Source organism: Chromohalobacter sp. HP20-39 (assembly GCF_033052815.1).
GTDB lineage: Bacteria > Pseudomonadota > Gammaproteobacteria > Pseudomonadales > Halomonadaceae > Chromohalobacter.
On the sequence record NZ_JAWHTP010000010.1, the window covers coordinates 57,400 to 103,835 of the forward strand.

The 46,436-nt window shown below is 61.6% G+C and carries 38 protein-coding genes and 4 tRNA genes (1 of these 42 running past the window's edge); 29 read left to right on the plus strand and 13 right to left on the minus strand.

Annotation, left to right across the window (positions count from 1 at the left end):
- The 7 genes from RVY79_RS15310 to RVY79_RS15340 all read left to right on the plus strand — a co-directional run.
- Nucleotides 1–942, plus strand: the 3' portion of a protein-coding gene (locus RVY79_RS15310; protein ID WP_317465281.1) for a metallophosphoesterase. 66 nt of this gene lie to the left of the window's left edge; the window shows 942 of its 1,008 coding nt (coding positions 67–1,008); its start codon lies beyond the left edge, outside the window; the stop codon is at nt 940–942.
- Nucleotides 943–1,106: 164 nt separating this feature from the next.
- Nucleotides 1,107–1,964 (plus strand): rhomboid family intramembrane serine protease, encoded by an 858-nt coding sequence (locus tag RVY79_RS15315; RefSeq protein WP_317465283.1) that lies wholly within the window; start codon nt 1,107–1,109, stop codon nt 1,962–1,964.
- Nucleotides 1,964–2,227 carry a YeaC family protein gene (locus RVY79_RS15320; RefSeq protein ID WP_317465285.1) on the plus strand — a complete coding sequence of 88 codons (264 nt, stop codon included), beginning with the start codon at nt 1,964–1,966 and terminating at the stop codon, nt 2,225–2,227. The genes RVY79_RS15315 and RVY79_RS15320 overlap by 1 nt, the downstream gene beginning before the upstream one ends.
- Complete coding sequence (locus RVY79_RS15325) at nt 2,227–3,087, plus strand: DUF2797 domain-containing protein (RefSeq protein WP_317465287.1); 861 nt, start codon at nt 2,227–2,229, stop codon at nt 3,085–3,087. The genes RVY79_RS15320 and RVY79_RS15325 overlap by 1 nt, the downstream gene beginning before the upstream one ends.
- A 90-nt stretch (nt 3,088–3,177) precedes the next feature.
- A complete protein-coding gene (locus RVY79_RS15330) occupies nt 3,178–3,861 on the plus strand; it encodes a type 1 glutamine amidotransferase domain-containing protein (RefSeq protein ID WP_317465288.1) in 684 nt (227 codons plus the stop codon).
- 151 nt (nt 3,862–4,012) lie between these two features.
- Nucleotides 4,013–4,567, plus strand: a complete 555-nt coding sequence (locus tag RVY79_RS15335) for a cytochrome b (protein WP_317465290.1) — start codon at nt 4,013–4,015, stop codon at nt 4,565–4,567.
- A gap of 64 nt (nt 4,568–4,631) precedes the next feature.
- A complete protein-coding gene (locus RVY79_RS15340; RefSeq protein WP_317465292.1) occupies nt 4,632–5,228 on the plus strand; it encodes a YceI family protein in 597 nt (198 codons plus the stop codon).
- Between the two features lie 59 nt (nt 5,229–5,287).
- On the opposite strand, the gene RVY79_RS15345 is transcribed toward RVY79_RS15340, so the two are convergent.
- Nucleotides 5,288–7,105: a diguanylate cyclase gene (locus RVY79_RS15345; RefSeq protein ID WP_317465294.1), complete on the minus strand. Its 1,818-nt coding sequence runs from the start codon at nt 7,103–7,105 to the stop codon at nt 5,288–5,290.
- A gap of 217 nt (nt 7,106–7,322) precedes the next feature.
- Between RVY79_RS15345 and dkgB the strand changes: the two genes are divergently transcribed.
- The 4 genes from dkgB (at nt 7,323) to RVY79_RS15365 (ending at nt 11,519) form a co-directional block, all read left to right on the plus strand.
- Nucleotides 7,323–8,138: a 2,5-didehydrogluconate reductase DkgB gene (gene dkgB, locus RVY79_RS15350; RefSeq protein WP_317465296.1), complete on the plus strand. Its 816-nt coding sequence runs from the start codon at nt 7,323–7,325 to the stop codon at nt 8,136–8,138.
- A gap of 123 nt (nt 8,139–8,261) precedes the next feature.
- Nucleotides 8,262–9,587 (plus strand): MATE family efflux transporter, encoded by a 1,326-nt coding sequence (locus RVY79_RS15355; protein WP_317465335.1) that lies wholly within the window; start codon nt 8,262–8,264, stop codon nt 9,585–9,587.
- Between the two features lie 153 nt (nt 9,588–9,740).
- The gene (locus RVY79_RS15360) at nt 9,741–11,000 is read left to right on the plus strand and encodes a D-amino acid dehydrogenase (RefSeq protein WP_317465297.1); all 1,260 of its coding nucleotides are present in this window, start codon (nt 9,741–9,743) and stop codon (nt 10,998–11,000) included.
- 117 nt (nt 11,001–11,117) lie between these two features.
- Complete coding sequence (locus RVY79_RS15365; RefSeq protein WP_317465298.1) at nt 11,118–11,519, plus strand: hypothetical protein; 402 nt, start codon at nt 11,118–11,120, stop codon at nt 11,517–11,519.
- A gap of 72 nt (nt 11,520–11,591) precedes the next feature.
- Here RVY79_RS15365 and RVY79_RS15370 read toward each other — a convergent pair whose 3' ends face one another.
- The 3 genes from RVY79_RS15370 to RVY79_RS15380 all read right to left on the minus strand — a co-directional run bounded on the left by RVY79_RS15370 (nt 11,592) and on the right by RVY79_RS15380 (nt 15,175).
- Nucleotides 11,592–12,782 carry an amino acid aminotransferase gene (locus RVY79_RS15370; RefSeq protein WP_317465299.1) on the minus strand — a complete coding sequence of 397 codons (1,191 nt, stop codon included), beginning with the start codon at nt 12,780–12,782 and terminating at the stop codon, nt 11,592–11,594.
- Nucleotides 12,766–13,122, minus strand: a complete 357-nt coding sequence (locus RVY79_RS15375; RefSeq protein WP_317465300.1) for a 4a-hydroxytetrahydrobiopterin dehydratase — start codon at nt 13,120–13,122, stop codon at nt 12,766–12,768. The genes RVY79_RS15370 and RVY79_RS15375 overlap by 17 nt, the downstream gene beginning before the upstream one ends.
- Before the next feature lie 79 nt (nt 13,123–13,201).
- Nucleotides 13,202–15,175, minus strand: a complete 1,974-nt coding sequence (locus RVY79_RS15380; RefSeq protein WP_317465302.1) for a RecQ family ATP-dependent DNA helicase — start codon at nt 15,173–15,175, stop codon at nt 13,202–13,204.
- A 228-nt stretch (nt 15,176–15,403) separates the two neighbouring features.
- Between RVY79_RS15380 and RVY79_RS15385 the strand changes: the two genes are divergently transcribed.
- The 5 genes from RVY79_RS15385 (at nt 15,404) to RVY79_RS15405 (ending at nt 23,174) form a co-directional block, all read left to right on the plus strand.
- The gene (locus tag RVY79_RS15385) at nt 15,404–17,014 is read left to right on the plus strand and encodes a BCCT family transporter (RefSeq protein ID WP_317465303.1); all 1,611 of its coding nucleotides are present in this window, start codon (nt 15,404–15,406) and stop codon (nt 17,012–17,014) included.
- A 151-nt stretch (nt 17,015–17,165) separates the two neighbouring features.
- On the plus strand, nt 17,166–20,876 hold the full coding sequence (locus RVY79_RS15390; protein WP_317465304.1) for an ATP-binding protein: 3,711 nt from the start codon (nt 17,166–17,168) through the stop codon (nt 20,874–20,876).
- Nucleotides 20,873–21,499 (plus strand): condensin complex protein MksE, encoded by a 627-nt coding sequence (locus RVY79_RS15395; RefSeq protein ID WP_317465305.1) that lies wholly within the window; start codon nt 20,873–20,875, stop codon nt 21,497–21,499. The genes RVY79_RS15390 and RVY79_RS15395 overlap by 4 nt, the downstream gene beginning before the upstream one ends.
- The gene (locus tag RVY79_RS15400) at nt 21,496–22,755 is read left to right on the plus strand and encodes a hypothetical protein (RefSeq protein ID WP_317465306.1); all 1,260 of its coding nucleotides are present in this window, start codon (nt 21,496–21,498) and stop codon (nt 22,753–22,755) included. Before RVY79_RS15395 ends, RVY79_RS15400 begins: the two co-directional genes overlap by 4 nt.
- Nucleotides 22,752–23,174 (plus strand): group II truncated hemoglobin, encoded by a 423-nt coding sequence (locus tag RVY79_RS15405; protein ID WP_317465307.1) that lies wholly within the window; start codon nt 22,752–22,754, stop codon nt 23,172–23,174. The genes RVY79_RS15400 and RVY79_RS15405 overlap by 4 nt, the downstream gene beginning before the upstream one ends.
- A 21-nt stretch (nt 23,175–23,195) precedes the next feature.
- Here RVY79_RS15405 and RVY79_RS15410 read toward each other — a convergent pair whose 3' ends face one another.
- The gene (locus RVY79_RS15410) at nt 23,196–24,530 is read right to left on the minus strand and encodes a replication-associated recombination protein A (protein WP_317465308.1); all 1,335 of its coding nucleotides are present in this window, start codon (nt 24,528–24,530) and stop codon (nt 23,196–23,198) included.
- A gap of 227 nt (nt 24,531–24,757) precedes the next feature.
- Here RVY79_RS15410 and RVY79_RS15415 point away from each other — a divergent pair, with 227 nt between their 5' ends.
- Nucleotides 24,758–25,303, plus strand: coding sequence for a hemerythrin domain-containing protein (locus tag RVY79_RS15415; RefSeq protein ID WP_317465336.1), 546 nt, complete (start codon nt 24,758–24,760; stop codon nt 25,301–25,303).
- A gap of 29 nt (nt 25,304–25,332) precedes the next feature.
- On the opposite strand, the gene RVY79_RS15420 is transcribed toward RVY79_RS15415, so the two are convergent.
- Both RVY79_RS15420 and RVY79_RS15425 read right to left on the minus strand, forming a co-directional pair.
- Nucleotides 25,333–26,592: a Y-family DNA polymerase gene (locus tag RVY79_RS15420; protein WP_317465309.1), complete on the minus strand. Its 1,260-nt coding sequence runs from the start codon at nt 26,590–26,592 to the stop codon at nt 25,333–25,335.
- Nucleotides 26,580–27,044, minus strand: a complete 465-nt coding sequence (locus tag RVY79_RS15425) for a LexA family protein (protein ID WP_317465310.1) — start codon at nt 27,042–27,044, stop codon at nt 26,580–26,582. The genes RVY79_RS15420 and RVY79_RS15425 overlap by 13 nt, the downstream gene beginning before the upstream one ends.
- 129 nt (nt 27,045–27,173) lie before the next feature.
- Between RVY79_RS15425 and RVY79_RS15430 the strand changes: the two genes are divergently transcribed.
- The 6 genes from RVY79_RS15430 (at nt 27,174) to RVY79_RS15455 (ending at nt 37,390) form a co-directional block, all read left to right on the plus strand.
- Entirely contained in the window at nt 27,174–28,067 is an 894-nt protein-coding gene (locus RVY79_RS15430) for a LysR family transcriptional regulator (RefSeq protein WP_317465311.1), read from the plus strand.
- Nucleotides 28,064–28,864, plus strand: a complete 801-nt coding sequence (gene murI / locus RVY79_RS15435) for a glutamate racemase (protein WP_317465312.1) — start codon at nt 28,064–28,066, stop codon at nt 28,862–28,864. Before RVY79_RS15430 ends, murI begins: the two co-directional genes overlap by 4 nt.
- Before the next feature lie 58 nt (nt 28,865–28,922).
- Entirely contained in the window at nt 28,923–30,044 is a 1,122-nt protein-coding gene (trmA, locus tag RVY79_RS15440; protein ID WP_317465314.1) for a tRNA (uridine(54)-C5)-methyltransferase TrmA, read from the plus strand.
- A 174-nt stretch (nt 30,045–30,218) separates the two neighbouring features.
- Nucleotides 30,219–35,057 carry an NAD-glutamate dehydrogenase gene (locus tag RVY79_RS15445; RefSeq protein WP_317465316.1) on the plus strand — a complete coding sequence of 1,613 codons (4,839 nt, stop codon included), beginning with the start codon at nt 30,219–30,221 and terminating at the stop codon, nt 35,055–35,057.
- 143 nt (nt 35,058–35,200) lie between these two features.
- Nucleotides 35,201–36,241 (plus strand): hypothetical protein, encoded by a 1,041-nt coding sequence (locus RVY79_RS15450; protein WP_317465318.1) that lies wholly within the window; start codon nt 35,201–35,203, stop codon nt 36,239–36,241.
- A gap of 144 nt (nt 36,242–36,385) precedes the next feature.
- A complete protein-coding gene (locus tag RVY79_RS15455; RefSeq protein WP_317465320.1) occupies nt 36,386–37,390 on the plus strand; it encodes a quinone-dependent dihydroorotate dehydrogenase in 1,005 nt (334 codons plus the stop codon).
- 109 nt (nt 37,391–37,499) lie between these two features.
- Here RVY79_RS15455 and rmf read toward each other — a convergent pair whose 3' ends face one another.
- Nucleotides 37,500–37,706 (minus strand): ribosome modulation factor, encoded by a 207-nt coding sequence (gene rmf / locus RVY79_RS15460; RefSeq protein ID WP_040243900.1) that lies wholly within the window; start codon nt 37,704–37,706, stop codon nt 37,500–37,502.
- A 239-nt stretch (nt 37,707–37,945) separates the two neighbouring features.
- On the opposite strand from rmf, the gene rlmKL reads away from it, so the two are divergent.
- A complete protein-coding gene (gene rlmKL, locus RVY79_RS15465) occupies nt 37,946–40,156 on the plus strand; it encodes a bifunctional 23S rRNA (guanine(2069)-N(7))-methyltransferase RlmK/23S rRNA (guanine(2445)-N(2))-methyltransferase RlmL (RefSeq protein ID WP_317465325.1) in 2,211 nt (736 codons plus the stop codon).
- A 31-nt stretch (nt 40,157–40,187) separates the two neighbouring features.
- Here the strand turns inward: rlmKL and RVY79_RS15470 are convergent, their stop codons facing one another.
- Nucleotides 40,188–40,472: a hypothetical protein gene (locus RVY79_RS15470; protein ID WP_317465326.1), complete on the minus strand. Its 285-nt coding sequence runs from the start codon at nt 40,470–40,472 to the stop codon at nt 40,188–40,190.
- Between the two features lie 193 nt (nt 40,473–40,665).
- Between RVY79_RS15470 and pdxB the strand changes: the two genes are divergently transcribed.
- The gene (gene pdxB, locus RVY79_RS15475) at nt 40,666–41,817 is read left to right on the plus strand and encodes a 4-phosphoerythronate dehydrogenase PdxB (protein WP_317465327.1); all 1,152 of its coding nucleotides are present in this window, start codon (nt 40,666–40,668) and stop codon (nt 41,815–41,817) included.
- A 124-nt stretch (nt 41,818–41,941) separates the two neighbouring features.
- Here the strand turns inward: pdxB and htpX are convergent, their stop codons facing one another.
- From htpX to msrB, 4 genes are all read right to left on the minus strand, one after another.
- Nucleotides 41,942–42,844 (minus strand): protease HtpX, encoded by a 903-nt coding sequence (gene htpX / locus RVY79_RS15480; protein ID WP_317465328.1) that lies wholly within the window; start codon nt 42,842–42,844, stop codon nt 41,942–41,944.
- 159 nt (nt 42,845–43,003) lie between these two features.
- Nucleotides 43,004–44,236, minus strand: coding sequence for a pyridoxal phosphate-dependent aminotransferase (locus RVY79_RS15485; protein WP_317465329.1), 1,233 nt, complete (start codon nt 44,234–44,236; stop codon nt 43,004–43,006).
- Nucleotides 44,237–44,397: 161 nt separating this feature from the next.
- Nucleotides 44,398–45,354 carry a ribosome biogenesis GTPase YlqF gene (ylqF, locus tag RVY79_RS15490; RefSeq protein ID WP_317465331.1) on the minus strand — a complete coding sequence of 319 codons (957 nt, stop codon included), beginning with the start codon at nt 45,352–45,354 and terminating at the stop codon, nt 44,398–44,400.
- Between the two features lie 109 nt (nt 45,355–45,463).
- A complete protein-coding gene (gene msrB / locus RVY79_RS15495) occupies nt 45,464–45,865 on the minus strand; it encodes a peptide-methionine (R)-S-oxide reductase MsrB (protein WP_317465332.1) in 402 nt (133 codons plus the stop codon).
- 201 nt (nt 45,866–46,066) lie between these two features.
- On the opposite strand from msrB, the gene RVY79_RS15500 reads away from it, so the two are divergent.
- The 4 genes from RVY79_RS15500 (at nt 46,067) to RVY79_RS15515 (ending at nt 46,436) form a co-directional block, all read left to right on the plus strand.
- Nucleotides 46,067–46,142, plus strand: a tRNA-Glu gene (locus RVY79_RS15500).
- Between the two features lie 23 nt (nt 46,143–46,165).
- A tRNA-Gly gene (locus tag RVY79_RS15505) sits at nt 46,166–46,240 on the plus strand.
- Nucleotides 46,241–46,246: 6 nt separating this feature from the next.
- Nucleotides 46,247–46,322: transfer RNA gene (locus tag RVY79_RS15510), tRNA-Glu, on the plus strand.
- Nucleotides 46,323–46,361: 39 nt separating this feature from the next.
- A tRNA-Gly gene (locus tag RVY79_RS15515) sits at nt 46,362–46,436 on the plus strand.

Genomic DNA, 46,436 nt, shown 5'->3' on the forward strand with positions numbered 1-46,436 from the left:
TCACTGGCGGCATTGCTGGAAAAGCTCGGGTATTGCTATCGGGAGGGGGCGTACCGTCATCCGCGTCGTCGAGTGATCTTTCTGGGCGATTTGATCGATCGCGGCCCGCGCATTCGGCTGGCGCTGAATATTGCGCGTGACATGGTCGAGGCGGGCGAGGCGGATATCGTGATGGGTAATCATGAGTACAATGCCCTGGCATATTGTCGCCGGGCGCCGTCGGAATGGTCGGGGGAATGGTTGCGTGAGCATTCGCCACGACACAACCGCATCATCAATGAGACGTTGGCACAGTTTCGTGACCATTCTCAGGAGTGGCAATCCCATCTCGATTGGTTCATGACGATGCCACTGTGTCTTGAACGCGATGGACTGCGGGTCGTGCATGCGTGCTGGGATCGGGATCTCATCGCGGCCTTCCTGGCGCAGTGCCCCGATGGCCGCATGAGCGAAGATTTTTTTTACGATTCGGCATGTCCAGGTACATTTGCCTTTCGTGTCATGGATCGATTGACGCGAGGCCCTTCGCTGCCATTGCCGGCGGGCTTGCGAATCTATTCCGGCGACGGTTTCACGCGTACTACCTTCCGTGCCCATTTCTGGGCACGCGCCCCATTGACCTATGGCGATGTGGTCTTTCAGCCCGATAATCTTCCTGATGATCTAGAAAATCAGCCACTGAGCGCGGAGGAGCGGCAGCGTTTGCCGTATTATGGCCCGCAGGAGCCACCGCTGTTCATTGGTCACTATTGGTGTGAGGGGGTACCGGCGCTGCCGGCACCGAATATTGCCTGTCTCGATTACAGCGCGGTGAAATACGGGCGTCTGGTAGCCTATCGCTGGGAAGGCGAGCGGCATCTGGATGCCAACCGCTTCGTATGGGTCGATGTGTCGCGCGATCAGTCGGCGACGCCGAGGTCCGATGACATCGCGCTGACTTGAGAAGAAATAAAAAATTGAAAAAAATTTCGTCGCGCCGGGAACTCATCGCGGCGGGGCGTCGTCAGAGTAAGTGTTCCCTTGAATGATCCCTTGCTCTTGTCCGGCGGCCCCCTCCGCCGGACTTTTTCTTATGTGCGTTCGTCTGCGTCATTGAAAGGGCCCCCATGTACAGATTGCTGGAACTGCCTCATCAACAGGATATCGTCGCGCTGCGTCGAGCGTTGTGGGCGCATCGTATCGGCCACCAGGTGACCGAAGAGACAGAGACGACCCAAGTGCTGTGGCTGGCCGACCCGCGTCAGCGTGACGAAGCGGCACGCCTGATCGAGCAATGGCATCGTGGCGAGTTATCGGAGCGTCCTGCCACCTCGACTCGACGCCGTTCGTCGGGGGTGATGGGTAGTGCCTTTACCCAGGCGCCGTTGGCGGCTGCCTGCGTGGCACTGTGTGTGGCGATCTTCGCCTTGATGACGCTGTTCGGTGACCGCGTGGTCGCCGCGCTGACCTTCGTGCCCGTCGATGCCGTATCCGGACGCTTGACGGTCGGCACTCTGGGCGATTCTCTGGCCAGCGGTCAGATATGGCGCTTGTTGTCGCCGGCGTTGATGCATTTCGGTTGGATGCACCTGGTCTTCAATATGCTGTGGCTATGGTATTTCGGGCGTCAGGTCGAAGCCTTGCAGGGACCCGCGCGCCTCGCCACGCTCGTCGTCGTGGCGGCGTTCGTCTCTAACTGGGCGCAATATGCCACGGGGACCGTGCTGTTCGGCGGCATGTCCGGGGTCGACTATGCGTTGCTGGGATATGTCTGGCTGATGGCGCGTCGGGCCCCGGGAAGCGGGTTTTTCGTGCCCCAGATGCTGGTGGTGTTCATGCTTGCCTGGATGGTCTTCACCATGACCGACATGGCGGGCTTGTTTGGATTCGGCAATGTCGCCAATGAGGCGCATATGGGTGGTTTGCTGATTGGACTGGCTGCTGGTTGGTGGGCCGGTGGACGTGCCGCGAAAGGAGAACGGTAGTGAGTGATATGACCTTCGACAAGATGGTGGCGCAGATGACACCCACCATGTACGACAGCTTCAAGCAAGCGATCGCGCTGCGTAAATGGCCGGATGGGCAGCGCTTGAGTCAAGAGCAGACGGAGCTGTGTCTCGAGGCGGTGATGAAATACGAAGTCGCCCATGGCGTGCCTGAGAACGAGCGAGTGGGCTATCTCGAACGTGGTGGGTGTGGCCCGACCGATGATGCTGGCGAGTCCGATGCCATCAAGTGGATGAACTGATGAGCGACTTGTTCAGCGTGGCGGATGTTAGCGCCGCGCGTGGGCCCCTGCGCAAGATGGACATAGCGCTCGGCGATGCGGAGATGCCGGCCCAGTACACCCTGCGGGCCGGCGACCAGCGGATTGCACTCAACGCGCATTTGGGGGCGTCGCTGCGACTCGTGCATACCGGGGCCATCCACTGCGTGCATTGCGGTCGCGCGACTCGCAAGAGTTTCGCCCAAGGTTATTGCTATCCGTGTTTCAAGTCGCTTGCCCAGTGCGATACCTGCATCGTCAAGCCGGAAACCTGCCACTATCATGCGGGCACATGCCGCGAACCGGCATGGGGCGAGCAGCATTGTTTCCAGCCACACGTGGTCTATCTGGCCAATTCGTCAGGGCTCAAGGTCGGCATCACGCGTAAGACGCAGTTACCCACGCGCTGGCTCGATCAGGGGGCGATCCAGGCACTGCCGATTCTCGAGGTCGACAATCGCTTGCAGTCGGGGCTGGTCGAAACCTTGTTCAAGCAGGTGGTGGGCGATCGCACCAACTGGCGCGCGATGCTGAAAGGCGATGTGGAGCCGCTGGATTTACTGGCCGAGCGGGATCGGCTCCTGGCGGCGCTCGATCAGGAACTGGCGGCACTCAAGCAACGTGTCGGCGAGCAGGCGATCGGTACGCTGGCGGCGACCCCGGTCGAGCTGCACTATCCCGTTATGGAATTTCCCAGCAAAGTAGTGTCGCATAATTTCGATAAATCTCCCGAGGTCGGTGGACGCTTGTTGGGGCTCAAGGGGCAGTACCTGATCTTCGATACCGGCGTCATCAATCTGCGCAAGTTCGGTGGCTACGAGGTGGAAGTGGCGATCGAGTAGGCCGCTTGGCGCGACGATGCCTTGAAGTCCACTGGGATGTCTCCACCTCAGGGGTATCGACATGAATGTCGCTCACCCCAGGAGATTTGCATGAAGATTCTAATGGTACTGACGTCGCACGATCGCATGGGCGATACCGGCCACGCCACCGGCTTCTGGCTCGAGGAGTTCGTGGCGCCGTACTACGTGTTCAAGGATGCGGGCGCCGAGTTGACCCTGGCTTCGCCTCAAGGTGGGCAGCCGCCCATCGATCCCACCTCTACGCAGCCCGATGCGCTGACTGAGGAAACGCGCCGCTTCGAGGCAGATAGCGAGGCCAAGGCGCAGCTGGCCAATACGCGCAAGCTGGCCGAAGTGCGCGCTGATGACTACGATGCGGTTTTCTACCCCGGTGGCCATGGTCCGCTGTGGGATTTGACGCAAGATCGCCATTCCCAGCAGTTGATCCACGATTTCCTCGTGGCCCACAAACCGGTCGCCGCAGTCTGCCATGCGCCCGCCGTGTTGGTACACGCTCAGGGCGCTGACGGTCAATCTGTGGTCAAGGGCCATCGTGTCACAGGGTTCTCGAACAGCGAGGAAGACGCTGTGGGACTGACCGATGTCGTGCCATTGCTAGTGGAAGATGCTTTGAAGGAAAAGGGTGGCCACTATGAGCGCGCCGACGCGGATTTTGACGCCTTCCAACTGCGCGATGGCCTGTTGATCACCGGTCAGAATCCGGCCTCCAGCGCGCCGACGGCCAAGTTGTTGCTCGATGCGCTGACAGGCTGACTCTGACCCTCGACCCTTACACACCTCTCTTATAATGGCTCGCCTTGGCGAGCCATTATTTCTTTGTGGTTAATGATGCCTTTCCTCGATGCGTCCTGGCGTGACGCGCGATAGCCATTATGCTGAAGGCATGATCGGTGGAGAGACACGCATGTGGCGCAATTCGGTACACGGTTGGGGCTTGCCCAGTATTCTTTTGCATTGGCTGAGTGCCGCGCTGGTCGTGGCACTTTTCGTGCTTGGCTGGTGGATGACCGGCCTTGGCTATTACGACCATTGGTATCAATTGGCGCCGTGGTGGCACAAATCACTGGGCTTGACGCTACTGGGGCTGACGCTGGTGCGTATGGTGTGGCGCTTGATTCAGCCTACGCCCGAGGCACATGGTGTCGCCTGGGAGCGTGTGATGGCGCATGCCGGCCATTGTCTGCTGTACGTCTTGTTGTTGACGGTGATGGTCAGTGGTTACTTGATCTCCACTGCCGAAGGACAAGGCATCAGCGTGTTCGGTGTCTTCGAGTTGCCGGCACTGATCAGCGATTTGCCCAGTCAGGCGACTCTGGCAGGGGAAGTGCACTGGTACGCTGCCTGGGCACTGATAGTGCTCGCCGTGGGGCACACGCTGGCTGCGCTTAAACATCATATTTTCGATCGTCGGGACACCTTGCGCCGCATGTGGTGGCCCGGTGGGCCTCGACGCCAATGAGTTCGATATAGGTGGCGGTGTGCCGCCACGTAAGTACTTCAATCCTTCATCTTAGGAGATGACGATGTTCTCGAAATCGCTACTCAAGACCGTAACCGGTGTCGCCCTCGGCGCGGCCGCACTGCTGCCGATGACCCAGGCCAGCGCCGCCGAGTACAAGATCGACAGCGAAGGTCAGCACGCCTTCATCCAATTCAAGATTAGCCATCTGGGTTATTCTTATGTGCTCGGCACCTTCGAAGACTTTACGGGAACGTTCAGTTACGACCCTGATTCGCCGGAAAACGCCAGCGCCAGTGTCAAAGTCGACGTCAGCAGTCTCGACACGGGGCATGCCGAGCGTGACAAGCACATCTTGAGCGATGACTTTCTCGATGCTTCCCAATATCCTACCGCAACGTTCGAATCGACCGGTTTCGAGTCGACCGGTGAGGGCGAGGGCGAGCTCAAGGGCAAGTTGACCCTGCATGGCACCACGCAGCCAATCACCATCGATGTCGAGCACATCGGCGGGGGCGATGACCCGTGGGGTGGCTATCGTCAAGGCTTCGAAGGTGAAACCACGCTCACGTTGTCCAACTTCGGTATCGATACCAGCAAGTTGGGCCCGACGGCGTCCACCGTTGACATGTACCTCGTGGTGGAAGGCATTCGCCAGTAAACGCCACCTAGCGTTGCGCCTGAATCGCCCCGCCTTGTGCGGGGCGATTCGTTTGGGACTCAGTCGCCGGCGATGGTCAAGCGGTTGCGCCCACTTTGCTTCGCCCCGTAAAGCGCCATGTCGGCGTGATGCAGGAGGGTTTCAGCATACTCGCCGTGCTGGGGATAACAGGCGAGCCCTAAGGAGACGGTAAGATAAATCGGCGTTCCGTCGTCCTTGGCGATATCCAGCGCGGCGACCTGTTGCCGAAGGTGTTCACCGCGTTGTCGTGCGGCGGCCAGGCCCGCGCCGGGCATGATGATCACGAATTCCTCGCCGCCGTAGCGACAAACGATGTCGCCGCGCCGGACGTTGTCGCTCAGGAGATCGGCGACCTCGATCAATGCCTTGTCGCCAAAGGCATGGCCGTGGTCATCGTTGATCGGCTTGAAATGGTCAATATCCAGCATGAGTACCGACAAGGGGCCGGGCTGACGTTCGGCACGTGCCAATTCGCGCGTCAAGGTATCGTCCAGGAAACGCCGGTTGTAGAGACCGGTCAAGGCGTCGCGAATGCTGGCTTCCTCGAGTTGCTCGCGTAGTCGCACATTGTTTAGCGAGAGCGCCATGTCCTCGACCACGCCCTGGGCGAATTCAGCGTGAGGGTCGCCGTTATCAGACGTATCGCAGGTACTGGCGAGGTGAAGGTGGAGCACTCCCACTGACCCCTTCGAGCCTTTCAATGGAAGACAAAGATGGCGCCCGGGGGGAGCGGTGCGCAGGTGTGGGCAAACCTCTGCGTCTTTCGTCACGGGGAGGGTGGTATCGTGTATCTGGTTATCGCGCAGGGCCCGGCATTCGCTTCGGTCAATATCGCTCTGGTCTTTGCCCCATTGGCAAATGCGATGGGGTTCATCGAGGGGGTGTCCCCCCAGGAACCACAAGGTGCCGCCGAGGGTATTGGCAAAGACCGTAGGTAGCTGGCCTTGAAGCGTCGATTGCGCTTCCTGCGTGCTGCGACATGCTTGCAAGGCTTCGACGAGATCATGGCGTGCCCGCATATCGCGGGTTCGGTCACGCACCAGCACATTGACGCGTTCGGCAAGCTCGCGATTGGTGCGTTTTTCGGTGGCGACCAAGGCCTCGAGGCGCGCCGCCATGGCGTTGAAGGCATTCGCCATCCAGGCGAACTCATCGCGTCCCTTGAGTGCCACCCGCTGGCTGAGATCTCCCGCGACCATGCGCTGCGAGCGCTGGATGATTTCTGCCACGGCCTGCCGGGTACGACGAAACAATGGCCACCAGGTCAGCAGAGCGCTCGCCAGCGCCAGCAAGATGCTCCATACCATGATGTACCGCGCACGTTGCGCGGCCTCCTGGCTATCGGCTTGACGTGCATGCAGGGCCGCTTGTGCGGTATCGATGAAAGCCTCCATGACGGCACGGAACTCATCCACCAGGCGTTTGCTGGCTTCATGGCTTGCCCGGGGCAGGGCGGTGTTCTCGTTGCGTGTCACGGTGATGCTGTCGGGGGCGGCGCTTCTTACCCATTGCCGGAAGAGCTGCTTGGCCTGCTCGAGGCGTCGATGCTGTGCCGCGTCGTTGGAGGCCTCGTGCAAGCGTTTCAAGGTGCGCGGAAAGGCGCTCAGAGCGCGTCGATAGGGCACCAGGTAAGTGTCATCCCGGGTCAGGGCGTAACCGCGTTGACCGGTTTCGGCATCCATGAACAGACGCATCAAGTGATTGGCGTCGGCGATCACCTCTAGGGTCTGGGCGACGCTACGTGCAGTGCGCTGCTCGACCTGGGACGCCTGATAGAGGGCGAGGCAGCCGGTCAGCATGATCATGAAGGGCACGATGGCGGCGACTATCATGCGTGCGTAGAGTGAATGAGGCATGAGGCTGAGCTTTCTCGAAAACGTAACTAATGGTTACTTAAGGTTGATCATAAGGAGGTCGCTGGCCAACCTCAATGGTGATCTAGCGGGAGGCGGGTGTTGAAAGTCAATTTAACGGTCCCCAACTCATGTAGGAGCACGACAGATTGCCTGGCGTCATTTTTCATCTTGTAACTAGGTTTTTGTGCTGTCTTTCGCTATCTGACAAGGAGTCACCATGCTTAACCAACGCACGTTGCCTCGCATTGGTCTGGGGACCTTTCGTCTCAAGGATCAAGACGTCATCGACTCAGTCACGTCAGCGCTGTCACTCGGTTACCGGCATATCGATACCGCTCAGTTCTATGACAACGAGCGCGCCGTAGGCGAGGCGCTCGAGCAAAGCGATGTGCCACGCGACGAGATCTTTCTGACTACCAAAGTGTGGTGGGATCAATTGCAGCCGCAGGCATTGCTCGAGAGTCTCGAAGAGAGTTGCCGGAAGCTCGGTGTCGAATACGTCGATCTGGCTCTGGTGCACTGGCCGTCGCCCAACGACGAGGTGCCGATGGCCGATTACATAGGCGCCTTGAATCAAGCGCGCGAGAAGGGCCTTACGCGCGAGATCGGCGTCTCTAACTTCACGGTGGCACAACTCGACCAGGCGCTCTCGGTCCCCGGTGGGGAGCACCTGATCACCAACCAGATCGAAGTGCATCCCTTCCTGGCCAACCGCACCGTGGCCGAGCATTGCCACGACCTGGGCCTGCAAGTCACCGGTTACATGCCGCTGGCGGTAGGTAAGGTGATGGACGAGCCTGTGCTAAAGGAGATTGCCGAGATGCACGATGTGAGTCCGGCGCAGATCGCGTTGGCCTGGGTCGCGGCACGAGACATCGTGGTGATCCCGTCGTCCACGAAGCCTGAGCATCAGAAGTCGAATCTCGAGGCCATGCAAATCACCCTGAGTGCCGAAGAAATAGCGCGTATCGATGCCCTGGATAGCGGCGAACGTATCGCCAATCCGGACTTCGCTCCCGACTGGGATGCCTGAATCGTCATCACTCACGAAGGCGCTTTCTGCTAGTCTTGGCGCCCCCGGTATCGACCGATACCGGGGGCGCCCTGTTTGATACCTTGATCATTGACTCGCAATGAGGTTTCCGTGTCGGAATCCATGTCCTCGCTACGTCGCCAGTTGTGGCAGCAAACTTGGCCCATGGCCATCGGTGTGCTTTCGCTGCTGGGCTTTCAACTCGTCGATAGTGCCTTCATTGCCCGCTTGGGCACCCAGCCGCTCGCGGCACAAACCTTTACCTTCCCGCTGTCGTTTCTGATCATCGGCGTGCAGGTGGGGCTGGGCATCGCCATAGCGGCGCTAATCTCGCGCACCCTGGGCACCGGTGATACGGCGCGAGCAAGGCGCCTGGGTAGTCTCGTGCTGATCGGTGGAAGTGCTTTGATGGCGCTACTGGTGCTGATCATGTGGGCCGCGCAGACGCCGATCTTTACGCTGCTGGGGGCCGATGCTCCCACGCGGGAGCTGATTCGCGGCTACTGGGGCCCGCAGTTGGTGGCCAACTGGTTGGGGGCGGTGCTGTATTTCGGCTATAGCCTGTTTCGGGCACATGGCGATACGCGCTTGCCCGGCAAGCTCATGGTACTGACCAGCCTGATCAATCTGGTCCTCGATCCGTTGTTGATCTTCGGTGTCGGTAACTGGTCGGGCTGGGGGCTGCCTGGCGCGGCCTGGGCGACGGCGATGGCGTTTGCCATCGGTATCTGGTTCCTGGTGGTGCGCCTGCGCGCCCACGACTGGCTGGCGCGTCATGGGCTACGCAATGAAGTGCGTATCTCGGCCGTACCGTTCATGGCGATCGCCGGACCCGCGATGATCAGCCAGTTGATGCCGCCGCTTGCGGCGATGCTGGCGACCTCGGTCGTTGCCAAACTGGGTGAGACTGCCGTCGCGGCCTGGGGTCTGGCAAGCCGTCTGGAAACGCTTTCATTGATGGTGGTGCTGGCACTGACCATGTCTCTGCCGCCCTGGCTGGGACGTTGCTACGGTGCTGGTGATTGGCCACGCATCGACGCCTTGATGAGGCTGGCGGTGCGCACGGCGGTGATCTGGCAACTGGCGCTGGGATGTGTCATGGCACTGGCGGCGCCTTGGATAGCGGTCGCCCTGTCGGGCAATCCGGAAATTCGCGACGAACTCGCGACCTTGATTCGCTGGTTGTTGCCCAGCTACAGCTTGCTGGGCCTATGCATGCTGGTGGTGTCCGCCTCCAATGCGCTGGGCTGGCCGGTACGCGCCATGCTGCTGTCCTTCATGCGCTTGTTCGTGTGTTACTTGCCGTGCCTGGCGGTGGGCGCCTGGCTGTCGGGGATCTTCGGGGTTGCCTGGGGCGCCGCGCTGGGCAACGTGCTGGCAGGCGGTCTCGCCTGGGGTATTTTCCGGCGTTCCCTGACGCAGCGCATGGCGGCCAATGGCAGTACTTGAAAACGCTGTTCTTTAAGTTGTAAAAACCAGATGGTGGATAAGAATCGATTTCATAATCTGGTTGTTGGGTCGATTACCTCATAATTTTCTGACTTCTCCGTCCTATACTGGCGCTTCGCTTAGCATCCAATCAGCGCCAAGCAGGGGAAGGCCATGCACGTACTCATTCTCGGTAGTGGTGTCGTCGGCGTCACCAGCGCTTATTACCTGGCATCTCAGGGGCACGAAGTCACGGTGGTGGACCGCCAGGCCGGGCCTGCCATGGAAACCAGTTACGGCAATGCCGGCCAGGTATCCTTCGGCTTTTCTTCGCCCTGGGCGGCGCCGGGTGTTCCGCGCAAGGCGCTCAAATGGATGTTCCAGGAACATGCGCCACTGAAGATTCAGCCTAAGGCCGATCCCGCCATGGCCCGCTTCATGATGGCGATGTTCAATAATTGCACGCCCGAGCGCTACGCCCTCAACAAGGAGCGCATGGTGCGTGTCGCTGAGTACAGCCGGCAGTGCATCGATATCTTGCGCCGCGACACGGGCATCCGCTACGAGGATCGCCAGCGTGGCCTACTGCAGCTCTTTCGTGACGATTCCCAGGTCGAGGCGGTGGCCAAGGACATGCGCGTATTGAGCGATTGCGGCGTACGTCACCGGCTGCTCGATGCCCAGGAAGTGACCGCCGTGGAACCGGCGCTGGCGCGGGTGCCGGGTAAATTCGTGGGCGGACTGCACTTGCCCGACGATCAGACCGGTGATTGCCACTTGTTCACTCAACGCCTGGCCGATCATTGCCGCGAGCATCTGGGTGTCGAATTCTGCTTCAATGTCGATATCCAGCGCATCGAGCGCCAGGCGGGCCGCGTTGAACGCGTCATGACGTCGGCAGGCGCGATGAGTGCCGATGCGTACGTGGTGTGCCTGGGCAGTTTCTCGCCGCTGCTGATGAAGGATCTCGACATCCGTCTGCCGATCTACCCGGTCAAGGGCTACAGCCTGACGCTGCCAGTAGTCGACGACGGCGGTGCGCCGCAGTCCACGGTGATGGATGAAACCTTCAAGGTAGCCATCTCGCGCTTTGATGACCGGATCCGTGTCGGCGGTACCGCCGAGCTAGCCTCCTATGATTTGAGCCTGTTGGAAAAACGCCGCGCGACCATCAGCATGGTGGTGCGTGATGTCTTTCCGGAAGGCGGCGATATGGCCAAGGCCGACTTCTGGACCGGCCTACGACCGATGACGCCGGATTCGACGCCCATCATCGGTGCCACGCGGTATGACAACCTGTGGCTCAACACGGGACATGGCACCCTGGGGTGGACGATGAGTTGCGGCAGTGCCCACTTGCTGGCCGATCTGATTGCCGGTCGCCGCCCGGAAATCGATCCTCAGGGGCTTAATGTGGCGCGTTACGCTGCGTGATCCTGTGCGGTATGGAATCCCCACGTGTATCGCTTGTCCAATGGCTTGCATCAGGCCCGGTACATCAGTACCGGGTACTCAACGTAGAGTGTGATGAGGGCCATTAAGGAGGCAGCGATGACGATTCGCGCTGGTCGACGTGTCGGATATGCCGGCATGCTGGCGTTATTATTGAGCAGTTCGGTGCTGATGAGCGGGGTTGTTCTAGCCCAAAGCGATATTGGCTCGTCTCCAGACCAGAGCGGACAAGCGACTGAGGCTGGCGAAGTGAGCGAGAAAGCAGACGCGGGTGCCAGCTTCGGTCAGGGGAGTGTGCAAACCCCGCTCGACCAGCGCCGCAACGCGGTGACCTTCGGCCAGGTGGATGCCGACGAGGATGGCGTGCTTAGCGAAGAGGAGGCGCGTCAGGCCGGCCAGCTCGAGCTCTTTGAGCGACTCGAGAGCGGCGAGGGTGAGGTCACGCGAGAGATGTTCCGAGAGGAGGTCGGCTCGGAGACGCTGCCCGAAGTGGCGGAATAAGCTCCGCGAGGCACGTTATAAAACACAGCGCCCGATGCGTGGGAACGCATCGGGCGCTTGCGGTGCTATCAATCAGCCGACGACGGTGGCGATCGCCTTGGCCACGTAGGGCAGGTTTTCTTGCGCCAGGCCGGCGATGTTGGCACGGCCGGAGCGCACCATATAGATGCCAAACTCATCGCGCAGGCGGTCGACTTGGTCCGGGCTCAGTCCGGTGTAGGAGAACATGCCGCGTTGCTCGGCGATGAAAGCGAACCGCTCGTCCAACCCGTAAGGCTTGAGTGATTCCACGAAATCGCGGCGCAGTCCGTTGATGCGGTCACGCATCTCGGTGAGTTCCTCGCGCCATACGCTGGTCAGCGCCTCGTCATGGAGAATCTCGGCGACCACTGCGCCGCCGTGGGCGGGCGGGTTGGAGTAGTTCTCGCGGGCGACGATGGCCATCTGCGAGCGCACGTTCTCCATCTGCTCGCTATCGCGGGCGATCATGATCATACAGCCGGTACGCTCGCGATAGACCCCGAAGTTCTTGGAGCAGGAGCTGGTGATCAGCACCTCGTCGAGGTTCTCGGCCAGCAGGCGCGGCCCGTAGGCGTCGGCATCGAGGCCATCGCCGAAGCCTTGATAGGCGAAGTCGACCAGCGGCAGCAGGCGGCGCTCGCGTACGACCTCGAGCACGCGCTGCCATTGCTCGCGTGACAGGTCGAAGCCCGACGGATTGTGGCAGCAGGCATGCAGCAGCACCACATCGCCCTCGGGAATTTGCTGCAGCGCGCCCAGCATGCCGTCGAAGTCGAGACGGTTGTCGGCGTCCACGTACGGGTACTTTTTCAGCTCGACGCCCGCCGCATGGAAAATACCCAAGTGGTTGGGCCAGGTCGGATCGGAGACCCAGATGCCCTTGCCGGGCAGTTGTGACTTGATGAAGTCCGCCGCCAGACGTAGTGCCCCCGTGCCGCCGGGAGATTGTGTGGCACTGGCGCGGTTGGCGGTCAGCACCGGGGATTGCGCGCCGAGGACCAGCTCGAGCACTGCCTGGCCATAGCGCGGGTCACCGTGCGAGCCGATATAGCTCTTGGTCGTCTCGTTCTTCAGCAGCCGCGCCTCGGCCTCCTTGACGGCCCGCATGACGGGCGTATTGCCGTGCGCGTCACGGTAAACGCCGACCCCCAGATCGACCTTCTGGGGGTTGGGATCCTTTTTGAAGGCTTCGATAAGCCCGAGGATGGCATCCCCGGGTACGCGTTCAATCTGCTCGAACATTGGACTGCGCTACCTCGTCGGTTCTGGCGGCCATGATGAAATCGTTTTTATGCAAGCCCTTGATCTTGTGCGACCACCAAGTAACGGTAACCTTGCCCCATTCGGTGGTCAGCGCCGGGTGATGACCTTCTGCCTCGGCGAGATCGCCCACCTGGTTGGTGAACGCCAGGGCCTGCTTGAAGTTGCGGAACGTGAACTCACGTTCCAATTGCATGATGCCATCGCGCTCCACGATCCGCCACTCGGGAATATCGGCGCCGAGGCTATGCATCTCCCCTTCGCTGATGGTCGGGGCGTCGGCACTGCAGGCTTCGCATTTCAGTTCGGCAAGCTCGCTCATGGTGTTTTCGCCTCCTTCGAGTGATTTGTATCAGTGTAGAAGCCAGTGCCGGGATGGGCCTACTGCAATGGAGCATGATTTACGCCTGGGTCGAAGATGTGGCTTTCACGGCCGAGAGGATATCCGGGTAGGGCCAGTCTTCCAGTGCCGCGAAGCCTTCGAGCTGTCTTGCCTTGAGGCGCGTCAGCACGGGGTTGGTGAGCCCCGCGAGAAAGCGTGTGAATAGCGCGTCGCTGGGCGGCGGTGCATCGGGTAGTGCGGTCAGTCGCTCATGCAGCGGCGCGCACAGCGCGGCCACCTGACGCGGGTCGAGCGGTGCGCGCGTTGTGTCTGCGGGCCACTGCGCGACATGGCCACGACACACCGAGCAATGGCCGCAGTGCTCGGGCGCATTGGCGTCGCCGAAATAGTCGGCCAGGCGCCGGCTGAGACAGGTCGTCGACTCGAATAGCGTCAACATGGCCTGCAGGCGCTCGATCTCGGCGCGTTCCTTGCGTTGAAAATACGCCGTGAGCCGCTCGGCCAGCGTGGCGATATCGATCTCGGGGGCGAGCACGGCGTAGACCTCGGTCATCTGCTTGCTTTCGAGCTGAATGAACCCCTGGTCGTTGAAGTACTCCAGGGCACTGATGACGCGGCTGCGTGAGGTATCGAGTCCGCGCTCGGCGCCGAGCGTCGCCAGTGCATCCTGATCCAGCTCGCACCAGGTCCGAGCGCGGGGTGAGGCATCAATCAACGCGGCGACGAAGTCGCGACGCTCACCACTGAAACGCTCGATCAGCGCCGTCGGATCGAGCAGATACTTGAAACGGTATTCGGCGAAATAGGCATAGCGAGGCGCGATGATGCCTTCGAGTTCGAGCCTTACCAGCAGGGTCTTGAGCGGTAGCGGCCGAATGTTGCTGTGCTGCGAGAGTACGTTGAGGCGGACCTCCCATTGGCCGTGGGGCGCGGCGTCATGGATGTCTCGCAGGACACGCTCGATGCCGTCGCGCTCGGGCGTGTCGCCGTAGACGAAGTTTTCCAGCGCTCCGAGCGCGTCGCGTCCGCCCAGCATCAGGCACTGGGACGGTTGTCCATCGCGCCCGGCGCGGCCGATCTCCTGACTGTAGTTCTCGATCGACTTGGGCAAGTCGAAATGCACCACGTTGCGGATATCGGCCTTGTCGATGCCCATGCCGAAAGCGATGGTGGCGACGATGCAATTCACCTCGCCGCTCATGAAGGCCTGTTGTAGCGTATCGCGGGTCTGGCTGTCGAGGCCGGCATGATACGCCCGCGCATCGATGCCCGCCTTGCCGAGATAGGCGGCCAGACGCTCGGCGGTCTTCTGCAAGGTGACATACACGATGCTCGGCTGTGGCGGTGTCTGCGCCAGGCGAGGGCCGAGCCACTCGGCCAGGGTGCGAGCGCGTCGATCGGCGGCGGTGGGCCATACCTCGAGCTCGAGGTTGGCGCGGTAGAAGCCGGTGGCGGTGACGTCTCCGGCGTCGATGGCGAAGCTTTCACGCATGTCCTCGATGACGCGGGGCGTCGCCGTAGCGGTGAGCAACAGCGCCTGAGGAATGGCGAATTCGCGCTGGTAGTCGGGCAGCTTGAGATAGTCGGGGCGAAAGTTATGGCCCCATTCGGAGAGGCAGTGTGCCTCGTCGACGACCAGCAGTGACACTGGCACCTGACGCAGGAAGGCACGGAAACGCTCGTTCTTGAGGCGCTCCACCGAGATCATCAGAATGCGAATCTCGCCTTGCTTGACGCCACGCATCACTGCGGAGGCTTCTTCGCGGCTTTGACGCGAATCGAGGCTCGCCGCAGCGATGCCGTGACGGGTCAGGAAATCGAGCTGATCCTGCATCAGCGCGAGCAGCGGTGAGACCACCAGCGTCAGGTGAGGCAGATGCAGGGCCGGCAACTGGTAGCAGAGCGACTTGCCGGACCCGGTAGGAAATATGGCCGCCGCCGAGCGTCCCTGGGTAACGGCTTCCACCACCTGGCGTTGACCGGGGCGGAAGTCGGCGTAGCCGAAGACGCGTTGCAAGGTGTCCTGAATCATCGATCGCTCTCGCTGCAAAACTGAGTATGGCCAGTATATCGGGGGCGTGGTGATTGGCACCCGCCGATACGACCCACGGGGAGGCGGCTAGCCGCTGGCACTCCACCAGTTCGCTCATTCTCGCATATCGTCGGAACCGGTGATGCTGGCTGAGCGCGTCATTCGACGCTTTGCCCATATGCTTCTACGGTATTTCTAGAAGGACAATAAAATATAAAGGAATAACCCATGGAAAAACTGGCCCGTAGACTCGGTCTGCAAACCGACCCGACGATCTTCTTCGTGTCGGCCGGCATCATGGTGATCTTCCTGATCGCCCTGCTCGTGGCGCCTGAACCCATCGGTGCTGCCTTTGGTGCCGGACGGGCTTGGATCGTCACCAATCTCGGCTGGTTCTTCATCTTCGGGGTGACCAGTTGGGTGGTGTTTCTGCTGTGGGTGGCCATCAGCCGTTTCGGTGCGATTCGCCTCGGCGGTAATGATGCCAAGCCGGCTTATGGCAACGTCTCTTGGTTTACCATGCTGTTTGCCGGCGGCATCGGCACGGTACTGATGTTCTGGGGGGTGGCCGAGCCTATATCGCATTTCGCCAACCCGCCACGGCCGGACGTCGAGCCCTTCTCGGTGGAAGCCGCCGACGATGCGATGGGTTTCGCGATCTATCATCTGGGACTGCATACTTGGGCGATCTTCACGCTGCCCGGGCTGGCGTTCGCCTATTTCATCTACCGCTATGATCTGCCCATGCGCTTCAGCTCGGTGTTCTACTCGCTGATCGGCGATCGCATCTACGGGCCGCTGGGTAAAGCACTGGATGTGTTCGCGATTCTCGGCACCCTGTTCGGGGTGGCCGTGTCGATTGGCTTGGGTACCCAGCAGATCAATGCCGGCTTGACGGAACTGCTGGGTGTCTCCGATGGCGTCCTGCCCAAGGTCATCATCATTGCCGTTCTCACGACGGTGGCGGTGTGTTCGATCGTGGCGGGCCTGGACAAGGGCGTGAGAGTGCTGTCCAACATCAATATCGGCATGGCCGTCGGTTTGATGCTGTTCGTGCTGGTCACCGGGGCGACCGTGTTCCTCCTGCGCTCGATCATCGAAACCGTTGGCATCTACGTCTCCAATATCGTCCCCATGGCGTTCTGGAACGATGCGCTGGCGGAATATACCCACGAGAAAGGCGGCTGGGGCTGGCAGGGAAGCTGGACCGTCTTCTATTGGGCCTGGACGGTGACCTGGTCGCCGTTCATCGGCATCTTCGTGGCGCGCATCTCCCGCGGACGCACGATCCGTGAATTCGTGCTCGGGGTACTGTTCGCGCCGTCGATGTTCACCCTGGTGTGGTTCGCAATCTTCGGCTGGTCGGCGATGCAGATCGATGGTATCGGTGAAGAGGCGCGTGCGGCGCTCGGCGCACAGGCCGGTTCGTTGTCCGCGGCGGTGGAACAGAGCATTCCGCTGGCGATGTTCGCTTTCTTCGAGCATTTCCCGGCGGCGACGCTGATTCAGGGCCTGGCGGTGGTCATCGTGGCGATCTTCTTTGCCACCTCGTCGGATTCGGCCTCGCTGGTGGTCGACATGCTATGTACCGGCACGCCCGAGCCGGGCCCCTGGCATCAGCGGGTATTCTGGGGCGTGTCCGAAGGGGCGCTGGCCGCCATGTTGATCGTACTTGCCGGCGATGCCGGGTTGACCGCCTTGCAACAGGTCATCACCGTCGTCGGTCTGCCGATGTTCATCCTGGTATTCGCCATGATGTTCGCGTTGCTGCGCGGCTTGTCCCACGAGAACCTCAGCGAAGTAACCGTCGGCAAGCCCCCGCGGGCCGACGATCTGTAAGCAGTCTGGGACAGAAGACTGCGGAGACTGCCGACGTGAGTGGGCGCTCCTTGCAATGGAGAGCATGGAGGAGGTGCCAACTTGGTTGTGCATGCCGGCGGTGGGTAGAATGGCCTTTTGCAAAAAAAGCGCAAACTACCAAGGACGCGGCATGGCCCACCTGCTACGTATCGTGATGATCCACGGCCATCTGGAAGGCGTGGTCGAACTGGATGTCGATGGCCACACCAATATCTGTGGCACCAACGCCTCGGGCAAGACCACGCTGCAGCGACTGGTGCCGGTCTTCTATGGCGAACTTCCCAATAAGGTCGTCCCCAAGACGCGGATGAAGTTCGATGCTTTCTACCTGCCGCATCGCAACAGCTATCTGATCTACGAATACCGTCGCGAAGCCGGCAATGTCTGCCAGGCCGTGCTGACGCGCAAGAAAGAGGGCGGCCTGGAATATCGCTTCGTCGGTGCGCCGTACCAGCCCGAGGATTATCTGGTGGAAAGCCAGGACGGTGTCGTGGCGCTGGAGTACGGCGACTGGTTGGCTGGGTTGCGCCGCGCCGGTATCGACTTCTCGGCCAAGTACGGGGCGACCTCCGAATACCGCGCGGTGATCCAGAATGACTTCACCCAGCAGCAGGGCAATCGGCGCGAGGCCTTGAAGCTGCGCCAGACCGCCGCGAAATTCAGCTTGGTCAAGCCCGAGCGGCGCATTCGTCACATGGAAAAGTTGATTTCGGCGGTGCATGCCAAAGAGGGCAAGATGGACACCCTCAAGACCATGCTGGCGGCGATCTTCGAGGAAGACGGCGTCGAACTGCCGGTCACTCGCATCCGCAACACCAAGGCGCGCGACTGGATCGCGCAGATGCGCCAGTCGATGCGTCTGGAGCCGCTGCAAAAGTCACTGGCGGAACTGGCCGATGTCGACCGCGATATCGTCGATCTCGAAGCGACACTCTGGCAGCTCAAACCGCAACTGGATGCCGACCGCCATCGTGCGGAACGCGTGCTGGCCGACACCGAGGCCGAGCTGAACACTCAGCAGGAAGCCTTTCAGGCGCGCGAGCAGGAATACGAGCAGTCGCGGGACACGTTCAACGACCGCATCAGTGAGCTTGCCAGCGAGCTGGATCGTACCCAGCGCAGCCTGAACGACCTGCAGCAGCAATATGAGCAGTATGCCGAGGCCGATATGCCCGCCTTGGAGCGGGACCTGGCCGAACTGCCGCAATGGCGTGAACAGGCCCAGCAGTTGCAAGAGCATCTGGCGGTGATGCAGGAGGCCTCTGCGGCCAACCGCTCACGTCTTGATGGCCGCCTGCGCGAGCTTGCCGATAACCTCTCGCGGCGCAGCGATGACATCCAGGCGCTCATCAATGAACTGGGCGACGAAAAGTCGGCTCGCCAGGAGCAGCAGTGGGCATCCGAGCGTGAACTGGAAGCCCAGTACCACACGCAGCGCAGCGAACTGGATGGCGCCTACCAGACACGGCTCGAGCAAGGCATTGAACGCTTGGCCGATCTCAAGGCGCAACTCGCCTCGACCGGCCAGGTGCCCGAGGAAGTTCAGGAAGCTGAGCTGGCGCAGGCCAGGGTCGATCAGGCCCAGAGCGATCGCAACGCTGCCGCCAGTCGTCTTGAAGGCTTGCGCCGTGAGCACGAGACCCTGCGACGCGAACGCGACACGGCAGAGCAGCAGCGAGAAAACGCCAAACAGCAACTCAATCGGGCAAACCAGCGCTCTCAAGAACTCCAGCGTCAGCGCGATCCTGCCGAAGGCAGTCTGCGCTATTTCATGCGTTATCACCGTCCTGGCTGGGAGCATCATCTGGGCAAGGTCATCGCGCCTGAACTGCTCGAGCGCCGTGATCTTTCGCCACAGCTCGGCGACACCGAGCACGACGACCTGTTCGGCGTGGCGCTCGATCTTGCCGCCATCGAACTGCCCGATCATGCCCGCGACGAGGCGAGTCTCAATGCTGCTATCGATGCCGCCGAGGCCGAACAAGCGCGCGCCGAAACCGACCTTCAGGCTGCCGAGAAACAACTCAAGGCCTGCCATGACCGAGTACAGGGGACCGAGGAGCCTCTGAGCCAGGCGCGTCTCGCCCTCAAGCATGCCGACGACGAAGTCGAATACGCGCTGGATGCCCGACATCAACTTCAGGAACGTCACGCTCGGCAGCAGCAGGAGCGCCGGCGAGTCGCCGAAGAAGCACTGGCCAGTCAGCAGGCTGCCGACAAGGCTTTGCGCGAGGAAAAGCGCGAGGCACTGAGTACGCTCGATGAGACCCACCAAGCGCAACTGTTGGAACTCAAGGCCGATGGCCAGAGCCAACTGGCCAGCTTCGATGCACGCATCGATCAGTACAAGCAACAACTCGAGGACCTCAAGGCCGAGCACCAGCGTCAACGCCAGGAACTGGAAGCTGCCTTCGATCAGGAGCTTCAGGACCAGGGAGGTGATCCCGAAACCCTGCGCTCGACGCGCCAGCGCATCAGCGATCTGCAGGAGCGCATTCGCGTCACCGAAAGCCGCCGCGACGAGCTCGATGCCTACATGCGCTTCATGCGTGTCGAATGGGGCGAGCGCAAGCCGCAACTGGTCGACCGCGAAGCGACGCTGACACGTGACAAGCAGGCCGCCGAGCACCAGCGCGACCAATACCGTAGCGATTTTCAGGACGCCAAGGTGGCGCACCAGCAAGCCGCCAAGACGCTCAAGGCACGCTGTAATGATGAACGCGAAGTCATCGATGCCCTCAAGCCATTGCTTGGTCAGGTCAACGGGCTAGGGCTTACTTCAACGCCGAGTGCCGCCGGCGAGCCGCCTCGAGAAACGCCGGGCGATGTGCATGAGCGCATCGAGCGTACGCGCCAGGCGCTGAGCAATCGGAGCCGGGAGGTGGAAACCCTGCGCAAGGGCTGCGAGCAGGTCGAGAGCGAGCTGATCAAGGGCGCCAGTCAGGGATTCGTCGAGACCCTGGAAGCCGAGCGCGCCAAGCTGTTCAGTGGGTCGGGCAACGGGACGGGTGAGCAGGGCATCAATCCGCGCCGTCAGCTACCGCTGCTGCGGGGCATGCTGCAGTTGCTCGAAGATCAGCAGCAGCAATTGATCCAGCAGGGACGTAACCTGGGCGCCGATCTGGACAAGTTCTTCACCGTCTTCCGCGACCTCAATCGACGCATCAGTGCCCAGAGCCGTCGCTTGTCCGAAGAGGTGGCCGATGACCTACGCCTCGAGGGCATCAACAAGGCCGAGGTGCGTATTCAGTCGACCATCGACGAGTTGGGCTTCTGGGAGCCGCTCAAGCGCTTCGCTCAGCTTTATCGTGACTGGGAGAACTCCAGCCAGACGTTGCCCAGTGATGACTATCTGGATGCGCTGGCCGATGTCGTCGACCTGCTGCGTCACGACCAGCAATATAGTTTCGAAAGCCTGCTGCGCCTCGAGCTGCACTTGAACGAGGGCGGCACCGACCTGGTGATCAAAAGCGATCGCCAGTTGCTCGAGTCCTCGAGCCACGGCATGGCCTACCTGATCCTGTGCAAGTTCCTGCTCGCCTTCACGCGGTTGTTACGCGGACCATCGGAGATCGCCATTCACTGGCCCATCGATGAGATCGGGACGCTGGCCTATCACAACGTCGAGATGCTGTTCGATGCCTGCGATAGCAACCGCATCCATATCGTCGGGGCGTTTCCCAATCCCGAGTCCGACGTCTTGCTGTTGTTCCATAACCGCTACCTGATCGACCGTGACGCCGAGCAACCCAGTCGCCGCCGGTTGAAGCGCATCGAACCGCGTCTGAGCCGCCTGGCCGAGCGCCTGCAGGAACGCACCACCGAGGAGGTCTCGTCATGATCGAGCATGGTCCGCTGCTGGAGCGTTTGCTGGCCGGCGAGTTCGTCTGCGCCGTGAGCGATGACAGGGCCTTCCGTCGTCTCGAAGACGAAGAAGTGCGCGAGCAGATCGACACGTACCTGCGACCGCTCAATCGCCGCTTGGCCACCAATGCCGAGGGCAGTGTCTACTTCCTGGCCTGGCGACAGCTCAACGACGAGGCCCGCGAGCAGCTCTCGCGACAACTCGGCGATGTGCTGCATAGCCTGATGCCGATGCTCGAATGGCTGCAACTGATGCAGGAGGCGATGGGCCATGATGCCCTGGTGGCACCTGGCGATGTGCTCAAGCCCGCCGAACTCAGTGCCCGCTGCGAGGACAACCAGAGCCTGCGCGAGCAGCTCGAACGCCTCGCCGGCGATAATTTCTTCGGCTCACAGAGCGAGCAGCTCGACGCCCAGATGAAGCAGGTCTTCAAACGCCTCAAGGAACACGGTTATCTGCTGCAGCCGCACACTGACCGCCAGGTCTATCTGGTCACCGGCAAGATCGATTACCTCGTCGATCTGGTGCGGCTCATCCGCGACGAAGAAAACCTGCCTGTCGACGACGAGAGCCCGCAGACGCAGGAAAGCTTGTTATGAAAGAGTTTGCTGTGCGCGACGAGCATGAGTTGGAAAGTCGCCTGATCGGCACTGGCGTGGAGCGTCTGGCGCTGCTTGGCAAGCACGCCGACGCCCTGATGCAGGGTTACAGTCGCGATGAAGTGCCGCTGGAGGCCTTGAGCGACAGCGCACTGCGGCGGCTGCTGGCAGCGCGCATCGTCTGGCGGCCCGACGAGCAGGGGGGCGTCAAGCTGGCCCCCAGGGTGCGCGAGTTGATCGCCGAGATGCTGGCCGACGAAACCCGCCGCCAGGTCAACGCCGATGTGGGCGAAACCCTGGAGCTGGTGCGTACGCTGGTGCAGAGCTACCGCGAGGCTCAGAGCCAGGGTGAATACTGGCGCCAGGAACAGCAGTTACTGCGCCTGCGGCAGGCGGTCGATGACCTCAATGGACGTTTCGCCGATGCCATCGATAGTCTCTGGCAACGCCTCAACAGCGATTTCGGTTTCGTCAGCCGCCTGAACGACAAGATCCGCGAAAACGACCGTGCCCAGAAGCAGATCGTGCGCCTGCTGGATGGCCTGCAACTCATCGACTTCGACGAGCTGATCGAACTGGTCGGTAGCGACGGCACCCTGCGCAAGCTGCTGATCAGTCAATTGCAACGCCAGGTCAGTCAGCATTACACCAGCCTGCGTGAAGTCCAGAGCCGTTTGACAGAACTGATGGCCCGGTTCCGCCAGCAGCAATCGCGTAGCCGGCTGATTAGCGGCATGGCGGCGTTTCTGCGTGAGCATCCCAACTTCGTACCCGGCAACTATGCGCGGCGCAGCGACGTGCCCGACCTGATCAACCAAGCCGCGCCTTTGATTGCCGCTGCCGCGCCAGCCCAGGATCATGAGCCGGACATTCACGTGCTGACCGACCTCGTGCACCAGCTACCGACGCCGGTGCACAAGCCGCAGACGGTCGCCGCTGCACGGCCTGCCGAGGCCGAGGAGCAGAGCCGGGTGGCGGCGCGCCAACAGGCGCTCAAGCAGGACGTGGAGAGTTTCTATCTGGCGGTGATCGATCACCCCGATCCCATGGGCATCAGTGCGCTGGCCTACCTGCAGGAAAGCGACATGGAATGGGGCGACGAGATCTGGCTTTTCCAGGTGATCGCCGAGTACCAGGGTCTACCGCGTAGTGAGCAACGCGCCTTTCAGCTACATCAGTCGGAGAGCCAGGCCAGCCGCTTCAATGACCTTCGGCTGATTCACGACGTTACCCTGCAACTGGCGAATTCGGCATGAACGACGGACGGCATGAGATATCTGACGCCATGGTGTTTGGTGTCGGTGACAGCACGTTGCGTGCCGTGGGCGGCGAGGCGGCGGTACATGAATTGGTGGATCGCTTCTATGATGCCATGGAACGTTTGCCCGAGGCGCGAGGGATTCGCGCCTTGCATCCCGCCGATCTTGGCGAGTCGCGCGATAAACTGACGACCTTTCTGATCGGCTGGATGGGCGGGCCGAGCCGTTATCGCGAGCGTTTCGGACCGATCGCCATCCCAGCGGCGCATCGCCATCTGGATATCGGCCCTGAGGAGCGCGATGCCTGGCTGTCATGTATGGCGACGGCACTGGATGAGATCGGTGCAGCGGATGACCTCAAGCGCTATCTACTGACCCAGCTACGCCACCCCGCCGAGATGTGCCGCCGTCGTTAAGGCCGAGAAAGCGGCGGGGGCTCATGACGTCCCGTCGGCCTGAGCGTCGAGTTCGGCGCGCCAGGCCTGCATTTGCTTGAAGCGTTTTTCCTGGCCGTATTCGGTGGGCGCGAAGAACGTGGTCGCGGGGAGCTCCGAGGGCCAGCAGTCGTGCGCGCGGCCGGCGGGGTAGCCGTTGGGTTCGCTGTGCGCGTAGCGGTAGCCTTCGCCATGTCCGAGGGATTCCATCAACTTGGTGGGGGCGTTGCGCAAGTAGGTGGGCACCTCGAAGTCGGGGTTCGCGGCGACGAATTGCTTGGCGGCGTTCCAGGCCTGATCGATGGCGTTACTCTTGGGCGCGATGGCGAGATGCAGTGCGGCATGGGCGATGGCGCGTTGGCCTTCGTAGTCGCCCAGGCGTAGGTAGGCATCCCAGGCGGCCATCACCAGCGGGAGGGCGCGGGGCTCGGCATTGCCGACGTCCTCCGAGGCGATGGCGGCGAGGCGGCGCACCACATCGAGCGGGTCGCCGCCGCCCTGCACGAATTGCGCGATGTACAAAAGCGCAGCATCGGCGCGTGACGAACGTATCGATTTGTGGATCGCCGAGAGCAGGTCGTAATAATGATCGCCTTGTTTATCGAAGGCGCTGGCCTGGTGCCCCAGGACTTCATGCAGCGCCTGCAGGGTCAGGCGCTCGCCGTTCTCGGTAGGCTCGGCGAAGTCGCAGGCCGTCTCCAGCAGGCCCAGTGCGCGTCGCGCATCGCCCGAAGCCGAGCGCGCGAGGGTTTCCAGCACGTCTTCGTCGGCCTCTATATGGCGCTCTCCCAGGCCGCGCTGGGTATCCGTCAGGGCCTGATGCAGTACACGCAGCAAGTCGTCGACGTCCAGCTTGCGCAGCACATAGACGCGCGCCCGCGAGAGCAGCGCCGAATTGACCTCGAAGGAGGGATTCTCGGTGGTCGCGCCGATCAGCGTCAGCAGCCCGGATTCGACGTGCGGCAGCAAGGCATCCTGTTGACTCTTGTTGAGGCGATGGATCTCATCGAGGAACAACAGCGTCGGCTGTCCGCGCACCTGCCCCTCGCGAGCGCGTTCCACGGCGGCCCGGATGTCCTTGACGCCGGCCATCACCGCTGATAAGCGTTCGAGCATGGCGCCTGAAGCATCGGCGAGAATATCGGCCAGGGTCGTCTTGCCCACGCCCGGTGGCCCCCACAGGATCATCGAGCGTACCGCGCCACTTTCCGCCATGCGGCTCAGCGGTTTGCCGGGACCGACCAGTGCTTCCTGGCCGACGTAGTCGTCGAGACGGCGCGGCCGCATGCGATAGGCCAGCGGCGTGTTATCGGATTGGGAAGAAGCGAACAGGTCCATGTGTATGCCACCGGTGGGTGAGTCGAGTCGCCGAAAATCGTCTCTAGACTTTCGGCCAACAGGCGTAATCTTGTCATACACGCTAGGGTAAAACATTCGAGCCCCGATGGGATGTTTCCCGTCGGGGAAGGTGGGAGTCTTCGACCGCTCTCGCCTAGACTGGCAAAGAGGCTGCCGGATACCCCGCGCTGCCACGCTTCGACAGCAAAGGAGGCCTGTACATGCCCATGCTGACTCAACTGCGCCAAGACCACGCCAACATGGCGCGTCTGCTGCATGTGTTGCAGCTCAAGCAGAAGACTCTGGCGGGAGGTGAGCGTCCCAACTTTCAGCTGATGCGAGAGGTCGTGGATTACATCCTCGACTACATGAGTGGATTCACCGCCCCACTCGAGCAAATGTGCACCGAGCAGTTGAACACACGGGCACCAGAGGCCGAAGATCTGTGTCAGCGTTTGTCCGACGACTATCAGGCACTCAATGCCCGTCTGGCCCGGCTCTCTCAGGATCTCGACATGATCCTGATGGACGCGGTAGTGCCCATGGATCGCTTCAGCGAAGACCTCCGGGCCTATCTCGAGGCGCATCGGGCCTATCTGCGTGGCGAGCGCGAGGAATTGTTCCCGTTGATCCGCGAGCACTTCGACGAAGATGATCTGGACCGGTTGGCCAAGGCGCTGCCGGAAGGCGCCGAAGCCGAACTGGCGCGTCTGCAGGAAGGCTATCCGGAGCTTTACGCCGAATTCCGTGAGGCGCCTTCGCCGTTGAGTTGAGCGATGTCGCCATGTGAATGCCATAGCGGTTATCGGGCGCGTGCGCGGGGCAGTTCGTCCCAACGCGTGGTATAGCATGCCGAGCGGTAGGCGCTGTTCATCTGCCAGGAGGCGTCGCCGGGCTGCGGGCCCAGGGTCAGTGCTTGGCGTCCGTAGCGGGCACGGATCGCGTCCCAGGCTTCCATCAATGCCTCTCGCCTAGCGGGCTCGGCGCCATCGAAGAGCGTCGTCTGGCTTTGTTGGCGGGGCGTCAGCTCGGCGAGCATCACTCCTAGTTTCTGATAGGCTGCCGGTTGCCATAAGCGTGCCAGCAGGCGCTGCGCCGCGCGGTTGAGTTGTTGCGTGTCGGCACTGGGAAAGGGCAATGCAGTCCACTCGCAGGCATGACGAAACGTGCCGGTGTGGTGCGGGTTGGTGCGCAGGTAGACACCGATGGCCGAAGCCTGCATGGCGTCGCGTCGTAGCTTTTCGCCGGCGCGTTGGCAGTGATGGCGCAAGGCACCGGCGAGGGCGGCGTGGTCGCTCAGGGGGCGCCCGAAGGAGCGCGAGCAGAGAATGCTGCGGCGCGGGGTTTCCAGGTCGCTCATCGACAAGCAGGGATGGCCGTTGAGTTCGCTGGCGGTGCGTGCCAGCACTACGCTGAAACGCCGTCGTAGCTCGCTGTCGGGTGTCTCGCGCAGCGCGGCGGCGGTGAGCACGCCCATGCCGGCCAGGCGTGCGTTGAGTCGCTCGCCCACGCCCCACACCTCGCGGGGCGACAACCGAGCCAGGTGGGCTGCCAATTCGGGCGCGTTGGCGCTTTGCCAAACACACACCTGAGGGCGCGTCGACTGCGCCTTGGCCTGGCGATTGGCGAGCTTGGCCAGGGTACGCGTCGGGGCGATACCGATGGATACCGGCAGCCCTACTTCTCGCGCCACGCTACGCACCAGGCGCGCGCCCAGAGCGTGCCAGTCCTCCTGCAAGCCGCGTAGATCGAGGAAGCACTCGTCGATGGAATAAGGCTCCAGCGTGGGTACCTGGTGCGCCAGGACCTGTTGCACGCGTGCCGAGAGGTCGCCATAAAGCGTGTAGTTGGAGGATTTCAGCACTACGCGACGCCGCAGTGTCGGGTCGATCTTGTGGGTGGGGATGCCCATGGGAATATCGAGCGCCTTGAACTCCTCGGAGCGTGCGATGACACAGCCGTCGTTGTTGGACAGCACGCCCACCGGAACGCCCTCCAGACGCGGTTCGAAAAGACGCTCGCAGGCAGCATAGAAGTTGTTGCAGTCGATCAGCGCGAACATGACGGCTCGGCCGGTTGCTCGCCCTCGGCGGGCAAGGCGTGAATGGTATAGCAGATGACCCCCCACAAGCGGTCGTCATTGGCCTCGAAGGGTAGTGTCGCCAGGCCGGGGCGTGACGGCGCGAGGTAAAGCTGCGCCTCACGACGTTCGAGGCGCAACACGCTCAGTTCGCCATCGATGGCAGCGACCAGCCAATGCCCGGGGCGTGGTGAAATGGCGCGGTCAATCACCAGCAAGTCACCGTGGTGCAGGCCGGCGTGGCGATGGTCATCGCCTTCCAGGCGCATGAAGAACGTCGAGGCCGGGCGGCGCACCAGATGGTGATGTAGATCCAGCGGTGCTTCTCGGTAGTCGTCTGCCGGAGACGGAAAGCCGCTGGCGCCGCGTGGCAGGGTGTCGCTCGATGCTGGCGCCGAGGTGGACGCGGCGAGAGCGATAGGCGTCATGGACATGGCGGAACCTCGAAAACGAAATGACGAATACTGTAAAAATAAACAGTATTTTGCCTCGAGGCAAGTCGATCTATCTCATCGCATGGGCGGGTAAGGTAGAATGGGCGCACGTATTTTCGAGGAAGTCGTATGGACCGCCTGCAGGCGATGCACATCTTTCGTGCCGTGGTCGAGGCCGGCAGTTTCGCGGGCGGTGCGCGCAAGCTGGAACTCTCCAATGCCATGGTCAGCAAGCAGATCGCCAAGCTGGAGGCCAGCCTGGGAGTGCGGTTGTTAACGCGCACCACGCGGCGTTTGCAACTAACCGCCGAAGGCGAACGCTATCTCAATGGGGCGAGTCGCTTGCTCGATGAGTTGCAGGAACTGGAGACCGGGCTCGGCGAGCAGCGTGGCGAGGTGCGCGGCCGGCTACGGCTCTCCGCGCCGCTGGATTTCGGCGTGCGTGCGCTGATACCCGCCTTGCAGGCGTTCGAGCACCGTCATCCAGCGGTGATGCTCGATGTCGTGCTCGAGGACCGCCGTGTTGACCCGGTGGCCGAGGATTTCGACCTGGTAGTGCGTATCGGCGAGCTGGAAGACTCCAGTCTGATCGCGCGACCGCTGATGGACATGCCGCGCCACGTTTATGCCGCGCCGGAGTATCTGGCGCGGCACGGAACGCCCACGCATCCCGCCGAGTTGCGCGGGCATCGTTGTCTGCACTATAGCTTGGCGCGCGAAGGCCACTATTGGCACTTCCAGGTCGACGGAGCGCCGTATCGGGTGCGTATTCGCCCGGTCATGGCCTGTAATAACGGACGCGCCCTGACCGAGGCGGCGATACGCGGCATGGGGCTGGTCTACAAGCCGGCGTTCCTGGGGGAGCCGGAAGTCGAGGCCGGGCGGCTGGTCCGCGTGCTGGACGAGTTCAGCGTGGCGCCGATCAGTGTCCATCTGTTGTATGCCGAGCGTGAATTCATCCCCGCGCGCCTGAGGGCCTTGGTGGATATGCTGTTGGCGCACTTCGCGGAGACCCGTGCATGACGGCGCCGATTCTGATCTTCGATTCAGGCGTCGGCGGGCTCTCGGTGGTGGGCACCTTGCGCACGCGTTTGCCCGGCGCACCGCTGGCGTATGTGTGTGACAACGCTGCGTTGCCGTACGGCACCAAGCCCGATGCCTGGCTGGTCGCGCGGATCGTCGCGGTGTGTCGCGCGGCGGTGGAGGCGAGTGGTGCGCGCGCCCTGGTGGTGGCTTGCAATACGGCCAGCACGTTGGCGCTAAACACCTTGCGCGAGTGCCTGAGTATTCCGGTGATCGGCACTGTGCCGGCGATCAAGCCGGCGGCCCATGCTTCACGCAGCGGCGTGTTCGGGTTGCTGGCGACCTCGGCGACGGTGTCGCGCCCTTATACGCAGCGTTTGATCGATGAGTTCGCGCCGGATTGCACGGTGGTGAGGCTGGCCGCCGATCCTCTGGTCGCGCAGGCCGAACGCGTCCTGACCGGAATGCCCTGGGATGATGTGGTCATCGCCGCGAGTCTGGCGCCGTTATGGGAAGCGTCGCGTCTCGATACCGTGGTGCTGGGATGCACGCACTTTCCGCTGCTGCGCGAGGCGCTCGAGCGACATTCGCCTCGCGAAATCGTGTGGATCGACTCCGGTGACGCCATCGCGCGTCGCGTGGCGCAGGTCGTTCCTCAGGTCTGGCGTGAAGCGTGCGACAGCGACGCGAGCTGGGCCAGCGCGCCGCAACAAGCGGGCCTGGCACATACCCTGGCGGGCTATGGCTTCGATGCACCGTACTCTTTGGCATTGCCTGACACTGTTTTAACCTTCTGATTTCCATGAGACGGTGTCGCTGCGGCGACATCGCGAGTTTTTGCTGAAAGGAGTTTTCGTGGCCGTACCCGTCGTCGACCCCGAACGTTATGAGTCTCAGCTCGAGGCCAAGCGCGAGCGCATCACGGCGCAATTCGCGCGCTTCTCCCCACCGCCGCTGGAGGTGTTTCCCTCGCCGCCGAGTCATTATCGGCAACGCTGCGAATTTCGTATCTGGCATGACGGCGACGATCTTTTCTATGCCATGTTCGAGGTCGACCCTGCCGATCCCAAGCGCAAGGAGATCGTGCGTCTGGATGAATACCCGGTGGCCGGAGAGCGCATCAACGCGCTCATGCCCGCCTTGCGTGACGCGCTTTTGGCAAGCGATACCCTGCGGCGCAAGTTGTTCCAGGTCGAGTTCTTGACCACGCTGAGTGGCGAGGCATTGGTGACCTTGATCTATCACCGCCAACTCGACGAGGCTTGGGAGCGAGAGGCACGAGCGTTACAGGAAGCTCTGAACGTCTCGATCATCGGACGAGCGCGCAAGCAGCGTCTGGTGCTCGAGCGCGATCATGTCTGGGAGCGGCTGAATGTCGAAGGCCACGAATTCGTCTATCAACAGGTCGAGAACAGCTTCACTCAGCCCAATGCGGCGATTTGCCGGTCGATGCTAGGGTGGGCGCGGGACGTGACTCGCGAAAGCTGCGATGGCGATCTGGTGGAGTTCTATTGCGGCAATGGCAACTTCACGATTGCGCTGGCCGAGAACTTCCGCCGCGTGGTGGCCACTGAAATTTCGCGGACCTCGGTGGCCTCGGCCAACGTCAATCTCGAGGCCAATGGCGTGGCCAACGCCGTGGTGGCGCGGATGTCCGCAGAGGAGTTCAGCGCAGCCCTGGCCGGCGAGAAAAGCGGACGGCGCGTGGCGGAGATGGCGCTCGATGAGCATGCCTTTACCACGGCGCTGGTCGATCCGCCGCGGGTCGGGCTCGATGCGCATAGCTGCGAGCAACTCAAAGCCTATTCACGTATCGTCTATATTTCCTGTAACCCGAACACGCTCGAGGCGAATCTCGACGCGTTGAGCGCCACGCATGTCGTGACCCGTTTCGCACTGTTCGATCAGTTTCCGTATACCGATCATTGCGAATGTGGCGTGCTGCTGGAACGCCGGGAAGCGCCAGCGCACGCGTGATACGGCCCATGCATAACCGGCATATGCCATGAGGGTGCGTCACATGGGTGGGGCTTGACGCGCGAGGGGAGTAAGCTCGTGTCACCGTGGTGGTGCACGCGATACGCGTGCGTGCCGCCGAAGGATCATTCATCGGTCGCCATGAAGGGTGGCCGGTCGTAGCCGAGGTGCTTGATGCAACACGTCGCGATCGAGGGCAAGGAAGACTTTCTCGCCCAGCTCAAGGAACAACTGGCCAAGCGGCTGCCGCAGGAAAAAGTGGAGCAGATTACCGCCTTCGCCGAGGACCTGTATGCCTCGGCGCCGTTCGAGGAAGCGGCCGAGCGCGGCCTGGATGATATCTACGGCGCCACGTTGTCAGCGTGGCACTTCATGCAGACGCATGATCCCAGCGAGGCCAAGGTGCGCGTCTTCAACGCCGACTTCGAGGAACATGGCTGGCAGTCGCCGCATACCGTTGTGGCTGTGTTGCACGAAGACATGCCGTTTCTCGTCGACTCGGTGCGTATCGAGCTCAATCGCCGCGGGCTGACCGTGCATGCGATCCATAATTCCGTGCTGGCGGTGGAGCGCGATGCCAAGCATCACCTCAAGCGTGTGACGTCGACTCAGGCCAAGAACGCGCCGAAAGCGCGTGAGTCGATCATCCTGGTCGAGGTCGACCGCCATTCCGACACTGCGACCCTGGATGATCTGCACGCTAGCCTCGAAGAAATACTGCGCGACGTGCGCGCAGCGGTGACAGATTTCGATCCCATGCGCGATCGGGTGCGCCAGGCGATCAAGGAACTCAAGGCGCAGCGCCCGAAGCAGGTCAAGGCCGATGACCATAAAGAGGCCATCGCCTTCCTCGAATGGCTACTCGACGATCATTTCACCTTCCTGGGCTATGACGAGTATGAGGTGCTTCAGGAGGAGGGCCAGGATCGACTGCGTCAGATACCCAATAGCGAACTGGGCGTGTTCAAGCTCGACCAGGCGCGTTATCGCGAGCGCATCAGTACCGACGAAGGCGTCGAGGACGATCAGTACGTGCTGGTGCCGGAACTTCTGTCTTTCGCCAAGAGCGCCTATCATGCTCGCGTGCATCGCCCTGCCTATCCGGATTACATCTCCATCGACCGTTATGACGAAGACGGTCGAGTAATCGGCGAGCGGCGCTTTCTGGGGCTCTATACCTCGACGGTCTACAATGAATCGCCGCGCAACGTGCCGGTGCTGCGCAAGAAGATCGACGCCGTCATCAAGGCCGCGGGCGTCAATCCCAAAGGCCACAATGGCAAGCAACTGACGCAGATTCTCGAGGTCTATCCGCGTGACGATCTGTTCCAGATCGATACCGAGGAACTGGCGCAGACTGCTTTTGGCATTCTCAATATCCGTGAACGGCGCAAGGTGCGCCTGTTCATTCGCGAGGACCGCTTCGGCAAATTCTATTCGTGCCTGGCGTTCGTACCGCGCGATGTATTCTCCACCGAATTGCGCGTACGCATCCAGAATCTGCTCTGCGAAGAGCTCGACGCCACCTTTGGCGATTTCAATACGTATCTGTCCGAGTCGGTGCTGGCGCGGATCCAGTTTATTCTGCGTTTCAATGGCGAGCGCCCGGCCGAATACGACATACGACGCCTGGAGAAGAAGATCGCGGCGCTCTCGCGTAGCTGGCGGGACGATCTTCACGCGGCCATGGTCGAGGGCTACGGCGAGGAACAGGCTAACCGCCTGATGCAGGATTATCGCGAGGCGTTTCCCAGCAGCTATCGCGAAGACTTCTCGGCTCGCACTGCCGTTTACGATATCCACCATCTCGGAGAATTGAACGGCGACGCGCCGATCAGCTTGAGCCTGTATCGGTTGGTCGAGGAGAACATCGACGGGGTCAACCTCAAGCTGTTCCATGCCGATCAACCCATCCCGCTCTCCGATGTGTTGCCGGTGCTCGAGAATCTAGGGCTCCGCGTGATCAGCGAACGCCCTTACAATGTCGAGTGTCCAGCCGGCGAGTACTGGATTCACGATTTTACGCTCGAGCACCGCGGCGACGGGGTCGTCAATCTGCAGGAAATGCGTGATGTCTTCATCGAAGCATTCACGCGCATCTGGATAGGCGATGCCGAAAGCGATGCCTTCAATCGGCTCGTGATTGGTGCCAATCTCGCGTGGCGCGAAGTGGCGGTGCTGCGCGCCTACGCGCGTTATCTCAAACAGTTGCGCTTCGGACTGTCGCAGGATTACATCGCCAATACCCTTGCCAGCCACCCGGAAATCACCCGCGAGCTGGTAACGCTGTTCGAACTGCGCTTCGATCCCGACGATACCGCGGGTGACAGCGAGATCGAGGCGTGCGTGGCGCGCATCGAGGCCCTGCTCGATGAGGTCGCCAGCCTCAATGATGATCTGTTGCTGCGTCGCTATATGGCACTGGTTCAGGCCACTCTGCGCACCAATTATTACCAGCGGCGCGAAGACGGCGAGGCCAAGGAGTACATCGCCCTCAAGCTCGAGCCGACGCAAGTGCCGGATATGCCTAAACCGCGGCCGATGTTCGAGATATTCGTCTACTCGCCGCGCGTCGAGGGTGTTCACCTGCGCAGCGGCAAGGTCGCGCGCGGCGGACTGCGCTGGTCCGATCGTCACGAGGACTTTCGCACCGAGATCCTGGGTCTGGCCAAGGCGCAGCAGGTCAAGAATGCCGTCATCGTGCCGGTAGGCGCCAAGGGCGGCTTCATCTGCAAGCGGATGCCTGAAGGCGCCGACCGTGACACGGTGCAGAAGGAGGGCATTGCCTGCTATCAGACCTTCATCCGCGCGCTTCTCGACGTGACCGATAACCTGGAAGGTGGTGAGACCGTGCCACCCGAGCGCGTGGTACGTCACGACGAGGACGATCCCTATCTGGTGGTAGCGGCCGACAAGGGCACCGCGACCTTCTCGGATATCGCCAACGCCATTTCGCTGGAATACGGTCATTGGCTGGGTGATGCCTTCGCTTCCGGGGGCGAGCATGGCTATGACCACAAGAAAATGGGAATTACCGCCAAGGGGGCTTGGGAATCGGTCAAGCGTCACTTCCGCGAAATGGGCCTCAATACTCAGGAAACGCCGTTCAGCGTGGTGGGTATCGGCGACATGGCGGGCGACGTGTTCGGCAACGGCATGCTGTTGTCGGACAAGATCCGCCTCATCGCCGCCTTCAACCATCGGCATATCTTCGTCGACCCCGACCCGGATCCGGCGGCGTCGTTCAAGGAACGCAAGCGCATGTTCGAGCTGGCGCGCTCGAGCTGGGAGGATTACGACACCGCCTTGATCTCCGAGGGTGGTGGCGTGTTCTCGCGTGATGCCAAGTCCATCAACATCACGCCGCAAATGAAAAAGGCCTTCGGCATCAAGGCGGGCAAGTTGTCGCCCAACGAACTGATTCGCGCGATTCTTACCTCGCGTTGCGACCTGCTCTGGAATGGCGGCATCGGCACCTACGTCAAGGCGTCCGACGAGACGCATGCCGAGGTGGGCGATAAGGCCAACGATGCCTTGCGTGTCGATGGTCATGAATTGCGCTGCCGGGTGATCGGCGAAGGCGGCAATCTCGGCTTTACCCAGCTCGGGCGCATGGAAGCTGCAGAGCAGGGCGTACGCGTCACGACCGATTTCATCGATAATGCCGGTGGGGTCAACTGCTCAGACCATGAAGTCAATATCAAGATCCTGCTCGATGACATCGTCAAAGCCGGTGACATGACCGACAAGCAGCGCAATGAGTTGCTGGCGAGCATGACCGAGGAAGTGAGTGAATTAGTACTGCGCGATAACTATCGCCAGACTCAGGCACTCTCCTTGTCGGAGATTCTCAGTCAGCAGGGCATGGGCCCCTATCGGCGCTTCGTCAATGAACTGGAAGCTGCTGGCGGACTGGATCGCGAACTGGAATTTCTGCCCACCGACGAGATGTTGGTCGAACGCGGCAATATGGAAAAAGGCCTGACCCTGCCCGAGCTGTCGGTGCTGATCTCATATGCCAAGAGCGCGCTGAAGACCGATATGATCGCTTCCGACCTGCCGGATAATCCGCATGTCCAACGGCACATGGCGCGGGCCTTCCCGCAGACACTGGTCAAGCGCTTCCCGGACGAGATGTATCAGCATCGCTTGAAGCGCGAGATCACCGCGACGCAGATCGCCAACGACCTGGTCGATCATATGGGGGTCACTTTCGTGCGGCGTCTGCGTGACTCCACGGGGGCCTCACGAGCAGAAGTGGCTCGGGCTTACCTCATCGCGCGTGATTGCTTCAATCTCGAAGGCCTGTGGGAGCAGATCGAGGCGCTCGACTATCAGATCGACAGTCGCGTCCAGTACGGCATGATGCTCGATCTGATGCGGCTGCTGCGTCGGGGGACGCGCTGGTTCCTGCGTCATCGCGCCAACCAGAGCATCCAGGAGGCGGTGGAATACTTCGCGCCGCGTATCACGCAACTGCAAGAGGGCATCGGCAAGCGTCTGCGCGGCGAGGACCATGAAGTGTGGGACGCGCGTCGTGGCGAGCTGGAAAAAGCCGGCGTACCGACGTCCCTGGCGAGCATCGTCGCAGCAACCCACAGCCTGTATGCCGGGCTGGGCATCATCGAGGCGGCGCGTGCCACCGACGAGAAGATCCAGCGTGTCGCCGAGGTCTACTACGACATCGGCCATCGTCTGGAACTGCCGTGGATGAATGGCCAGATCAATGCGCTGGAGGTGCGCGACAGCTGGCAGGCGCAGGCGCGCGAGACGTTCCGCGACGACCTCGATCGCCAGCAACTGGCACTCACCGTCAGCGTGCTCAAGATGGATGGCGCACCACGTGAGGTGGAGCCCCGTGTCGAGCAATGGCTGGAGCGCCACGCGGGTCTGGTCGAGCGCTGGAGCGGCCTGCTCGACGAGGTGCGCTCGGGCACCCAAGGCGGCTTCCCGCTATTCGCAGTGGCCATTCGTGAACTGGTCGATCTCGCCGAGAGCAACGGCGAGGGATAAGTCATTCTACGCATACCACCTCGCGCTTCGTGCTCGGGGTGGTCTTTTTTCCTACCTAGTCGAATCCGTGAATGGAGCATTGGCGCGGAGGTCTCTGATATGCTGTGCTCCGACTCAGGTTCGAAGCCAAGTAGAGAAGCCCCATGAATTATCGCGTACTAACCTCAGTAGTCGTAGCCTTGGGATTGGCTGGAACGGCGTCGCCGGTCATGGCACAAAGCGCTGCGCTGCAGCAGGCGCAGGAGGCCGCCGGCAAGGTCGATCTGACCGATTTCTTTCAGTCGAGCTCCGATGCACATAGCCAGAGCTTTTTCTTCGGTGGGACACAGAAGCATCCCTTCACCGTTGAGCAGGCGGGGCGCTATCAATTCCAGACCTCGACGCTGCCGGGTGAGTCCGACGCGTATCGGGTCGAAGCGACCTTGCTCGACGCTCAAGGCAATGAAATCGCCTCAGGCAGTGGGCTTGGACAAAACGGTGGGTTGACGCTAAAACAGCGTCTGGAGCCTGGCGATTACGTGTTGCGAGTCTCCGGTCGGAAATTTGGATCGGCCATGTCGGGTGGCAACAGCTTTACCGTATCGGTTAGTGGCCTGGATGCCCAGGGCAATCAACTGACCAGTGAAGAAAGCGGTGTCGACAACGGTGGCGGCATCATGTTTGGTGGCCCTGGCGAGGACGGCCGTACGACGGCGTTCGTCGATGGTGACGACGAGGTGGCAGCGATTGCGGCACCTGACCGGAAGTCAGCCGATCAAGCCGCTTCCGACACGTCGGCATCGCAGGGCGCTCAAGCCGGCGTTTCGGCAAAGAGCAGTGCGCAGACGTCGAATGACGAGGTCGCTCAGCCCGATGCCTTCGACGAGATCGTGACCGACCTGGCCATTCGCGAGCAGGGCAAGGTGTTGAGTTTCGATGTGGTGGAAGCGGGCACAGTGTCGGTGACTAGCTCTACTTTCCCCGGCAACGAGGGCACCTACCGCCTTGAAGCGCGGATTCTCGACGCGAACGGCGATGTCGTGGCCAGCGACGAAGGCGAAGGCTTCGAAGGTGATTTCGATATCGAGACCACACTACAGCCGGGGCGCTACACCGTCTGGGTGAAAGGCCAGAAATTCGGTAGCGCGATGAGTGGCGTCAACAACTACACGCTACGCGTGCAGCAGCTCGATACTCAGCCGTAAGGCTTGGTAGTCGGAGACTGACGCACTTCGACGCGGGCCCCGCTTCGCCGTGCGCGAACGCGGGGCTCTGCGCTTTTGGGCGTGGCTACGCTATACTGCATGCCCATTTTACCTCTTGCCGCTCATTATATTGTCTGAGGATCCATGTACGCCCTGGCCCGTTCGTTGCTTTTTCGACTCGACCCTGAAACTGCCCACGGCGTTGCACTGACGTCACTCGATGCCGGTCATCGCCTGGGGCTGAGCAGGTGGATGAGCTCGCATGTCGAGGCACCCGTCACGCTGATGGGACTGACGTTTCCCAACCGCGTGGGGCTGGCGGCGGGGCTCGACAAGAATGCTGAGCACCTCGACGCGCTCGGGGCGCTGGGCTTCGGTTTCGTCGAAGTAGGCACGGTGACGCCCAAGCCGCAGCCGGGCAACCCCAGGCCGCGCCTGTTCAGGCTGCCGGCGAAGGGGGCGATCATCAATCGAATGGGGTTCAACAATGCCGGCGTCGACGCACTTGTCGCCAATGTACGCAAGAGTCGCTACGACGGCGTGATCGGCATCAACATCGGCAAGAACCTGAATACGCCGGTCGAACGCGCGGTGGACGATTATCTGACGTGTCTGCGCAAGGTGCATGCGCATGCGCATTACGTCACGGTGAACCTGTCGTCACCGAACACGCCGGGACTTCGCAACTTACAGTTCGGCGAGCACCTGGAGGCGTTACTGGGCACGCTGGTCGAGGAAAAGCATCGCCTCGACGATGCTAATGGCCAGCGCGTGCCTCTGGCCGTGAAGATCGCGCCCGACATGAGTGACGACGACGTCGCGCTCGTTGCACAGGCGCTGGCGGCCAATGCTGTCGATGCGGTCATTGCCACTAATACCACCGTGTCACGCGAGGCGGTGGCGGGACTCGTGCACGCCGAGGAGCAGGGGGGGCTTTCCGGACGCCCGGTGTTCGAGTCTTCCAATCGGGTGATTCATGAGTTGCGCCGTCATCTACCGACGCTGCCGATCATTGGCGTCGGCGGTATCGATAGCGGGCATGCGGCGCGTGCCAAGTGCGATGCGGGGGCCGATCTCGTGCAGCTGTATACTGGCTTCATCTATCGGGGGCCGGCGCTGGTAGGCGAATGCGCTGGGGCGCTGGCGTAGCGTGCTTTGACATAAGTAGCGTGCTTTGAAATAAAAAGGCCCGCGAAGCGGGCCTTGTCATGGACCTGTCAATGGGGCGTCGATCCAGGTGCCACGAAGGGTTCTACCATCACAGTACCATGGGGTTTCGATGGATGCCGGAAATCCCCGTCATGCCGGCCCATTGGTCCCCACGACCTTCACGCCAACCGCTCATCCAGTATTCACGGAGGTTGATGTCTTGGCTGGGGCAGTCATCGCGAGAGCGCCCCGTCATGCCAGCTTTATATCCGTGTACATATGCACGCTGAAAGCGATCACGTTTCTGTCGTTTCATCGGATGGCCTCTTATCAAGAACCGATTGTTGAGATCTGACAGCACATGCCGACAATGGGGCACCCATCACCGCCATGAACCGGAACGTCCGGACACGAAACGCATGCGTTTTCAGTAGCTACTACCTTTAATGTTTAGTGCTTTGACGCGGATTTGTCGACCAGCGATTTGGCATAAGCCAAACGTTCCATGTAAACCACAGGAATATGACCGGTGCGTGGCGCCGGGATGACGACTTTATGACCGATGTACAACCCCCATCCTTGACGCTTTACGTCACCTCTCCCCGAGGCCTCGAGGACTTGCTGGCCGACGAACTCGCGGGCTTCGGTGCGGAGGTGACCGGCACCACCGTGGCGGGTGTCCACGTTCAGGCCGATGTCGCGATGGCCTATCGCATCTGCCTGTGGTCGCGTCTGGCGAATCGTGTGGTGCTATGTCTTCTGCGCGAACAGGATGTAGAACGCCCGGAGGCACTGGTCGAGGCTGCCCGCCGGGTCGACTGGCGCGCACATCTGCGTGCTGGAAGCAGCTTGGCCGTGGATTTTCATGGCCAATCCGAACACATCCGTCACACGCGCTTTGGGGCCCAGAGCGTTAAGGATGGCATCGTCGATTCGATGCGGGCGGCTGGCCACGAGCGCCCAGTGATCGAGCTCAAAAGCCCCGATATGCGTATCTACGCGCATCTGCATCGTGGGCGCTTGCTGCTGGGCCTTGACCTGGTCGGCGGCAGCATGCATCAGCGGGGCTATCGCCGCGATGCAGGCCACGCACCGCTCAAGGAAAATCTCGCCGCCGCCTTGTTGATGCGTGCCGACTGGCCGGCACGGGCACGGCGTGGTGAGCCCCTGGTTGATCCCATGTGCGGGGCGGGCACGTTGCTCATCGAGGCAGCCTTGATGGCGGCGGACATTGCCCCCCAACTGGCGCGGCACTATTTCGCCTTCGAGGCTTGGGCGGGCCACGACCCCGGCGTGTGGCAGGAGCTCAAGCGCGAGGCGCAGGCCCGTGCCAGTGTGGGGCGACGCCGTGTGAAGTCAACGCTGTTCGGTCGCGACCAGAGCCCGCCGGCCATCGCTGCGGCCAAGGCCAACGCCATGCGTGCGGGGATTCCTGCCTTGATCGAGCTGAAAGGGGCCGAGGTGGCACAACTGACGCGTCCTGAAGGCATCGACGGGCCGGGGTTGGTCATCACCAATCCACCGTATGGCGAACGCCTGGGTGAATTGCCCGAGGTGGTGCCTATTTACACCGCCCTCGGCGAGCGTTTGCGCGCCGAGTTCGAGGGCTGGCAACTGGCGCTGTTCACCGGCAACCCCGACTTGGGCCACCGCACCGGGCTGCGGGCTACCAAGCAGTATGCGTTCAAGAACGGGCCGCTGGATTGCAAGTTGCTGCTGATCCCGGTCGTGGCGGAGAGTACCTCGCGTGGGGCTTTTGGTAAGGACTCGGTCGAGAGCGACTCGGCAGGCGAAAAGGGCGCTCAGGAGGCGTCGGGCGCGCCGCGCAACGAGGGCGCGCAGATGTTCGCCAACCGACTGCAGAAGAACCGCAAGCGGCTGAAGAAGTGGCTCAAACAGTCCGGCGAGAGCTGCTACCGGCTCTATGACGCGGATATGCCGGAATACGCCCTGGCGGTGGATGTCTACGGCGACCACGTACACGTGCAGGAATACGCGCCACCGCGCTCGGTAGACCCGCGCCAGGCGCAACGTCGCTTGTTCGATGCCTTGGAGGTCATCCCCCAGGTGCTCGGCGTGCGCCCCGAGGACGTTCACTATAAACAGCGCACGCGACAATCGGGCAAGGCGCAGTACGCCAAGCAGGGCGCCAGCGGCGAACGTTTCGAGGTCAGCGAAGGGCCGGCGCGGTTGTGGGTCAATCTGCGTGACTACCTGGATACTGGTTTGTTTTTGGACCATCGCCCCGTGCGCCGAATGCTGCGCGACATGGCGGATGGAAAGCGCTTTCTCAATCTTTTCTGCTACACGGGAACAGCGACGGTTCAGGCGGCATTGGGTGGGGCGAGTGATAGTGTCAGCGTCGATCTGTCCAACACCTACCTGACTTGGGCACGCGATAACTTCGCACTCAACCGCCTCGATCCCAGCCGGCATCGGGTGATCCGTGACGACTGCCTGCGTTGGCTGGAAACGGCGGGTAGTGAGTTCGACTTGATCTTCATGGACCCGCCGACGTTCTCCAATTCAAAGAAGATGGATGACGTGCTCGACGTGCAGCGCGATCACGCGCGGCTCATCGAGCTGGCGATGGCGCGCCTGGCACCAGGCGGCACGCTGGTGTTCTCCAACAACCAGCGGCGCTTCACGCTCGACGCCGCCATCGGCGAGCGTTTCGTGGTGGAGAATATCTCGGCGCGGACGTTCGATCCGGACTTCGCACGGCGCCCGGATCTGCATCATTGCTTCCTGATCCGACACCATTGAGGGTAGCGGGCCTATGATGAGGGCCTGGGGGTCAGAGGCCGTCGAGCAGTGACAACTGACGCATGGCTTCCTGGGCCTCGGGGCTCGAGTCGTCGCTGGCCTCGAAGACCTTGGCGAAGCCGCGCGAGGACTGGATATGCGCGACATCCTCGAGCCATGTCGTGGCCTGTGCATAGCTGTCGGCCAGTTGATGCTTGAGGCCGCCGAACTGGGTGCCGATCTGGCCCCAGGCGCGGCTGAATATCCAGTCACCGAACATATCCTGGTGGACATGCACGAGAACGTAGTCGTGTTCACTTTCCCAGCGGACGATCACGAGAACTCCTGGTGGCGCCGTTGTGGTTGGCAATGGGCTTGTGACGTGTCTTTCACGGGCCTACTATCGACATTCCCGGCGGGTATCGAATCCCCGGCGAGCGCCGTCTAAGGTGTAGCCGTAGACGAGCGAATGCGCCCCGCGCGTATTGTAACCGGCCGTCGGACGTGAACAAGGGAGAAAAGAGAAGGTCATGCGCATCCTGGTCGATGAAAACATCCCCCTGGCGGACGATTTCTTCGGGGAGCTAGGTGATATCACCCGCTTGCCCGGCCGCGATATCGACGCGGCGGCGGTCCGCGATCAGGACCTGCTGGTCGTGCGCTCGATTACACCGGTGAATGCGGCGCTGCTCGACGGCTCCCGCGTGCGCTTCGTCGGCACCTGTACCATCGGCACCGACCATGTGGATCTCGATTACCTGCGGGAGGCGGGCATCGGCTTCGCCAACGCCCCGGGTTGCAACGCCGACTCGGTGGTCGACTACGTGCTCTCGAGCCTGCTGCTGCTGGCCGAGGAAGATGGTTTTCATCTGGCTGGCAAAACCATCGGCATCGTCGGCGCCGGCAATGTGGGCAACCGACTGGCGGAGCGCCTCGACGATCTCGACGTGACGTGCCTGATCTGCGATCCGCCACGTGCCGAGGCGGAAGGCCGCGAAGACTTCCTGGCGCTGGATAGCCTGCTCGAGCGTGCCGATATCGTCTGCTTGCATACGCCACTGGTGTCGGATGGGGAGCATGCGACCCGGCATCTGCTGGATGCCGCGCGCATCAAGGCCTTGGCGCCGGGCACCGTACTGATCAACGCCGGACGTGGCGCCTGTCTCGATAATCAAGCGCTGCGTGAGCGTCTCGAACGTGTCAATGACTTGCGCGTAGTGCTCGACGTGTGGGAACACGAGCCGGGTATCGATCAGGGTCTCTACGACCTCGTGGATATCGCCACGCCGCATATCGCCGGGCACAGTATCGACGGCAAGATGCGTGGCACCGAGCTGGTCTATCAGGCGGCAATGCGCCATTTCGGCTTGCCGGCGCGCAAGAAGCTCGGCCAGCTCAAGCCGGACCCTTGGCTACGCAAGGTCGTCCTGACGCCTTGGGCGCCGCCGCTGGAGGCGTTGTCGCTATGTACGCGGGCCTGCTACGACGTGCGCCGCGACATGCTGGCGTTCGATCGCTACCGCCGACGCATGGGCATGGCGGCGGGCTTCGACGCCTACCGTGCCGAGTATCCGCTGCGCCGTGAGTTTTCCACCTTGCGTGTCGAGCTCAAGCAGAACAAGGGTGGCTTGCGCGATGCTCTCGAAGGCTTCGGTTTCAAGGTCAAGCTTTCCAACAAGTAGTAAGTGGAAGTAGCGTAGCCGTAGCAAGTGGCGTCATACGGTGCCCCTAGATGAAAACACCCACCGACCTGTTGATGAATTCAGGACCGGTGGGTGTTTTGCGTTGCGCGGTCACGTGCCGCGATTATTCGCGGTAAGCGCTTTCCTTGAGGGCGCGAATGCGATCATCCAGTGGCGGGTGGCTGGAGAAAAACCGCTCCATGATCTTGCGGGTCTGGCCGGAGGTGATGGCGAAGGCCGTCAGCGTATCCGGCATCTGGTCCTTCATCTGTGTTTCGGCCTTGAGGCGCCCCAGAGCATTGATCATTGCGCCGCTACCGGCGAGCTTGGCACCGGCGGCGTCGGCGCGGTATTCGCGGAAGCGCGAGAACCAGGCCACGATCATTGAAGCGAACAACCCGAAGACGATTTCGGCGACGATGACCACCGCAAAATAACCGAAGAAGCCCAGGCCGCCGCCGTCGTCGTCGCGGCGCAGGAAGCTATCCACCAGTTGCGCGACGATGCGCGCGAAGAACATCACGAAGGTGTTGAGCACGCCTTGAATGAGCGCCAACGTGACCATGTCGCCATTGGCAACGTGGCCGATTTCGTGCGCCAGCACCGCGCGAGTTTCCTCGGGGCGCATGCGCTCGAGCAGACCGGCGGATACCGCGACGAGGGCATTGTTCTTGTTCCAGCCCGTGGCGAAGGCGTTGGATTGCTGTGCGGGAAAGATCGCCACCTCGGGCATCTTGATGCCCGCATCACGAGCCAACTCGCGGACGGTGTCGAGTAGCCACTGCTCGGTTGCGTTGCTGGGCTGCTCGATGACCTTGGCCCGGGTGCTCTTCTTCGCCATCCATTTGGAGATGAACAGCGATACCAATGACCCGGCCATGCCGATCACGAAACAGAAGATCAACAGGCTATTCATGTTGAGCCCGTTGGCGTTGAGATAGGGTTCCACCCCGAGTATTCGCAGGGTGATACTGGCCACGATTACCACGGCCAGGTTGGTCGCCAGAAACAGCAGGATTCGCATCATCGATGGGTTCCCTCAGTCAGTGAGACAGCAATGGTCATGTCGATTCTTGTTGGCCATTAGATACGGCGTATTGCCTTGGGGTTCAAGACAAATATCGATAATCGTTGAAAATGCGATGATCCCTACCCGAACCGGGCATGGCTCGGGCGGGGGGGCGGATCATTGGCGGTAGCGCGAAAGGAAATTGGCGAAGCGGTCGAGGGCATCGTCGAGCTGGTCGGCCCAGGGCAGGGTGACGATGCGCACATGATCGGGGGTCGGCCAGTTGAAGGCCGTGCCCTGGACCAGCAGGATCTTCTCCTGCAGGAGCAAATCGAGCACCAACTTCTGATCGTCCTGAATGTTGAAGACCTCGGGGTCGAGACGCGGGAAGGCGTACAGCGCCCCCTTGGGCTTGACGCAACTGACGCCGGGAATGGCGTTGAGCTTGTCGTAGGTGATGTCGCGTTGGGCGAGCAGACGCCCACCGGGTAACACCAGGTCGTTGATCGACTGATAGCCGCCGAGCGCTGTCTGAATAGCGTGCTGCGCGGGCACATTGGCGCACAGGCGCATAGAGGCCAGCATGTTGAGCCCCTGAATGAAGTCGTCGGCGCGCTGCTTGCCGCGATTCCCCGAGAGAATCATCCAGCCGCTGCGAAACCCGGCGCAGCGATAACTCTTGGACAGTCCGTTGAGCGTCACCACGAGCTGGTCGTCGTCGGCCAGGGCGCCGGTGGAAACATGCTCGGCCTCGTCGTAGAGGATCTTGTCGTAGATCTCGTCGGAGAACACCACCAGGCCGTGGCGCCGCGCGATCGCCAGCAACTCCTTGACCACTTCCGGCGGATAGACCGCGCCGGTGGGGTTGTTGGGGTTGATGATGACGATGGCCTTGGTGCGCGCGGTGATCTTGTCGCGCACATCGTTCAAGTCCGGCGCCCAGTCGGCTTGTTCATCGCACAGATAATGCACCGGTCGCCCGCCGGAAAGGTTGGCCGATGCCGTCCACAATGGATAGTCGGGCGCGGGAATCAACACCTCATCGCCGTCGTCGAGCAGCGCCTGCATGGCCATGGCGATCAACTCGGAGACGCCGTTACCGACGAATACGTCTTCGACGCTGACATCAGGAATGCTCTTGCGCTGGCATTCCTGCATGATCGCCTTGCGCGCCGAATAAAGTCCCTTGGAATCGCAGTAGCCCTGGGCCGTCGGCAGGTTGCGCATCACATCCTGAAGTATTTCTTCAGGGGCTTCGAAACCGAAGGATGCGGGGTTGCCGATGTTGAGCTTGAGGATGCGCTGACCTTCGTCTTCGAGCCGCTTGGCGTGGTCGAGTACCGGGCCGCGAATGTCGTAACAGACGTTATCGAGCTTGTGCGATTTCCGAATGGGCGTGTCGGTATCCATGGGGCTTCCGTTTGCTGCGCAGCCGGTGGGGTGGAGGCGGTGTTTCCGTACCGTTCGGGGCGGGCTGCTGCGCCGCTTCCTAGCATACCGTGGCGCGCGGGCCACGCAAATGGCCCGCACCGGAATAGGCGATTGAAGTAGAAGGGTAAAAGCCTGGTTGTTTAGGCCGGGGAGGGTGACTCGTCCAGTGAGGGATCGCTTTCCTCGGGCACAGGGATGTCGTCCGGCGTCTCCAGCGTCAGACGCCCGAGCTTGCCGTCGCGCAGTTCGTGCAGTAACACTTCGGCGCCGCGATGCATGTCGACGACGCCTCCGGCGCGCAGGCCACCCCGCTTGGCGGCGATGGCTTCGACGATGGCCTGGCCATCGAAACCGGCCAGCGCCAGCAGGTCACGATGCGGCGGTCCATCGGCCTCGATGCTGCCGGCCTCCGGGTTGGGGGTGTAGGCAGGCAACGTTTTCAGCTTGTAACGCGCCTTGAGGGCCTCCGGGTAGCGCTTGGCCAACTCGGCGGCGGCGACGATGGCGACATCGCTGTATTCCATCGCGGTATCGCGGATCGCGCCGCTGGCCGCCAAGCGATAGGCGCTGGCCTGATCCTCGATCTTCGGCCAGAGCACACCGGGGGTGTCGATCAGCGCAACGCGACCATCAAGGCGTATCTTCTGCTGACGTTTGGTGACCGCCGGCTCGTTGCCGGTCTTGGCGAGCTTCTTGCCGGCCAGGCCGTTGATCAGCGTCGATTTGCCGACATTGGGAATGCCCATCACCATCACGCGCACGTCGCGGTCGGCGCGCACATGGCCGGCCAGCTCGTGACACAGCGCGGGGATGCGCTTCAACTCACGCGACTGGGTGGTAGTTACCGCCAGCGCGCGGATGTCGGGCTGAGCGTTGAAGTGTTCCACCCAGCGCTCGGTCTGCTCGGGGTCGGCGAGATCGGCGCGCGAGAGCACCTTGAGCACGGGTTTGTGCTCGGTCAACTCGGCCAGCATGGGGTTGGCGCTGGAGTAGGGTAGACGGGCATCGAGAACCTCGAGTACCACATCGATTTCCGGTAGCGCCTCCGTTATCTGACGGCGGGCTTTGTGCATGTGTCCGGGATACCAACCCAGCATCGTCTTTACTCCAGCTCGAACAAACGGCCGCCTATGGTAGCAGAGCGGCGGCCGTGACGAATCACTCTCCAGATGAACGCCTCCTGGATGAATGACTCATTCAGATGAATCACTCGCCGGGGTGAAAGTCGAGCGATACCGAGTTGATGCAATAACGCTGCCCGGTGGTCTCGTGTGGACCGTCGGGGAATACATGCCCAAGATGTGCGTCGCAGCGCCGGCACGTAACCTCGACGCGGCGCATACCATGCGTCGTGTCCAAGTGCTCCTCGACGGCGGCATCCGCGAGCGGGCGGTCGAAACTCGGCCAGCCACATCCGGAATCGAATTTATGCTCATTCTCGAAGAGTGGAGCGCCGCAACAGATGCAGTGGTAGATGCCTTGTTCGGCGGAGACCTGATGATCACCGGTGAAAGGTCGCTCGGTGCCTTTCTCACGCGTCACGCGATACTGCTCGGGCGTTAACTGCTGCTGCCACTCGTGTTCGCTTTTGTGCACTTTCTCGCTCATTGCCGCCTCCTGCGTTACGGGTACTGTGATGCGCCATGCTGAGGCCCTTGAATCGTTCTAAGGACGTGATGGGCCGGGCGCTACTTAGTTAACAATATGGGGATGAAGCGACCATGAGAAAAGGGCGCCGTGACAGAGGGTTGACACCTTTAGGGGGCCCCAGTAATATACGCCGCACCTCGACGAGGCGAGTGACGACACGTCCCATTCGTCTAGTGGCCTAGGACACTGCCCTTTCACGGCAGTAACAGGGGTTCGAACCCCCTATGGGACGCCAACTCACCTCGTGTGGCTGGAAATGCGGGAATAGCTCAGCGGTAGAGCATCGCCTTGCCAAGGCGAGGGTCGGGAGTTCGAATCTCCTTTCCCGCTCCAAAATGCGTCCCATTCGTCTAGCGGTCTAGGACACTGCCCTTTCACGGCAGTAACAGGGGTTCAAACCCCCTATGGGACGCCACTTCCAGTTTGTGGTCGCAGTAGCAGTATTGTTCGTGATGCGGGAATAGCTCAGCGGTAGAGCATCGCCTTGCCAAGGCGAGGGTCGGGAGTTCGAATCTCCTTTCCCGCTCCA

Excerpts from the sequence above, each read along its gene's own strand:
- RVY79_RS15400 (WP_317465306.1), top strand. The coding sequence starts at position 21,496 with ATGAAAGAGTTTGCTGTGCGCGACGAGCATGAGTTGGAAAGTCGCCTG.
- RVY79_RS15355 (WP_317465335.1), top strand. The coding sequence starts at position 8,262 with ATGTCCTCGCTACGTCGCCAGTTGTGGCAGCAAACTTGGCCCATGGCC.
- RVY79_RS15450 (WP_317465318.1), top strand. The coding sequence starts at position 35,201 with ATGAATTATCGCGTACTAACCTCAGTAGTCGTAGCCTTGGGATTGGCT.
- pdxB (WP_317465327.1), top strand. The coding sequence starts at position 40,666 with ATGCGCATCCTGGTCGATGAAAACATCCCCCTGGCGGACGATTTCTTC.
- RVY79_RS15485 (WP_317465329.1), bottom strand. The coding sequence starts at position 44,236 with ATGGATACCGACACGCCCATTCGGAAATCGCACAAGCTCGATAACGTC.
- RVY79_RS15405 (WP_317465307.1), top strand. The coding sequence starts at position 22,752 with ATGAACGACGGACGGCATGAGATATCTGACGCCATGGTGTTTGGTGTC.
- RVY79_RS15330 (WP_317465288.1), top strand. The coding sequence starts at position 3,178 with ATGAAGATTCTAATGGTACTGACGTCGCACGATCGCATGGGCGATACC.
- RVY79_RS15345 (WP_317465294.1), bottom strand. The coding sequence starts at position 7,105 with ATGCCTCATTCACTCTACGCACGCATGATAGTCGCCGCCATCGTGCCC.
- RVY79_RS15325 (WP_317465287.1), top strand. The coding sequence starts at position 2,227 with ATGAGCGACTTGTTCAGCGTGGCGGATGTTAGCGCCGCGCGTGGGCCC.
- RVY79_RS15370 (WP_317465299.1), bottom strand. The coding sequence starts at position 12,782 with ATGTTCGAGCAGATTGAACGCGTACCCGGGGATGCCATCCTCGGGCTT.
- RVY79_RS15340 (WP_317465292.1), top strand. The coding sequence starts at position 4,632 with ATGTTCTCGAAATCGCTACTCAAGACCGTAACCGGTGTCGCCCTCGGC.
- RVY79_RS15375 (WP_317465300.1), bottom strand. The coding sequence starts at position 13,122 with ATGAGCGAGCTTGCCGAACTGAAATGCGAAGCCTGCAGTGCCGACGCC.
- rlmKL (WP_317465325.1), top strand. The coding sequence starts at position 37,946 with ATGACCGATGTACAACCCCCATCCTTGACGCTTTACGTCACCTCTCCC.
- RVY79_RS15380 (WP_317465302.1), bottom strand. The coding sequence starts at position 15,175 with ATGATTCAGGACACCTTGCAACGCGTCTTCGGCTACGCCGACTTCCGC.
- ylqF (WP_317465331.1), bottom strand. The coding sequence starts at position 45,354 with ATGCTGGGTTGGTATCCCGGACACATGCACAAAGCCCGCCGTCAGATA.
- dkgB (WP_317465296.1), top strand. The coding sequence starts at position 7,323 with ATGCTTAACCAACGCACGTTGCCTCGCATTGGTCTGGGGACCTTTCGT.
- RVY79_RS15445 (WP_317465316.1), top strand. The coding sequence starts at position 30,219 with ATGCAACACGTCGCGATCGAGGGCAAGGAAGACTTTCTCGCCCAGCTC.
- RVY79_RS15395 (WP_317465305.1), top strand. The coding sequence starts at position 20,873 with ATGATCGAGCATGGTCCGCTGCTGGAGCGTTTGCTGGCCGGCGAGTTC.
- RVY79_RS15335 (WP_317465290.1), top strand. The coding sequence starts at position 4,013 with ATGTGGCGCAATTCGGTACACGGTTGGGGCTTGCCCAGTATTCTTTTG.
- RVY79_RS15420 (WP_317465309.1), bottom strand. The coding sequence starts at position 26,592 with ATGTTCGCGCTGATCGACTGCAACAACTTCTATGCTGCCTGCGAGCGT.
- RVY79_RS15415 (WP_317465336.1), top strand. The coding sequence starts at position 24,758 with ATGCTGACTCAACTGCGCCAAGACCACGCCAACATGGCGCGTCTGCTG.
- RVY79_RS15365 (WP_317465298.1), top strand. The coding sequence starts at position 11,118 with ATGACGATTCGCGCTGGTCGACGTGTCGGATATGCCGGCATGCTGGCG.
- RVY79_RS15360 (WP_317465297.1), top strand. The coding sequence starts at position 9,741 with ATGCACGTACTCATTCTCGGTAGTGGTGTCGTCGGCGTCACCAGCGCT.
- RVY79_RS15430 (WP_317465311.1), top strand. The coding sequence starts at position 27,174 with ATGGACCGCCTGCAGGCGATGCACATCTTTCGTGCCGTGGTCGAGGCC.
- RVY79_RS15390 (WP_317465304.1), top strand. The coding sequence starts at position 17,166 with ATGGCCCACCTGCTACGTATCGTGATGATCCACGGCCATCTGGAAGGC.
- RVY79_RS15455 (WP_317465320.1), top strand. The coding sequence starts at position 36,386 with ATGTACGCCCTGGCCCGTTCGTTGCTTTTTCGACTCGACCCTGAAACT.
- RVY79_RS15315 (WP_317465283.1), top strand. The coding sequence starts at position 1,107 with ATGTACAGATTGCTGGAACTGCCTCATCAACAGGATATCGTCGCGCTG.
- RVY79_RS15385 (WP_317465303.1), top strand. The coding sequence starts at position 15,404 with ATGGAAAAACTGGCCCGTAGACTCGGTCTGCAAACCGACCCGACGATC.
- murI (WP_317465312.1), top strand. The coding sequence starts at position 28,064 with ATGACGGCGCCGATTCTGATCTTCGATTCAGGCGTCGGCGGGCTCTCG.
- RVY79_RS15410 (WP_317465308.1), bottom strand. The coding sequence starts at position 24,530 with ATGGACCTGTTCGCTTCTTCCCAATCCGATAACACGCCGCTGGCCTAT.
- RVY79_RS15425 (WP_317465310.1), bottom strand. The coding sequence starts at position 27,044 with ATGTCCATGACGCCTATCGCTCTCGCCGCGTCCACCTCGGCGCCAGCA.
- msrB (WP_317465332.1), bottom strand. The coding sequence starts at position 45,865 with ATGAGCGAGAAAGTGCACAAAAGCGAACACGAGTGGCAGCAGCAGTTA.
- htpX (WP_317465328.1), bottom strand. The coding sequence starts at position 42,844 with ATGATGCGAATCCTGCTGTTTCTGGCGACCAACCTGGCCGTGGTAATC.
- rmf (WP_040243900.1), bottom strand. The coding sequence starts at position 37,706 with ATGAAACGACAGAAACGTGATCGCTTTCAGCGTGCATATGTACACGGA.